This is a genomic window from Mycobacterium scrofulaceum (genome assembly GCF_001667885.1).
Classification (GTDB): Bacteria; Actinomycetota; Actinomycetes; order Mycobacteriales; family Mycobacteriaceae; genus Mycobacterium; species Mycobacterium scrofulaceum_C.
On record NZ_LZJW01000060.1, the window covers coordinates 113,121 to 160,056 of the forward strand.

Genomic DNA, 46,936 nt, shown 5'->3' on the forward strand with positions numbered 1-46,936 from the left:
GTATTCGCCGGGCACGTCGTCTTCGTAGTAGATGGACTCGACCGGGCACACCGGCTCGCACGCGCCGCAGTCGACGCATTCGTCGGGGTGGATGTAGAGCATCCGCGCGCCCTCGTAGATGCAGTCGACGGGACATTCCTCGATGCACGCCTTGTCCTTGATGTCGACGCACGGTTCGGCGATCACGTAGGCCACGAGCGTTGTCCTTCCGTTGTCTGGCTGGCTAATTTAGCGCGGCCGACGCGCCACCGGCCAGGGTCATCCCTTCCATGGTTCTTGCCGCGGCTGGGCGCGAGTAGGGCACGCGGCGTTGTGGAGTCACAAGCTATCGTTGTGTCACACGAATTGATTGTGATGTGATCAGCCATGCCGCTCAGCCCCCGGATGCCCGAGCTTGCCTCGTTCGAGGTGTTTCTGGCGATCGCCGAGACCGGCAGCCTGGGCCGCGCCGCGCGCGAACTCGGGCTGACGCAGCAAGCCATTTCGCGGCGGCTCGCGTCGATGGAGGCCCAGATCGGGGTCACGCTGGCGGTGCGCACGACGCGTGGCTCGCAGTTGACGCCGGCGGGCCTGATCGTCGCGGACTGGGCGCGACGGCTGCTCGAGGTCGCCACCGAGATCGACGCGGGCATGGGCTCGCTGCGCAAGGAGGGCCGCGAGCGCGTCCGGGTGGCGGCCAGCCAGACGATTTCCGAACAGCTGATGCCGCACTGGCTGTTGTCGCTGCAGGCCGAGGCGACGCGGCGCGGCGGCTCCGCGCCGCAAGTGATCTTGACGGCCACCAACAGCGAGCACGCCATCGCCGCGGTCCGGGACGGCAGCGTCGATCTGGGTTTCGTCGAAAACCCTGGCACGCCAACGGGATTGGGTACCTGTGTGGTGGGTCAGGACGAGTTGGTGATCGTCGTACCGCCCGGACACAAGTGGACGAAGCGGGCGCGGGGCGTGACGGCCCGCGAACTCGCGGACACCCCGCTCGTTGCGCGCGAACCGCATTCGGGCATCCGGGATTCGCTGACGGTGGCGTTGCGTCGGGTGCTGGGCGACGACATGGAGCAGGCCGCGCCGGTGCTGGAGTTGACGTCGGCGGCCGCGATGCGCGCGGCCGTGCTCGCCGGCGCGGGACCGGCGGCGATGAGCCGGCTGGCGGTGGCCGACGACCTGGCGGTGGGGCGGCTGAGCGCGGTCACCATCCCGAAGTTGGACCTGCGCCGCAAGTTTCGCGCCATCTGGGTGGGTGGACGCACCCCGCCGGCCGGGGCGGTGCGAGACATGTTGAGCCACATTGTGAGTCGCACCAGGGCATAGCCCGTCGACGCTCAGGCGGCGGCGTCGGCCTCCAGCGCCTCGTCGTAGCGGTCGAGCACGGTCTCGGCGACCAGCCGGTGCGCGCCCAGCGGCGCGGCCATCGGAATGCCGTTGTCCCGCGCGAAGGTTGAGACGCCGTCGGTGAGCAGGCCGGGCGCCAGGAACCAGGGGGCGACGACGAGCCGGCGCGCGCCGCGGCGGCGCAGGTGGGCGGCGGCTTTGTGCACCGACGCCTCGGGCCGGGTGGCGAACGCCGTCGTGGCCAAGGCCCACCGGGTGCCGACGGCCAGCCTGGACGCCACCTTCGCGGTGCGCACGTTGGCCGCGGCGTTGGACGAGCCGATCGCGACGACCATCACCCCGAGCTCCTCGTCGTGCGGGGAAACCCCGACTTCGGTCAGGCGTTCGCGCAGCACCGACACCAGCCGCTCGTCCTCGCCGAGGACGTCGGCCTGCCGGATGCCGTGGGCCCCGGCTTCGGCGATCTGCTTCGGGATGTCCCGTCGCGCGTGGTAGGCGCTGGCCAGCAGGAAGGGGGCGACGACGGCGCGGCGGCTATCCGGGAGGCCGGCCACGACGTCGACGAAGTTCGGCTCGTTGAGCTCGAGGAACGCCAGCCGCACGTCGAGGCCGGGGCGCATTGACGCCAGCCGGTCGGCCAGGGCGCGCGCGTTGGCGCCCGAGCGCGGGTCCCGGCTGCCGTGGGCGGTGAGGACGAGCGTGCTCATGATGCGTGTAACCCGCATTCGATCTTGTTTCGTCCCCGCCAGCGCCCACTGCGAGGATCGTCACCATCGGCCGGCTTGCTGGTGCAGGGCGCGCAGCCGATCGACGGGTAGCCCTCGTCGACCAGCGGATTGACCAGCACGTTGTTGCGCTCGATGTAGTCCTGGACGTCCTCGTCGGTCCAGGCCGCGATCGGGTTGACCTTGATGACCTTGAACGACTCGTCGAAGCTGATCAGCGGGGCGTTGGCGCGGGTGGCGGCCTCCGCCCGGCGCAGCCCGCTCACCCACGCGGCGTACCCGCGCAGCGCGCGGCGCAGCGGGAGAACCTTGCGCAGGCGGCAGCATTCGTTGGGGTCGCGGGCGAACAGGTCCTTGCCCAGCAGCTCGTCCTGCTCGGCGACGGTGTGCTCGGGCGTGACATTCAGCAGGTGGATGTCGTAAACGGACTCGACCGCGTCACGGGTGCCGATCGTCTCGGCGAAGTGGTAGCCGGTGTCCAGGAACAGCACCGGCACCCCCGGCCGCACGTCGGAGGCGAGCGAAATGACCACGGCGTCTTGCATATTGGCGGCCACCACGTACTTGCAATTGGCCCCGTCGCGAGGGCCGTCGACGCCGCCGAAGTGCTCGTCGGTCCAGCGCAGGATGTCGGTGGCGCCGGCGTCCGCCATGTCGGCCGCGCCGCGTTCCGCGAGTTTGCGCAGCTGGTCTTCGGTGAAGTTCATCGCGACCATGGCGTGGTCCTCAGCTCCTATCGCAGGTCGGCCTCGTCGGCGCGCAGGGCCCAGGTCGCGAAACGCTCACCGCCGTCGCGCTGTTCGAGGAACTTGCGGGTGACCCGGTCGATGTAGTCGACGAGCTCGTCGCTGGTGACCTTGTGCTGGCGCAGCTTTCGGCCGAATCCGCTCGCCTCGCCGAGGCCACCGCCCAGGTGGACCTGGAAGCCCTCGACGGAATTGCCCTGGCCGTCGTCGATCCACTGGCCCTTGAAGCCGATGTCGGCGACCTGGATGCGCGCGCACGAGTTTGGGCAGCCGTTGAGGTGGACGCTGATCGGCACGTCGAGCTCGGCGTCGACGTCGGCCAGTCGCTGTTCCAGCTCGGGCACCAAAGTCTGCGTGCGCACGCGGGTTTCGGCGAAGGACAGCTTGCAGAATTCGATACCGGTGCAGGCCATGGTGTTCTTGCGCCACGACGACGGCCGCGACGGCAGGCCCAGCGCGTCCAGCGCGGCGACGGTCTCGTCGACCTTGTCGTCGGGCACGTCTAGGATGACCAGCTTCTGGAACGGCGTCAGCCGGGCGCGGTCGGAGCCGACCTTTTCCATCAGGTCGGCCACCGCAGAGAGCGTCGCGCCCGAGACGCGGCCGGCGATCGGGGCGACGCCAATCGCGTTGAGCCCGTTCTTGATCTTCTGCACGCCGACGTGGTCGATGGTCTGCTTGACCGGCGCGGGCGCCGGGCCGTCGATGAGCCGACGGTTGAGGTATTCGGTTTCGAGGACCTCGCGGAACTTTTCGACGCCCCAGTCCTTGATCAGGAATTTCAGCCGCGCCTTGGCGCGCATGCGCCGGTAGCCGTAGTCGCGGAACACCCGGGTGACGGCCTCCCAGACGTCGGGCACCTCGTCCAGCGGCACCCACACGCCGACCCGCTGGGCCAGCATCGGGTTGGTCGACAGGCCGCCGCCCACCCACAGGTCCAGGCCGGGGCCGTGCTCGGGATGGTTGACGCCGACGAACGCGACGTCGTGGGTCTCGTGCGAGACGTCCTGCAGGCCGGAGACCGCGGTCTTGTACTTGCGCGGCAGGTTCGCGTACTCGGGGTTGTTCAGGGAGCGCCGGACGATTTCGTCGATCGCGGGCGTCGGGTCGAGCACCTCGTCGAGCGAATCGCCGGCCAGCGGCGAACCGTGGATGCCACGCGGGCAGTCGCCGCACGCCTCGGTGGTCTGCAGGCCCACTTCGTCTAGGCGGCGCCAGATCTCGGGGACGTCCTCGATGCGAATCCAGTGCAGCTGCAGGTTTTCCCGGTCGCTGATGTCGGCGGTGTCGCGGGCGAATTCGGTCGAAATCTGGCCGAGCGTGCGCATCGAGTGCACCGTCAACGGCTTGCCGTCGGTGCGGACCCGCATCATGAAGTACTTGGCTTCGATCTTGTCGGTGTTGTCATCGCCGGTCCAGCTGCCGTCGTAGCCCTGCTCGCGTTGGGTGTAGAGGCCCATCCAGCGGAAGCGGCCGCGCAGGTCGGAGTGGTCGATGCTGTCGAAACCCTGCCGGGAGTAGACGTTGACGATCCGGTCGCGGACGTTCAGCGGGGCGTCGTCGTTCTTGATCTTCTCGGTGTCGTTGAGCGGTTCGCGGTCACCCAGCGCCCATTGGCCTTCGCTGCGGGTCTTGGCGGGGCGTGCTGTGGTCATTGGTATCTCCTTCGCGGTGCGCACCGGCATTGGGGCTGCTGGCCGCGGCATCGACGCGATGATGTTTGTCAGATGAGCATGGGCGCTCCGTTGCGCCCACGTCTCATGGCTTCATAGTGCCCGGGTCAGGCCTAGGGGAGTAGAGGTCGCGCCGTTGTGAGGGCACAACGGTTGGTTGTGTGCGGGGTCCGCCGGTGTCACAGGCGCCACAGCCGTCCCTGGAATCGGAGATGCCCAAAGTGCCCGCCTCACAGCGACAACGCGCCGCGAGCGGCGGCCGACGCGCGGTTGTCGCTCAGAGGCGGGCACATCGCCTAATCCCTCGAAATCGGCGGCCGAAATCCGCGCCGCAAAACCCCGGTTGCCGCAGCTCGGCGGGCGTACCATCAGCTCACGCTCAACGGCGAGCGAGGGCAACGACATGAACGACACCCACACCGACTCGACCGACGTCGACAAATGGGACCGCGATCTGACCGAGCACGTCATCGCGCTGACCCGGCCGATCGTCAAACGGTATTTCCGTTCCGAGGTGCGTGGCCTGGACAACATCCCCGACGGACCGTCGCTGGTGGTGGCCAACCATTCCGGTGGCATGCTCACGTTCGACCTGTCGGTGTTCGCCGTCGACTATTACGACACCTTTGGCTACGACCGCCCGCTATACGCGCTGGCCTTCGACACCATCTTCTCCGGGCCGGCCGCCGAATTCTTCCGGCGCACCGGGGTGATCCGGGCGACGCGCGACAACGCTGCCAAGGCGCTGGCCTCCGGCGGTGTCGTGCTGGTGTTTCCGGGCGGCGACTACGACGTGTACCGGCCGACGCTGCAGGAGAACGTCATCAACTTCGACGGCCGCACCGGCTACATCACGACGGCCCTGGAGGCGAACGTCCCGATCGTGCCCGCCGTTTCCATCGGCGGGCAGGAAAGCCAGCTGTTCCTGACGCGCGGGCAGTGGCTGGCGCGGCTGCTGCGGCTCACCAAGTTCGAGCGCAGGTTCTTCCGAACGAACATCATGCCGGTCACGTTCGGTTTTCCGTTCGGGCTCAGCGTCCTCGCGCCGGTCAACATGCCGCTGCCCACCAAGATCGTCACCGAGGTGCTCAAGCCGATCAACCTCGCCGATGTCGGCGCCACCCAGGACGTCAAAAGGCTGGACGCCCACGTGCGCTGGACGATGCAGAAGGGACTCAAAGCCCTTGCCGCCCAACGCCACTTCCCGGTTATCGGCTAGGTTCCCGCGAACACCACGTCGGGGTTGAGGATGCCCGCCGGGTCGAAGCTCCGCTTGATCCGGCGCATCAGGTCGACCTTGACCGGGTCTTCGAGCTCGAGGAAGTAGGGCGTCTTGGCGCGGCCCAGGCCGTGCTCGCCGGAGATCGCCCCGCCCAATTCCATTGCCAGCGCGAAGATGTCGGTCATCAGCTTCTTGCGCGTCTCGGGGTCCTTGCAGAAGATGGCCAGGTGCACGTTGCCGTCGCCGGCGTGCCCGCAGCCCGCCGCGGCGCCGCCGGCGGCCGCCGCCAGGCCGCGCGCGGCTGACAGGAACTTGGGCATCGCGCCGCGGGGCACCACGGTGTCGATCAGGTCGTCGGCGCCGACGGCCTTCAGCGTCCAGAACGCCTTCTCGCGCGCCTCGATCAGCTTGCGGGCCGAACCGCCCTCGAGCACGTAGGCGTCCACGGCGCCCAGCTCGGCCAGCAGCTCGCCGGCCTTCTCGACGTCCTCGTCCAGCCGAGCCGCGGTCCGATTCTCCAGCGCCACAACCAGATACGCGTCGCAGCTGTCGCGGACGTTGTCCGGGATGCCGAGCTCCAGGTTCTGGGTGTGCACGAGCGCGGCCATCGTTACGTTGTCGATGTACTCCAGGATGTAGGGCGCCAGGCCGCTTCCCACGATCTTGGGCACCGCCGACATCACCTGGTCGAAGTCGGCGAACGGGGCGAGCACGGCAGCGTTGTGGTCGAGCCGCGGGTGCAGTTTGACGATCACCTCGGTGGCCAGCGCCAGGGTGCCCTCGGAGCCGACGATCAGCTGGGTCAGGTCGTAGCCGGTGGAGATCTTGGCGATCCTGCCGCCGGTGCGGATCAGTTCGCCGGTCGGCAGCGCCGCCTGCAGCCCGAGCACGTTCTGGCGGGCGATGCCGTACTTGACCGCGTTCATGCCGCCGGCGTTGGTGCCGACGTTGCCGCCGACGCTGGACGACAGCTCGCCGGGGTGAACCATGTAGCGCAGGCCGGTGTCGGCGGTCGCGGCGTCCAGCTCAGTGAGCGTCACCCCGGGTTGGACGACGGCGACCTGGTTGGTGGTGTCGACCTCGAGGACGGCTTTCATCCGTTCGAAGGAGATCAACAGCCCGTCGGCCCGCGGGATCGCCGCGCCCGACAGGCCGGTGCCCGACCCGCGGGCCGTCACCGGCACGCTGTTGTCCGACGCGGCCTTCAGCAGCTGCGAAACCGCTTCCGCGGAGGCCGGTTTGGCGACCCACGCCGGCCGTTGCGGCGGCTTGGTCAACACCTCGTCGTGCCAGTAGTCCTCGGGGATGGCGTCACCGGTCACCAAATTGTGTTGGCCGACGATCTCGGCGAAGCGTGCCGTCATGTCGCTCATGGGAGCCTCCTCCGGTTCACCTTATCGCCGCAGTGAGGTGATCGAGGGCCGCTCGCATCCGGCCGCGGACGATCGGCACGCAATCGTCGGGGAGGTCGGTGGTGACCTCGACGCCGGAGTCGTCGAGGTCATCGAGAAACCTCGGGAGTTGCTCCATCGCGCCGGTGGGCAGGTCGTGCAGGACGATCACGGTGTGCTGCTGGCTGCGGGTGTCGGCGAGCGCCCGGTCCACCCAGCCGTGGGGGTCGGCCCAGTCGCGCGGGACGCTGTTCCACAGGACGCAGGTGTATTTCTCCGCGATCAGGTGCTCGATCGCCGTCGGATTCAGGCAGCGCCGGTCGAGCGCGCCCTCCGTGCCCCACGGCCTGAAGTAGCGGTCGGCGTCGGCGAACTCGTCCAAAAGCTCTTGCGTGCTGCGGATTTCGTGCAGGGTCTCCGCGGGGGAGAGCTCGCCGAGGGGCCGGGCGTGGGTGAAGGAGTGATTGCCGATCCGGTGCCCCTCGCGCACGGCCCGCTCGAGTAGCCGGCGTCCCGCCGCCGGGCGCATGTTTTCGCCGACGACGAAGAAGATGGCGGACAGCTGACGCTGGGCGAGGTCGTCGAGCACCCGGTCCGTGACACCGGGCGTCGGGCCGTTGTCGAAGGTCAGGGTGATTTTCAGTGGCATCGATCCCCAGCCTACCTTGCCTGACTGATCGATCAGGCAGTATCGTGACCGGAAGCGGACGAATGAGACGAGGCGATGTTGACCGCCGCAGCGCCAAAGACAACCACCGCCGGCGACGCCCGGCAGCGCATCCTGCAGACGACGATCCGGTGCTTCTGCGCGTACGGCTACGAAAAGTCCTCGATGAAGCTGATCTCGACGAGGGCCGGCGTCTCGCAGACGCTGCTGCACTATCACTTCGAGACCAAGGAAAAGCTGTTTCAGGCGGCGATCGACGACATGGCCAAGCGCATGTTCGCCACCGCGTCGAAGCAACTGCCGCACACGGTGTCGGTGCGTGCGGGTCTGACCGAGGCGGCCGGTCTGATCTACGCCCTGTTCATCGACAACATCGACGCGGTCACGTTCATGGTTGAGTTCGCCGCGGCGGCCAACCACAACGACTTCTTGCGGACCGCGTATGTCGACTATCGCGACACCCAGCGTCGGCAGCTCGGCGAGGCGCTGCGCCGGATCGCCGGTAAAGACGTGCCGCAGCGCCTGATCGACGAGTCGGTGCGGCTGTTCGAGACCGTGCTGTTGGGCATGTCGATGCAGCGGCCGTTCGTTTCCGACACGTCGGGTTTCCGCCGCGACTTCGACGTGTTCGCCCAACTGCTCGCCGCTCGCATCACCGAAGGATTGGAACCGGAGCGATGACCACGAATCTGGCCGATCAACCGATGGTCGAAGACGCGGTGACCGGATCGGGCGGCAAACGAATCTTCCTGCGCCGCTACGAGAATCGCAACGCCGACTACGTCCTGGTGCTGGTGCACGGCACCGCCGGCAACAGCGAGAGTTACCACGCGTTCGCCGAGCACATGCGCCGCAACTACCGGGCTGCCGTCTATTCGTTCGACCTGACCGGGCACGGCCGCACCGAGGGCGAACCGGGCGTGTTCAGCTTCGAAGACTTCCTCGAAGACACGAGGGCCGTCACGGATTACGCGGCGCGGCGCACGTCGCTGCCCGTCGTCCTGCACGGCGCGAGCCAGGGCGGGGAAGTCGCATTCCACGCGCTCGACGCGTGCCCCGCCGTGACCGCGGGCGTGTGCATGAACATCCTGCTGAACCACGAGACGCCGATGAGCCCGGCGATCCGATTGTTCCAGTCACGCCCGGCCACGTGGGCGGCGGAAAAGCTCGGCGATCGCCTGCGCGTCCCGTTGCGGCGCGTCATCGACTTCAAGGCCGCCTACCAGGAAGACCCCGGGCTGCTGGACACCAAGAAGAAAGACCCGTTCTACGTCTGGCGGTACGGCCTTAGGAGCTACCACTCGGTGTTCAACTACGTGCCGCCAAAACCCGCCGCCGCCAACACGAAACCCGTCCTGATCACCTGCGGCGAGCACGACGAGGTCGTCGGCGCCGAGCACTGCCGGGCCTGCTTCGAACGGATCGGCGGAACCAAGGACTTCTTCATGATGCCCGGCGGCGGCCATCAGCTCATGCTGTTCGACACGGCCGTCTACAGCCGGGTGATCGACTCGTGGATTCGCGAACGCGTGCTCGCGCAGGCGCCGTCGTGGGAGCCGCCGATCGAACTCGAGCAGCGGCGTTTCTTCGAGTTCCTCGATCGGGAACGGGCCAACGACGCGGCGGGCGAGCCCGAGTACCGCTATTCGGTGATCGACCGCGCGCTGATGCGGATCAGCAACGGCACGATCGAGCGCGGGGTGCGGTACTTCTCCAACGCCGAGGTCAGCGAGCAGTGGCGCTTCACCGCCGACCTCGTCGGCGAAATCGACTACGCCGCATGGGACTTCCTGCGCGACTACCTTCCGTCCGTCGATGGTCGGCGCCCGAGGATGGCGGTGGTCGGTTGCGGCGGCGGCGGGGCGATCGCGGGGCTGCGCGAACGGTATCCGCAGCTAGCCCAATGGGACATCGTGGGCGTCGACGTCGACTACAAGTCGATCAACGCGGCCCGCAAGCGCTTCGCCGACACGGCCGGGGTCACCTTCGTTGTCGGTGACGCGCGTGACCCGGAGGTGTTGGAGGCCAATCGCTTTGACCTGGTCTACCTGCACGGGGTGCTCGACCACTGCACCGAGCACCGCCGCCTGATGGACAGCGTGTTTCGCGCGCTGAGGCCCGGCGGGCGGATGTTCTACGTCGCGCCGGACCGCAACGTGTGCACGTGGCTGTGTTTCGTGACGGTCGGGCCGCTGTTCGTGTTCGGGCTGCACAAGCCGAACCACGACTTCCGGCGATTCCCTCGCCCCGCCGAGTTGAACGCCCTGCTGACGCGGGCCGGTTTCGAACTGCTGCCCAGGAGGGGCCGCCCCGGCGCCCCCGCTATGGTCGGGGTCGAATACAAGTCGGGGATGAACCCGTTCCCGGTCAAGAAGTCGGTGCGCACCCGCGCGCTCGGCGACGAGATCTTCGAGCACACTGAGCCCAGGTGGTGGCTGAAGAACGGGTTCGTCGGGGAGTATGCGGGGGCGGCCCAAAAACCGCCGCGGAACGCCGCTGTTTGACGCCTGTCAAGGAGCGGGTTTCGATCCCGGATCCGGTGGTTATTCGGAGTCAGCAGGGCAGTCAGCTTTCCGACAGGAGATCGACACGGACCTCCAAGGAACTCAGTCCTACCGCGGCCAGGGCAGTAACGGAGTGCTCCTGGTGCCAGGCGGTCTCCTTGGCGACGGCCGATACGAACTGCGCGGAGTCCTGGGCCGCGGTGCAATGGCCGAGGTGCGCGACGGGTGGGACCGCAAGCTGAACCGGCCCGTCGCCATCAAGCTGCTCTATCCCGGCGTGGCCGACCGGCCGGACAATCGCTTGCGGTTCGACACGGAGGGGCGCGTCGCCGCCCGGCTGACCAGCCGGCACGTCGTGGTGGTCCACGACGTCGGCGAGCATTACGGGTTGCCGTTCATCGTCATGGAGCGGCTACCGGGAGTGACACTGGCCGACCACATCGCCCGCGGGCCGTTGCCGGTGCCCTTCGTGCACGCCGTGCTCGACGGCGTCCTGGACGCCCTCGCCGAGGCGCACAGCGCCGGCATCCTGCACCGAGACGTCAAGCCCGGCAACATCCTGTTCACCGCCGCCGGGGAACCCAAGCTCGCCGACTTCGGCATCGCCAAGACCTCCGGCGCCGCCTACACCAGGGCCGGCGAGGTCGTCGGCAGCATGGCCTATCTGAGTCCCGAGCGGCTGACGTCCAAGCCGGCCACGGTGCTCGACGACCTGTACTCCGTCGGCGTGGTGGGTTACGAGGCGCTGACCGGGCGGCGGCCGTTCCCGCAGGAGGACCTGGGCGCATTGGCGCACGCGATCCTCAACGAGTCGCCGCCGCCGCTGGCCGCGCTGCGCCCGGACGTGCCACCGCCCCTCGCCGCAACGATCGAACGGTCCATGGCGCGCGATCCGGCGTGGCGATTCGACCAGGCCGGCGCGATGCGGGCCGCCCTGGTCGGCGCCCCACCGCCGGCGGCGCCCACCGGCACCCGGGTGATGGAGGCGCCGCCGCCCGCGGTGCTGACCTACACGCCCGCGCGGCTGGAGCCGGACAGCCCGCGGCGCAAGTGGTGGATCGCGGCGATCGTCGCCGCGTTCGTGTTGGCGCTTCTGCTGTTTGCCATCGATCCGCCGTTCTCGGCGCCACCGCCGGCGCCCACGACGACGACCACCACGCCGACGCCGCCACCAACGACCAGCGCCACCACGACCACGCCCAGCAGCACTCCGCAGCCGGCGCCCCCACCGGGTCCGCCGGGTCACGGGGGCCCTAAGCACAAAGGCCACGGCGGCTGACGCCGATATGGGATCGGTAGCCGCCCGCCCGGTGTCGGCTTGCGGCATGAACAAGAAGTGGATGGCCGGCGCGCTGCTGACGGCCGGCATCGGTGTGGGGGTGGCGGCGGGTGTCGCGGGGGCCGACCCGTACGGCCACGTCGGCGGGAACTGTCCGGCCGGGCACACGTGCGGCAAGTGGTGCCCGGGCGAACGCATCCCGGACAACTTCATCAGCTGGGACATGGGCGTGTGCCACCTCTATTACTACGACTACCGCGGCGTCGTCGACGCCGACACCGGCGCCGTCTACGGGTGGCCGAGCGGCCCGATCAACGCCACCCCGCGCACGCCGGCCACCCCGCCGAATTTCAATTGCGGCCTGTTCTGGTGCCCGGTGCCGCCGCACGCGTGAGCCGTCGCACGTTAGGTCCGCGCCCAATATGGGAACCCGGCGAGCTGGACCTGATCGACGTGACGGAAGGACTGCCCATTGACCTCGCGGCTTGGCACCCGGTTCGGCCCCTACGAGCTGCGATCGTTGATCGGGGCGGGTGCGACGGGCGAGGTCTACCGGGCGCACGACACGGTTAGGGACCGGACGGTTGCGGTCAAGCTGGTATCCGCCGACATCGCCGCGGAACCCGGCTTCCAGCAACGCTTTCGACAGGACTGCGGTGTTGCTGCGCGGTTGGAGGAGCCGCATGTCATCCCGGTGCACGACTTCGGTTCGATCAACGGGGTGTGTTACGTCGACATGCAGCTGGTCGACGGCGGCAGCCTCAGGGATCTGCTGCGCGAGCGGGGGCCGCTGGAAGCGTCGCGCGCCGCGTCGATCGTCGCGCAGGTCGCGCGAGCGCTGGACGCCGCGCACGCCGCCGGGCTGGTGCATTTGGCTGTTCGGCCCGAAAACGTGCTGCTGACCCCGGACCACTTCGCGTATCTCGTCGACTTCGGTCTCGGGCACGGCGACCCGTCGCGGGTGTATATGGCGCCCGAGCGGTTCACCACCGGTCGGGTCGGGCCGCAGACCGACGTGTACTCCCTGGCGTGCCTGCTCTACGAGTGCCTGACCGGTCAGCCCCCGTTCGAGGCGACCGACCCGGCCGAGCTGAGGAGCGCCCACCTACTCTCGCCGGCGCCGCGACCCAGCATCATGCGCCGCGGCGTGGGCCGGGCCTTCGACGACGTCATCGCCCTCGGCATGGCCAAACAACGCACGGCGCGATTCGCCTCCGCAGGCGAACTCGCGCGCGCCGCCAGCGAGGCCGTGAACGCCGCGTACGAGCCGGTCGCGGTCGGTGCCGCGGCGGGACCCCTTGGCACCCGGCCGTTCGAGGCGGTCTATCCGAATCCGGACGACACCGGTTACAGCCCGTATCCCGTCGTCGATCCGCCGTCGCGGCCGGAGGGTTGGCGGCCCGTTGGCGGGCGCGGAGCGTTCGTGATCACTGCGGCTGCGGTCGTGTTGGTGATCGCCGGGCTCGTGGTGGCTCTGGCGTCGGCGTTGACGAGAGGCGGTTCGCCCCCTGCTCGCTCGGCCCAGGCGCCCTCGCCCCCGCCGTCCAGCGCGCCGCCGCCGAAGACGCCGACGCTGTCGGCCCCGGTGCGGGGCGCCGACGGGCTGGGGTTCATCGGCGAGACGGCCCGCTGCGACCCGGGGAACCCGCCGGCCGCCGTGGTGCGGACCGCCAAGTCGCTGGCCGTGGTGTGTGAAAACCTCAGCGGCAGTTACTACTACCGCGGCGAGCGGATCAGCGACGGCGCGCACATCGAGCTGTCCAACGCGGAGCGGGCGGGGGATGGGTTCGACGTCACCAACCCGGTCGACGGCGTGGTCTACGAGGTGCGGCCGAATCGGCTCAGGATCATCAGCGGCAGCCACGTCGATTCGTCGGAGCCGGTGTTGCAGTACGCCACCGCGTCGTAATCAACTCGGCCACAGCGTGTTTCAGCTCTTCCAAAGTGAGATGTCGAACCTGAGTTGACGATATGGGTTGACGGTCACCGCGCGGTTACCTTGTCTGCCCCACGGCGTTGTGGTGGGTTCGCGAGCATGCGTTGTAGCTTCTCTGCCAGGTCGATGTCGCTGATTCCCGGCCAAAGTTGCTCAGCCAGATCCAAGGTGAGGTTGCAATCTTGACATGCCGGCGCGCCGTCGGGCGCATCGGCCAACTCGAAGATCTCCCTCGTCTTGGCCATCGCTTGTCGCAATACGCTATCAGCGAGTGGGACCTCAACAACATGGGCTCGGAACGCCATAACGAAGCCGTCCTCCCGGCAGTTCCCGTAGTAGTTGATTGACTCACCCTTAGTAGCTGGTTCCATGTACACGAGCGCAAGGTGCGATACCGGTGTGAACCCGCGGTCTGCGGCTATCCGGGCATAGGCATTGAGCTGTACCTGGTAGCGCGGTAGCAATTTCTTGCTCTGGGTGTCGGTGAAGCGTGCAGTCTTATAGTCGGCAATTACGTATGAACCGTTGGCGTGTTTGAAGATTGTGTCCGCTACGCCGGTCAGGTGAATGCCGTAGTCGTGATCGACTGTGTTGAATTGGGACCAGTGCGGAGGCTCATGGTAGGCGGCTATCGGGCCAAGCGGTGATAGCCAGCCGGGCGGCACTCCATGCGCATCAAACCAGCGGTGAACGATGTCCTTCGTGTAGGAATCGATCGAGCTGAAGATGCCCGGGAAGATTTGGAAGGGGAGGTGGTGATTGAGATGCAGCTTCAGCCAAAAACACCGCTGGCAGAAATCGGCTGCCGCGACTTCTCCGAGCTGTCCGGCCGAGATACGGATGGTCTTCATCGTCATACTCCTAGCTATGGCTAACCAAGGACCGATTGCGCTGGTGCAGCTGGCCACAGTTTCCAGGGTCAGGTTCGCTCTCATCAGCCACCAGGGCACTTAGGCCTCTGCCAGGTAGGTCGAAGTGCCTGGACCGCTCGATTAGCCATTCCGTGCGAGATGACAATGCGGCAGGAGCCACACGAAGGGTCGATCTATGCCGGCCGGCTGCCGATCTCCAGGCCGGCCAGCTCGCAGGTGGCGTCGAACATCAGCCGGCCGTACTCCCTTACCCTGCAATGCAATCGGCCAGCGAGGTGCTCGAAGTCGGTATCGATGTTGCGCCGCTGCGCGGGCAGCGGCACCGGTAAGACGTGCGGGTCGGCGCGGGTGCCGTCCCCGTCCAGCTCGATCTGGTAGCGGGGTGTGCGTGCCCGTATGCGCCAGCGGCCGTCGCCGACGTCCGATCGCACGGGCGCCGGCGGGGTGACCCGGATGACGCGATCGCCGAGTCGCACGACGACCCCGGTGACGTCCCTGCGGATCGCGCCGAGCTGAAGAAGGCCGCCCGAGAACGCGACCGAGACGTCGGCGTCGCCGAAATCGTGGGCCTGACCCCACCACCACCGCTCGGGGAAGCCCGCGCCCCAGTTACGTTCCGTGTACAGCCGGGCGTCACTGAACGACCACATGCGGTCGCGGAATCCAACTGTGCCCGTGGCTTTTCCGCCGAGCCGGTAGGGATGCCAATATTGGTTCAAAAACGGCACCGAAGAAAAGACGCCGCCTCCGCCGAAGGCCTTGGGCCAGTTGAACGGATCGGTGAAATGCAGATTGAGGTGGATGCCGTCAAGGTCGATCTGGAGCCGATCGGTGCTCGCCGCCAGACGCGAGTCGGGGAAGGTGCCCGCGTGCACTGAGAAGGTCGACGACTCCGCCTCGGCACCATCCATGACCGCGGAGCGCACCACGTCACCGGGATGCAGCGCGACCGCGACTGTGGCCCAGTCGCCATCCGGGTGCCGGTTCACACTGCACAGCGCGACGACGACGCGACCCGAGGCGGCGTCGGTGAGGCGCCAGAACCAGCCCTCCATTTCGGTCCCGTGGGAGGGCACGGGGTCGCCGAAGGGCACGTCGGCGCCGGTGCGCCGATAGGCATGGACCAGTGGCCTGGTCGCGTTCACCGCTATCCAGCGCAGGTAGGAGGCGGTCATCTCTTGTCGGCCAGCCCCGACTGCACGAGCGCGGCATCGATGAAGCGCTGCACCGGCCGCGAGCCGAAGAATCCGGTGTGACCGCCTGGGTACCACTGGATTTCGGGTTTGCCCCAGTGCTCCCAGAGCCGGGTGACCTGGTCGCGCGGGTGTACCAGCCGGTCGGCGAGGCCGGCGTAGATGAACCGGCCGTCTTTGGGGACGCGGGGGGTCAGCGCTAGCGGCGAGATCATCCGGCCGAGGGGTTTGGCCGAGTTCATCGTGTGGCGCAGGGCGGTGTGGCCGCTGAGGCCGGCGTGGCGGCCGACCAGATTCACCAGGTCGACGGCCGGTACGCCCAGGATCGCGCAGGTGAGGCCGTCGTCGAGGCTGGCGACCAGCGACGAGATCAGGCCGCCGAGGGAGATGCCGTTGACCCCGATCGCCGCGTCGGGCTGCTGCGCGCGGATCCAGCTGATCAGCCGCCGGATGTCCCAGACCGACTGCGCGGCGCCATGCACGTCGTCGAGCACGTCCTCGCTCGGGAACTTCGGTCCGCCGCTTGCTCGGGGGCCGTGCAGGGGAAGGACCGGAAGCACGACGTTGAGATCGAGCTGCTGGTACAGGTGCCAGGCGTGAAACAGCATGGGATCGAGCGCGGCTCGTCCCATCTCCGCGCCGTGGATGCAGATCAGCCAGGGCCGCGGCCGGCGGTGCCGGAACATCAGCGCGTATTCGCGGTTGTTGCCCGTGTAGCTGCGCCAGCGGTCTCGGCCGGGTTCGCCGTCGTGCGGCGCGTAGCCGCTGTCGAAGGACAGTCGCTCGTAGTTGCGTCCCATGTTGGTCACGCGCTTGACGGTGACGTCGGTGAGGGGTGGGGGCGCGGCGAAGAATCCCTCGGGATTGTCGAGCCAGCCCTTGTCTTCGTAGAAGTCTTGTGCCGCAACGACTTCAGTGTCGATCCGTTCGAGTGTCTTTGCGTCGGGAGCTCGGCGCAGCAGGCTGAAGCCGGCCAGCAGGATTTCGTCGCGGAATGCCTGCGCCGCGAGCGCGATGGTGGGCCGGGCCACCGGTAGCTCGTCGGGCTGGCGATCCAGGTAGGTGCCCCACGAGCGGGCATAGAAGCCGCCGGTGCGGGTGAACGGGCCCAGCATGTGGGTCATCGGGTTGGCGGGCATCTAGCCTCGCTTCGATCCGGGGGTGAAGGTGACCGGCAGCGTGCCGAGGCCGGTCATGCTCGGGTTGCCGAGGTATTGGTGGACCTTGTCGACGTCGACTTGGTAGTCGGGGATGCGGTCGAGGACGGCTCTCACCATGACCTCGGCCATCAGCCGCGCGAGGTGTGAGCCGATGCAGCGGTGCGGGCCGAGGCCGAAGGCGACGTGGCGGTTGGGGGCGCGGTCCAGGATGATCTCGTCGGGCTGTGGGAATTCTTTTTCGTCGTGGTTGGCGGAGAGCCAGCTGATGACGACTCTGTCATTCTTTCTCAGGCGTTGGCCGTTGATTTCGACGTCGTGAGTGACTGTGCGGCTGAGGGTTTGGTTGACCGAGAAGTAGCGCAGGAATTCGTCGGTCGCGGTGCGGTACAGCTCGGGGTTGTCGATGAGTTGTTGCCTCAGGGCCGGGTGGGTGCCCAGGTGGTGGAGCGTGAGCGCGGTTTGGGAAGTGGTGGTGTCGACGCCGCCGCCGATGAGGTTCCAGAGGATGTTGAGCAGCTGTTCGTCGGTGAGGCGGTGGCCGTCGAACTCGAACTGGATGAGGAAGCTGGTCAGGTCGTCTTCCGGCTTGGCTCGTCTGCCGGCCGCGTACTCGAGGACCTCTTCCATCATCTTCGGGACTTTGCCGATGGCGTCGAGGTACTCCGGGCTGTCCTGCGGGACGGCCATGACGGAGTGGAAGAGATTGGCGTAGAGGTGCCAGTTGTCGAGGGGCAGGCCCATCAGCTTCATGGTGAGGATGGCCGGGACCGGGCTGGCGTAGTCGAGGACCAGGTCCATCCGTCCGTCCTCGATTTTCTGGTCGAGGAACTCGTGCGCCTTCTGTTCCATGAACGGCTTGAGCCTTTGGACGGTGCCGGGGGAGAAGAACGGGGCCAGCGCGTGGCGTAAGGCTTGGTGGTAGGGGCCGTCGACCTCGCCGATGCCAAGGGCCGGCTGGCCTTCGGGGCGCGGTACGCCCATCTCGCCTTGGTAGTCGACGCCGTCTTGGGCGTTGGGCTCGTACTTGTGGGCGAAGGTGTCGCCGTCCCTGGCCGTGCGGCTGACCGTGTCGTAGCTGCTGAGGTACCAGAAGCCGCCGTAATTGGTGTTCCAAGCGACGGGGCATTTCTGTCTGAGCTCTTTGTTGATCGCCAGTTCGTTGAGGTTGAACTCGTCGGAGTGGTGGTCGAAGTCGACGATGGCGTCGTTGGCGACGTCGGGACGGGTTGTCATCTGGTTGGTCCTCCACCCCTGCGGGGTTGGCTTTTTACACTATCTTTGCATTATTACGCTGGCGGGTCTGTCGAGAAAGGCCGCGATGAGTAGTCACCGGACCACGTTCAACCATGTCGGATTCTGTGTCTCCGATCGTGAGCGGTCGCGGCGGTTCTACGAGAATGTGCTTGGGTTTCAGTTCTGGTGGGAGCTTGATCCGCCCGACGGGCCGACGTCCAAGCTTGTCCAGCTTCCCGAGCCGCTCGGGGTGCATGCGACCTATCTGGTGCGCGACGGGTTCGTGCTTGAACTCATGGACTACTCGATGCGTCAGGTTCACACGGGGTCCGAACGCGTTATGGATCAGATTGGGCTGACGCATATTTCGTTTTCGGTGTCCGACCTTGCCGGCGCATTGGAGAAGGTCAAGGAGTTTGGTGGAGCTGTTGTAGACGCGACCGTGACCGAGGCGATGGCGATGATCCGCGATCCCGATGGGCAGCTGCTGGAGTTGCTTGCGGATGGGTGGTTGGCGGCGTTGCCGCCACGGCCTTAGTGGCGATTGGAATCGAATCCGCGAATTCAGCTGGGAAGCGGCTGGGGTCGTCTAACAATGTATCTTGAAGTGCCTAGAAAGCAGCGCCACCTGTGTCTTTCGGCCGACCGCGTCCCATCTTGTTCGACGCATTCTGAGCATGACTCGCAACATCGACGCGACGACCGCGAACGGAATTGGCGCCTGGTCAACATGCGGCGCGTAATTGCGCACATCAACGACAAGGTCGCCTACGATCCTGCATGTGCTCGTGCCTGGAGAAGTGATCTCTTACCGCGATATGTGCCAAGAAGAGGACGCCAGCCTGCAGCAGGGCATGAACTTTGGCTCCGGGGGTCGACCCAGCATCATTTTGATGAGCCGCCGGCCTGGCGCGCCATATGACGATCGCATTGAAGAAGACGGCCGTGTGCTCATCTACGAGGGCCACAACATACCGAAAAAGCAGGGTGGGCCTGACCCGAAGACGGTCGACCAGCCTGAGCGCACCCCGGGCGGAAGGCTGACTCAAAATGGCCAGTTCCTCCAGGCTGCGACTCAACACCGGGAGCTAGGAAACGAGCCCGAACGGGTGCGAGTATACGAAAAAATGCGAACCGGCATTTGGACCTTCAATGGTACGTTCCAGCTGATTGATGCCTGGCGCGAAGAATCTAATGGGCGGTTGGTGTTCAAGTTCCGCCTTGAGGTCGACGCCGATGCGACGCCGGTCGTCGACTCAAGGGAGCCACGGCTGGAGCAGAACCGGCTTATCCCGAGTGACGTGAAGCTCACCGTGTGGAAGCGCGACCAAGGTAGGTGTGTTGAGTGCAGAAGCACCGACAACTTGCACTTCGACCACATCATCCCGTACTCACGCGGCGGTTCGTCGCTTGTTGCGGAGAATATTCAGCTGCTGTGCGCGCGCCACAACCTCGCAAAGCACGACAAGATCCAGTGACCTGACCAAGCACCGGACGTCTAGCCGCTCGATCGTGGATGACCTACAGTCCACCTCAAGGCTTTTGGACTCGTCGTGCGAGTCTCTTATCGTCGCGAAACGCAACCGATAGGTGCACGACAATGACCTACGTCTGCCGACGATACTCTGACCACCAAGGAGGTCGGCGAGCGTCCGGGTCTCTTCAGACTAGCAACCTCAAGTCCATGGGGCATCGATGAGTGGAACGAGCAAGATCGACCTCGCGGTGACCGGTCTGCACGCCGTCGGGCGCGGCGTGGATCGCCCGGAACATGTTGCGGTGGCCGGTGACGGTCGGATATTCGCCTCCGACAAGGCTTCAGCTGTCGCAGAGCTGATAGATGAGCACGCCGTTCGCCACATCGGCCAGGCGGGCGGAGAGCCGAACGGGATCGCGCTCGATCGCGAGGGCCACTTTTTGATCGCCAATTGGGGCCTCGGCGTGCTGCAGGATCTCGACCCGGTGACCGGCGCGATCACCGCGATATTTAGTGGGCAACTCGACAAACGGCCGCTGCGATGGCTGAACTTCGTTCTAGTGGATTCCGTTGGGGCGCTGTGGTGCTCGGTGAGCACGATGGCGGACGACCTGATGGATACCATTGCTCGCGGCACCGCTGACGGGTTCATCTATCGCGTCGCACCGGATCGCCAATCGGCGCAAGTGGTCGCCGATGGCGTGCACTTCCCGAACTGCATGGCGCTGGACCGCGATGAGGACTATCTGTATGGGGTCCGCACGCTCACCGCCGACGTGGTGCGGTTCCCGATCGCAGCCGACACACTCGGTCCCCAAGAGCAATACGGCCCGTCGCTGGGGGACCGGCGACCCGATGAGTATGGCCCCGACGCCGGCCGCCTACTGGCCGACCTGGAGGTTGGCCGCCGGTGGGGGATGGCCGACGGGTGCGCGTTCGACGCCGAAGGAAACCTTTGGGTCACACTGGTTCTCGCCAATAGGATCGTGGCGATCCGACCGGACGGCAGCGCGACAACCGTGGTCGAAGACCCGGACGGCGCGCTACTACAAAGCCCGACCAGCATCGCCTGGGGCGGGCAGGACATGCGCGACATCTACATAGGCTCGATCACGACCCCGTACGTGCTGAAGGGGAGGAGCTCGGTGCCTGGCCTGCCGCTTATCCACCAGCGCTAGCCCGACGGCCCGGGCCGCATGAAGTCCGGCGACGCAGTCTCCGGGTCAGAAGGGATCATCGACTCGCCCAGCCCCCACAGCTGCCGGATGGTGGCACCGCCGTCGACGACGAGGGTCTGGCCGGTGATGCGCGCGGCCAGCTCGGAGGATAGGAACAGCGCGGCGTTGGCGATGTCGTGCGCGCGGGGCGCCGCCAGCGGGTTGATGCCGTTGACGTTGTACTCGCCGGGCGGCTGGTCCTCGTTGCCCGAGCCGACATTGCCCGGTGCGACGGCATTGGCGCGAATGCCGTAGCGCCCCAACTCGTCAGCGAAGGTCTTCACGAGCGAGATGACGCCAGCCTTGGCGGCGCCGTAGGCGGCGTGGTAGGTCGCCGAGGCGATGCCGTCGACCGACGCGATCGCGACCAGCGATCCACCGCTGCCCTGCGCGATCATGTACCTGGCCGCGGCCTGAAACAGGTAGAACACCTGGGTCAGGTTGTATTGAATTGCCGTATCCCACAATTGGGGGGTGAAGTCCTCGACCTTCGACCACGTCGCACCGCCGATGATGTCGACGCACACGTCGATACCACCCAGCGCCGCCTCGACGTCGTCGATCGCCCGGCCGACCTGCTCGGGTTCGGTCATGTCGGCGACGATCGGGATAGCGGTACCGCCCCGGCTTACAATCTCGCCGGCAACTTGCTCGGCGCGCTGTTCGTCGATGTCGATGCAGGCCACCGAGGCGCCCGCCTCGGCAAGAACCAACGAGGTGAACCAGCCGTGACCCGCGCGCTCGGGGATGTAGCCCGCGCCCGACACCACCGCACGCTTGCCCGAGAGCCCTAAATCGATCACGCCGACCTCCTTCGCGGGCCAAGCGCCGGCGAGCGCCGACGGCCGTACTGGTGGAGTATCGAGGCGGCCTCGACCTCAGTCAACGACGGCTGCTCAGCACGCCGGCTGGTGTTCCTCAAGATCCGAGCTGCCGGCCTCAGAGCCGTCATCACCACGCCCCCGGAACGGGCCGACGACCTGCCCGCCCAGGTAGACGACTCCGCGGCCGACGGCCACGAACGCCCGGCCGGTCACGCCTCCGACGGCCCCCAGCGTGGCTAAGGCGGCATCCAAGACGCTGGGAATGTGGAAGTCCTCCCAGGTCTCCACCTGGTGCTGGCGGGCCTTCGCGAAGCGGTCGAGCTCGTCGCGCAGGGCGACGCCCTGCTTGGCCAGCTCGCGCACCGCCCAGAACCGGAAGCCGTCAACCGCCTTGGACTGCCCGAACCGGTCGAGGACTTCCTTGGCACTCCGGTAGATGTCGAGGTCCTCGCGTAGGTGATGCTCGACGAGCCCGCGCGCCTCGTCGATCGCCCGCAGCAGCTGATCGGGCTCCTTGGTCTCGATCCGCGCGAGGTTCAGCCGCTGCCATTTGTGCAGCGCCTCCTCGGCGATCACCAGCAGGCTCAGGGTGTCGCCAAGCCGGTTGTCGCCGATCGCGTTTCGCAGCTTCGCGGCGCGCTGCTGCACGGGCAGGCCGTGATCGAAGGATGCCAAGACGCGGCTCACGTGATTGCGCAATTGCGAGACGGCGACGTTGAGCGCCGGCCCCAACGCGGCCACCGAATCCCAGTACGCGTCGGGCAGCGACCCGTACTTCTCCAGCGAGTCCACCATCCGCGAGACCGTCAGGCTGTTGCCCAGGACGTCGCCGGCGCGCTGCGCCCGGGCGACCTCGAGCACCGCCTCGACCTTGTCCTCCACCCGCCGGACGGCGTCCTCGACCTCGGCGACCGCGGACTTCAGCGCCATCTGCACGGCCAGCATCTGCGCCGAGAGCATCACCTCGGGGCCGAGCAGTTCCGGCCGCCATTGCGCCAGGAGCTCGCCGGCGTCGACGCCCGTCGTCAGCCGGAAGAAGCCGTCGGCGACGGGAACCAGGTTGCCTTCCTTCAGCGCGTCCACGGTGTCGTGGTGCAGCTGCACGTACTTGCCGGAGTCGGCCAGCAGTGAGGCCAGCCCGGCGATCGCCGCGTTCGCCAGCGAAGCGCTGTCGATGCCGGCGACCCGCAAGCCATGCCCGGCCGTCGCCCGCAGCCGGGCCAGATAGGACTCGACGGCGGCGGGGTCACCGCCCAGTAGCAGCGACTCGTCCTGCAACGACACCACGACCTCGTCGGCATCGATCGCCGCCGACCGCTCGGACACCTCGGTCACGGCACCCCCTGATCCTTCGGCCGAGCAAAGCGGCCAAGAGTTAACAGGAATTTCTCGGCTAGCAAACCCGGACATTACACGCATGCCATAGCCGGACTCACGGGTTCGCCGCGTGTTCGGGAGGAATTCACCGGGACGGGGGCGGGCGCGATGGCGCACCGCGGCCGCGCCCACCCGTAACCTTGCAGCTTGTGACCACGCGCAAGCCCCCGCGCCTGACAGTCGAGGACTGGCTGCAGGCCGGCTACACCCTGCTCGCCGAGCAGGGGGTGCGCGCCCTGAAGATCGAGCGCCTCTGCGAGCAGGCGGGCGTCACCCGCGGCAGCTTCTACTGGCACTTCGCCGACATGGACAGCTACCGGGCCGCGCTGGTCGAATCGTGGAACACCTTCCTTGACAAGGACCGGCGGTCGCTGGCCGAACTCGACGCGCTGCCCCCGCGAGAACGCCTGTCCGCCATGATGACCGCGCTGACCAGCCCCGGCCATTGGACGCTGGAACGCGCGATGCGCGAATGGGCCCGCACCGACCCGGTCGCCGCCGCCAACATCCGCGCGGCCGACCGGCGCCTGCTGCGCTCCGTCGCCAAGGCGTACAGCGACTACGGCTTCAGCGCCGAGGACGCCAAGCTGCGCGCCCAGCTGACCTTCGCCGCCGGCATCGGGCTGTTGCATCTGGCCGGCTCGGCACAGCAGGCGCAGCAGGCCGCGCAGCGCGAAGGCTTCCTCGAGCTGATGCTCAAGGACTAGACCATCGCGATCGGGGAGATCTTGGCGCCAATCGCCAACGCCCCGGCCAACTCTCGGCTCACGTCGTAGTCGAACACCACGTGCCCGGCTGCGATGTCCACGTCGCGCTTGAAGCGCTGCAAAGGATTCGACAGGAACTGCGCGCTGGCCCCGGAGGCGTCCAACAGGTCGGCGATGACGGCCCGGCTCTCGTGCACGGTGTGGGCGGCGGCCAGCCTGGCCTCGGCCCGCACCGAGCGGCCCACCCGCTCGCCGGCACTCACCATCCGGTCGATGCCGCCGGCCGTCTCGTCGACCAGCGCCCGCAAGGCCCGCAACCGCACCCGCGCGCTCGCCAGCCGGATCTGGGCGGCCGGCTGATCCCTCTGCGCCACACCGCTGTACGCCAGCACGCGCTCGCCCAGGCGCTCGGCGAACAGCTCGGTCACCCGTTCGGCGGCGCCGAGCACCGGCATCGAGGCGACCAGCGCCAGCGCGGGCACCATCGGCCACCGGTACGTCGGCGCGTCATGGGCCCGCGCACCCGGCGCCGTCCCGCCATAGATGTCGGCCACCGCGACCATGCGGTGCTCGGGCACGAACACGTCGGTGACGATGACGTCGTGGGAGCCGGTGCCCCGCATGCCGGCGGTGTGCCAGGTGTCGGCGACCTCGACCTGCTCGGCGGGCACCAGCACGAGCGCCGGATCGATCCGGTCGGGCCGTTCGACGAGCGCCCCGACCATCACCCAGTCCGCGTCCATCGCCCCGGTGGCCCACGACCATCGGCCCGCCAGGCGCACCCCGCCGTCGGCCGGGGTGGCTCGGCCGGTGGGGGCCAGGGGAGCGGGCGCCAGCACCGGACCCGAGGCGAACACCTCCTCCTGGGCCCGCATGTCGAACAGCGACAGCAGCCAGTTGTGCAGGGCGTAGAAGCCCAGCGTCCAGGCGCTGGACGCGCACCCGTGCCCCATCCGCCGAATCGGTTGCAGCAGTTCGGGAAACGGCGTTTCGAGGCCACCGAACCGGGCCGGCAGCAAGAGCCGGAACAGGTCCGTCTGCCGGAACTCGCTGACCGTCGCGGCGGGCAGCCGGCGCAACCGCTCGGCCTCGTCGGCGCGCTCGGCCAGCCGGGCGACGAAGTCGTCGGTGATGCCGTACGTCGGGTGAGCGTCGACCGCGGGCATGGCGCCGACCGTACCATACTAATTAGTACGGTCACGGAAGCCGTTCACGCGGAACGGCTCTCAGCCCAGCTCGTAGGAATCCCGCGACACGCGGAAGTAGTGCCCGGTGCTGCTGTCGGTGCATGTCATGCCCGACGGCTCGCTGTCGCAGGTCAGCGTTCCCGCGGAACTCGTTTGCCCGTAGTCGAGGGTCGGCTCGCCGGCGACGCGCAGCGTGTCGCCGTGGCAGTGGATGGCGGCCGGCTGACCCTGGTCGAGGACGAAGCGGTTGCCCCAGGCGAGCTGCTTGCCGCACTCCGGAGGCGGCGGCGGCTGGTAATCGAAGTCGCTGATGTCGCAGGCGACACCGGAACTGTCCAGCACGCAGTAAATGTTCCCGGACGGGGATTGGAAGTTCTGGGTGGTGTCCGCGCGTGCCATCCCCGGCACCGCGGTGGCCGCCGCGACCGCCGCGGCGGCGGCAGCGAGGGTCCTCATCATTTGCTGAGCATAAGAGCAGACGCCGACAACCGGGGCCGGTAAGTGTGAAATGGGTTTGCGATACCGCCTTCACCCGGGCGCCCAAGAGGACTACAACTTGCATCATGAAGGCGAAAACCGCCGCGGCATTGGCGGCCGTGACAGCGGTGGCTCCGGGAATCGCGCACGCGGACCCGTTCTACCAATTCCAGTCGCCGTCGGGCGACGTCACCTGCGTGATGGCGGCGTTCCAGGGCGACGCGCCCCGCGCCTCCTGCGGCGTCGCCTACCCGACCTACGTGATGCCGCTCCGCCCGCAGTCGTGCATGGGGGCGTTCGGCGACCAGGTCGACATCGTGCAGGGCAGCTCACCGGCGATGGTCTGCCATACGGACACCACCCGCGGCACCGGCCTTCCAACGCTGCAAGCCGGGGACACCCGCTCGGTGGCCGCCCTCACCTGCAAGAGCGAAGCCGCAGCCGTCACCTGCACCGACACCGGCACCGGTCATTTCTTCCGCCTCTCCCGCGAGGCGTACAACCTGAAGTAGCCGGTTAGTTCGAGCGTGCCTTCAGCTGCTCGCGCGTGTGTTTCTCCACGAACAACGGGACGAAGTCCCGCACCCGGCTGTGCGTGAACCGGGCATGCTCTTCGCGGATGACGGCGTCGACGACCTCCGATGGGATGTGCGGGAACTCGTCGATCAGTTGCCGCTCGATGTCCGCCAACACCACCTCTTCGTTGACCTGAGTGACCTTGCCCATGAGCGGGGGGTTCCCGGTCCGCCCTCGCGGTCAAACGGGTTTTGACCGCTGCCGCGTTAAGACGGCGTGAACCGCACTGGTTAGTAACAGAGCGGCCGCTCTGTTACTATTCCGGAATGCCGCGGCCCAGGGTGCACGATCAGGATCAAATCCTGGATGCCGTCGAACGGTTGGCGGTGCGCTCCGGGCCGGGATCGGTCACGATCAGGGCCGTCAGCGACGCGACCGGCGTATCCAACGGCGCGCTGTACCACGGGTTTGGCTCGCGGGCGGGGCTCGTCGGGCGCGCCTGGCTGCGGGCCGGGCACCGATTCCTCAGCGCGCAAAGCGAATTGATCGACGCCGCCACCGAAGGGGACGGCATTGCCGCCGTCGTGGCGGCCGCCGAGGCGCCGGCCGCCTTCGCCGACAGCCACCCGGAGTCGTCGCGACTCCTGCTGACGGTGCGCCGCGACGAGCTGCTCGGGCCCGACTCGCCGCCCGACATCGCCACGCAGCTGCGGGACCTGGACCGGCTGCTGGTGGACACGATGATTCGGCTGGCCCGCCGCCTGTGGGACCGCACGGACGCCGCGGCCGTCGACGTCATCACGACCTGCATCGTCGACCTGCCGACCGCGATCCTGTTGCGCCGCAACCGGATCGACGACCCCGACGCGCGGCGACGGCTGCGCGCCGCGGTCACCGCCGTGCTCGACGTCGGGGCACCCCGGCGCAGGACCAGAGAAAGGGCCACGACATGACACCGACCGTGAATTGGGACGACAAGATCGCGATCCTGCGCCTCGGCGAGGACGAAAACCGGTTCTCCCCGGAGTTTCTCGACGCGATCAACGGACAGCTCGACGACATCGAAGACGCCGGCGCGCAAGGACTCGTCACCACCGCGAGCGGCAAGTTCTACACCAACGGGCTGGACCTGGACTGGCTGGGCGCGCACGCCGACCAGACCCAGACCTACGTCGCGCGGGTGCAGGCCCTGCTGGCCCGCGTCCTCACCTTCCCGATGCCGACCGCCGCCGCGGTGACCGGGCACGCCTTCGGCGCCGGCGCGATGCTCGCCATGGCGCACGACGTGCGGGTGATGCGCGCCGACCGCGGATTCTTCTGCTTCCCCGAAGTCGACATCCGCATCCCGTTCACCGACGGCATGGCCGCGCTGATCCAGGCCAAACTCACGCCCCGCGCCGCGGTTTCCTCGATGACGACCGGGCGCCGGTTCGGTGGGGAAGAGGCCGCCGAACTCGGCATCGTCGACGCGACCGCCCCCGAGGCCGAGGTGACCGCCGCGGCGACGGACCTACTGCGACCGCTGGGCGGCAAGGATCCCGGCACGCTCGGCGCGATCAAGCAGACCATGTTCCGCGCGGCGGCCCGGGCGCTGACCGACGTCTGAACAGCCGCGATTGTTACCATCGCGCGGTGACTGACCGCCCCGGCCGGCTCGGACCCGTTTCCCGTCGCGACGTGCTGAGATGGGCGCCCGCGCTGCTCGCCGCCGGGGCCGTCACAACCGCGCCCCGCGCGACCGCCGGCGTCGCCGGGTCGGCCGTCTTCCTGGACCCCGGCCACAACGCCGTGAACGACGCGTCGATCAACCAGCAGGTCCCCAACGGCCGCGGCGGAACCAAGGCCTGCCAGACGTCGGGGGCCGCCACCAACGACGGCTATCCCGAGCACGCGTTCACCTGGGCAGTCGTCGGACTGATCAACCAGTCGCTCAGCCAGCTGGGCGTGCGCACCCAGCTGTCACGCGGCGACGACGGCTCCGTCGGCCCCTGCGTGGATCAACGCGCCGCGGCGGCCAACGCGATGCGCCCCGACGCGATCGTCAGCATCCACGCCGACGGCGGACCCCCGTCCGGCAGCGGATTCCACGTCAACTACTCCAGCCCGCCGCTGAACGACGCGCAGGCCGGCCCCGCCGTCCAGCTGGCCACCACCATGCGGGATACCTTGGCGCAGGCGGGCTTTCAGCCGGCCAACTACATCGGCTCGAACGGCCTCTACGGCCGCGACGACCTCGCGGGCCTGAATCTGGCCCAGTACCCGGCGATCCTGGTCGAACTCGGCAACATGAGGAACGCCGACGACGCCGCGCGGATGGAGAGCCCGGACGGCCGCGCGCGATATGCCAACGCGGTCACCCAGGGAATCGTGGCCTTCCTGAATGCCAAGTCCGGCTGAGCAATCGCTCAGCCGGAGAAGCTCCTGACCGGTGCGGGCGCGCCGGTGCCGGCGTCGAGGTGGCTGGAGGCAAACGCCACGCCCTTGTCGATCATGGCGCCGTCGTCGGCGTAGGTGTTGTGGGCGGCGAAGTTCATGCCGTCGGAGCAGACCGGGTCTTCGGTGGCGCAGACCTTGATGGTCTTGTCGACGAAGGTGGGGCCGATGACGACGGGGGGTTCGCCGAGGAAGTTCATCGCGCGCACGTTGGGCATGCCGAAGAGCACGACCGAGGAGACGTGGCTGGCCACGGAGGGATCGAGGGGCTTGGGCACGGTGTTGGGGTCGATGCCGTCGGGCACCGAGGGGGAGGTGACAAAGCCCATCACGGCCGCGCCCTGGGAGTAGCCGCCGAGCACCATTTTGGTGTTGGGGCAGTCGTGGGCCATCGAAACGACGTGGGCGCCAGCGTCTCTGACGCCGTCGATGCCGGTGTCCCATTGGTCGCTGGCGGGGTAGTTGACCGGGTAGACGTCGAAGGACCGGCCGCCGAGGCGTGAGTGCAGGGAATCGACGAAGGCTTGGCCGGTCGGGCCGACGCCGGGGGCTTCGCCGGTGCCGCGGGCGAACACCACCTGCACGTCCGGACACTGCGCGGACGCGGTGGGGATAACAGAGCCGGCGAGGGCCGACGCGCCAAGGCCCGACGCGGCAACCACTGCGGGAGCAAGGGAACGGATGAAGTGACGTGCGATCATGCCGCCGGTGATGCCCATACGAAACTCCTCCCAAACTGTCCCTATCGTAAAAAACTACTTGCCGTTACCTGTATACCGAGGTCTGGCGCGTCGCGCCCGATGAGGGCGGCGTGTCGAGGCACCAAATGAATCCATTTTGCGCGCATCGGGCGCCATCTTCCGAAAAGCGCTCCCGGCCGTCGTTTGGCGTCGGAGGTCACGGGTAGCCGACCCGCGAACACGCCACAGATACGGAAGGGTGACGACATGGCTACGGGTGAAACGGGTTTCGACGACGTAACGTTCGACCTGATCTCGGTTCAGTACCACACGCTGAAGGCCGGGCACGACTACGGCCAGTACGTGCGCGACGCGAAAAACGCCGGCTTGGACGACGTCGCATCGTTCTTCAGCGAAGTGATGGAGCAAGATTCCGAGCGCGCGCGGCGGTGCCACGAATTGCTGGGCCAGCTGCAAGGAACGGCCGCGGCCGGTCCGGCTACCCGGTAACACCGCAGGTTTGGCTCCGCGACAGAGGCTTTGGCGGGGCGGTCACCCGGCGCGACCGCCCCGCGAGGGTCGGTTCAGATGTCAGCAAGGTCACATGCTGGCAAACCCGGGTGCGTCGTGCGCCGTCCTTTATTAGAGTTACGTAAGGGTAATGACAGTTTTTCCTAAGTAAGCACGGGGCGGGGAAGCACGGAGCGAGGTTGTGAACACGGACCGTTTGGACGCCGTCATCGTCGGCGCCGGTTTTGGCGGCATCGGCGCTGCGATCCAGCTCAAGCGTCTCGGGTACGACAACTTCGTCATCCTCGACCGCGAGGATGACCTGGGCGGCACCTGGCACGTCAACCACTACCCGGGCATCGCCGTCGACATCCCGTCGACCACCTACTCGTACTGGTTCGAGCCCAACCCGACCTGGTCGCGGCTGTTCGCGCCGGGCGCCGAGGTCAAGCAGTACGCCGCGGACGTCGCGGACAAGTACGACGTGCGCCGGCACATGCGCTTCAACCAGACCGTGGAAGGCGCCCAGTGGGACGAGGACGCCGAGGTCTGGCGGGTGACGCTGGCCGGCGGCGACACGCTGACCACTCGCTTGCTGATCACCGCGACGGGCTTCCTGTCCCAGCCGCGCCTGCCCGACATCGCGGGGATCGCGAGCTTCGAGGGCAAGATCGTCCACACCACGGCGTGGGATCACGACTACGACTACACCGGGCGGCGGATCGCCGTCATCGGGACGGGTGCCTCGGCGGTTCAGCTGATCCCGGAGCTGGCCAAAGAGGCCGCGGACCTGACCGTCTACCAACGCACCGCCACCCACGTGATGCCCAAGCCGGACTTCGAATTCCCGGAGTCGGTGCGCCGCCTGTTCGCCCGGGTCCCGGTGGCGCAGCGCGCGCTGCGGTGGGTGACCGACGTGATCCTGGAGATCATCATGGTCGTCGGGGCGCTGCACTTTAAGGAGACCCGCGGCCGCGGCAACATCTCCGCCGCCGACCTGGCCAAGATCAACCGATTCCGGGGGATTCGGGACAAGGAGCTGCGCGCCCAGTTCACGCCGGACTACGACTGCGGCTGCAAGCGGCCCACCATGTCCAACAGCTTCTATCCCGCGTTCGCCAAGCCGCACGTGCACCTGGAGACGGCCTCGATCGCGCGGGTCGAGTCGGACGGCATCGTCACCGTCGACGGGCGCAAGACCGTGATCGACACCCTGGTGCTGGCGACCGGCTTCGACCTGTGGGAGGCCAACTTCCCGGCCATCGAGGTGGTCGGCCGCAAGGGCCGCAACCTGGGCAAGTGGTGGCGCGAGACCCGCTTCCAGGCCTACCAGGGCGTCACGATGCCCTACTTCCCCAACTACCTGAGCCTGGCCAGCCCGTTCGCCTTCTCCGGGCTGTCCTTCTTCCACACCATCGAATACCAGATGCGGCACATGGACCGGCTGCTCGGCGAGGTCAAGCGCCGCGGCGCGACGACCTTCGAGGTGACCGAAGAGGCCAACGACCGGTTCATGGAGCGGATGACCAAGCGGCTGGACAACACGGTGTTCTACGCCGGCAACTGCGCCACGTCGCGTTCGTACTACTTCAGTCCCAGCGGTGAGGCCTCGCTGCTGCGGCCGACGTCAACCTTGAACTCGGTGCGGGAAGCGGCGACGTTCCCGCTCAGCGACTACGTCATCGCCTAGCGCCACACCACCCACACCGGCCCCGGCCGCGGAAGCGGCCGGCTGTTTGCCCGCCTCACAGCGACAACGCCGCTGAGGTGCGGGTTGTCGCTGTGAGGCGGGCAGTTAGGGCATCGACTTCTTCCAGGTGCCATTGAGGCTGGCGGGACGCTCGTTGTTCGGTGCATTCCCGTTTGCTCGGGCCGCTGCGGGGTAATCGACCTGAAGCACAAAGGCGGACCTTGTCCGTAACCGATGCGAAAGATGATGTGGCCCAATGGAAACACTGTGCCTTGGATGTGCCTGCTTCGCGATCACCTCGGCCTTCGTGCTGGGAGGTCTCAACACGCCCGCGCATTCGGTCGCCCAATCGAACGCCCAGCACTCGGCCGCCGCCCAGGTGAGCGAGCGCTAACTGACGGTCTCGGGGGCCGGCGAGCCGAGCGCGTCGGCCGGGTGCCGCCGCGGCTGCGAGCGCATCGCCACACCAGCCCCGGGCCGGCGCGAGCGGCCGGCTGCAAGACCGCTCTACGTCCCGGGGAGGCTGGTGTGGCGAGCGTGACCGAGTCGGGCCGTTACGCCGGGGGCATCAGCACCGTGTCGATCATGTACACCGTCGCGTTGGCCGTCGGCACGCCGCCGCAGACCAGACCCGCGTTGTTGACCCGCAGGCCGTTGCCCTGGCCGGTCACCGTGACGTTGGCGCCCTGAACGGTCTTGTGGGAGCCGGCGACCTTGGCCGGACTCAGCTGCCCCGGTACGACGTGATAGGTCAGGATGCTGGTCAGCAGCTTGGAATCGGTCTTCAGCTGGTCGATAGTCTGCGCCGGCAGCTTGCCAAATGCGGCGTCGGTCGGCGCGAAGACCGTGTACTCGCCGTTGTTCAGCGTGTCGACCAGGTTGACGTTCGGGTTGAGCTTGCCCGACAGCGCCGAGGTCAGGGTGGTCAGCGCCGGGTTGTTGGACGCCGCCACCGCCACCGGAACCTGCGACATTCCCTCGACCGAAGCCGGCCCGCTCGGGTTGGCGGCCGCGTAGTCGGAGCAGCCGGGACCCACCAGATCGGCGGCCGCCGCCGAGGGAGCGGTCACCACACCCAGACCCAGCATCGCCGCCACCGCGAATCCCTTCGCCGCCACCGACGTTCTGTGTGCTTTCATCGCGTCTTACTCCTTTGGTTGGGCTGACATTTGATGAGTGATTCGGAGCCCGATCAGCTTCGGATTGGTGCGGGGGCGGAAGTTTCAGCCGTACGTGAACGAATACACCTGCAGCCCTTGGTCGGGGCGAACCTCGAGCGTTCCGGACCGCGGGCGATCATCGGAAACGATCTGGTGTGACGTGGGCGGCCCAGAAATGGGAATCACGACGGACCGCCCGTCACGCGTGACGGTGAGAGACCCGCTGCCCCCGACGACGATGTAGACGTCCTTGGCGTGGTAATTGAGCTTGATGGCGGACTTCTCGCCGGCGGCGGTGGCGCCCTGGTAGTCCAACGACCACGGACCCCTGAGCGCGAAGCGGTCGGCGGCCAGGGTGGGCGGGTAGTCGAAAGTGGTTGTGCCCTGGTCGTATACCCCGCCGCCGCCATAGTTGACGACCTTGCCGACCCCGAAGTAGGTCTCGGGCGTGGTCCTGTCCGGCACGACCGAGCGGCCCGCGTCGATTGCCGGTGGCAGCGTAAGCCCGGGATGAGCGGCCACGAGCAGCCGCCTGATCAGATCCTCGGTCACGCTGTAGTCGCCCTCGCCGAATTTGATGTGGCGCACCTGGCCGCTGGCGTCGACCAGATACTCCGCCGGCCAGTAGCGGTTCCGGTAGTTGGTCCACGAGGAGTAGCCGTTGTCCAGCGCGATCGGGTAGGTGATGCCCAGGTCGGCGGCGCCCTTCGCGACATTCCCGGGCACCTGTTCGAACGCATACTCCGGCGTATGGACGCCGATCACCTCGAAACCGTCGCCCTGGTAGGCGCTGTGCCAGCCGACGACGTGGCGGGTGGCGCGTTGGCAATTGATGCACGAGTACGCCCAGAAATCGATCAGCACCACCTTGCCGCGCAGGGACGCAAGCGTGACCGGTTGGCCGCCGGGGGTGTTCAGCCAACCGGTGATGCCCTTGAGATCGGGTGCGGGGCCGCAGCTTTCGAGCTCCCGACCGCCGTCGCTGCAATTCGACAGCTGCGCGTTCTGCTCGTTGACGATCCCGCCGAGGTTGAGCTTCTCCCGGACCCCGCGGTCGGTGGCCAGCGTTTGTTGGAGCCCGCCGGTGTAATCGGGAACGACCCGCTGCAGGACCGCGGGAACGTCGAACACCAGTCCCCCCGCGAGCACGATCATCACGATCCCGGCCGCGACGCGGATCTCCCGCTGCCGCCGCCGAAACGCTCCGACCCGCTGAGCCACCCGATGGCCGGCCAACGCGAAAACCAGCAAGGGCAGCGCGGCGCCCAGCGCGAAGGTGGCGGTCAGCACGACGGTGCGCGGGCCGAGGGGAGCGGTGGCGCCGGCCACCACAATCGCGGCGAGAATGGGCCCGGCGCACGGAACGTACAGCGCGCCAAGCGCCAGCCCGAGGCCGAACCCGCCGCCACCAAACCCGAACTGTCGCTGCGGGATACGCGCGAATGGCCGCTCCAGCAGTTGCTCGATCCGTGGGAAGATCAGGCCGAGGCCGATGGCAACCACGGCGGCCAGGGCGGCCCAACGGATGGCGTCCTGCGGCAGGTGCACCAACGACAGCAGTGTCGAGCCCGCCAACGTGACCGCGGTGAAGCTGACCACCAGGCCGCCGACCACCAGGTAGGGGCGCGCATTGCGCGACGTTCTCCTGGGTCCGGCCGCGGCGTACCCGTCCGCGCCGGAAAACGGCTGCGGGGCAGCGTCATCGGCCCCGCCCCGCGCGCCGGTGAAGAAGATCACCGGCAGTACCGGCAGGATGCACGGCGATACGCCGGTGATCAGACCACCGACGAAACCGATCAGCGCAATGGTGAGCATGACAGCTATTCGCCGCCCGGCGCGCCGCGGATTGGTGCTGCCGCACAGAAAAACAGCCCGGCCGGAACCGGGCTGTTAATCCATGGATGGCGCGCGGGCTTACTGGCTTGGCGGCATCAGCACCGTGTCGATCATGTACACCGTCGCGTTGGCGGTGTGCACCCCGCCGCACACCAAACCGGCGTTGTTGACCTTCAGGTCGTTGCCCTTACCGACCACCGTCAGCTTGGCGCCCTGCAGGGTGGCGTGGTCACCATCGACCTTCATCGGACTCTCCTGACCCTGCACCACGTGATAGGTCAAGATGCTCTTGAGCAGTTGCGAATCCGTCTTGAGCTTGTCGATGGTGGCCGCCGGCAGCTTGTCGAACGCCGCGTTGGTCGGCGCGAAGACCGTGTACTGGCCGTTGTTCAGCGTGTCGATCAGGTTGACGTTCGGGTTGAGCTTGCCCGACAGCGCCGAGGTCAGGGTGGTCAGCATCGGATTGTTCGACGCCGCGGTGGCGACGGGATCCTGAGCCATCCCCGCGACCGAACCGGGGCCGCTGGGGTTCTGCTTGGCATAGTCACCGCAGCCGGTCCCGATCAGATCAGCCGCCGGATCGGCGGACGCGGTCGTCATCGGAGCCGTGATGCCGCTGGCGGCGGTGCTGCTGCTCACCGTCGGCCCGGACGCCGACTTGTTGCTCGAACAGGCGGAGAACCCGACCACCGCAATCGTCGCGAGCCCTGCCGCGGCGATTGTCCTAGCCCGAACGTTGGTCATCGCGTTTCTACTCCTTCTGCAGGGGCGGCCCATACCGCCTTCCGACCGGACAGGAGTGATTCGGAGACGACGCAGCCGCGGACGGATGCGGATTGAGAAAAGGTTCGAGCGGCTCAGCCGAGGGGGAGTGCGGCCAGTATCGTTCCGGTCGGCTTGGGGGACCCGGCGCCGGGTTCGACGGTGAACGCCAGGGTGGTGGACGACCCGAGGTTGGTGATCGTCGCGGTGGTCGACGGTGCCACCGCCGCGGTGCTCATCGTCCCGGCCGAGGTCGGGCCCTTGTCGCCCAGTAACCACATTTGGTAGACGGTCCCGGGCTTCGGCGGTGGAACGTTGTTCATCACCAGCACACCGGCGTTGCGGTCGTGGGAGAAGACGACGGTGGCGGTGCCGTTGCCGAGCGGGCCGGAAACGGTGCGCACGTCCGGGGCCGCGAAAACCTGCTCGGCGACGGTGGACGTTGAGTGCGGACGCAGCATTATCCCGATACCAAACGCCGCGGCGCCGACCACCACTGCGGCCGCGGCGGCCGCCAAAAGAGCGGTGCGCCAACCGGACTTGCGCTCATCGGGTGCGGGTATGGCCGCCAGCGTCGCAGCCCGCAGATGCGCCGGCGGGTCGACGGCCGTCGTCGCGGAGATGACCGCCATGGTCTCGCGGATGGCCCGAACCTCGTCGTCGAAGGCCGCCGACACCGACCGGGGCGCGGCCGCCAACCGCCGCTCGATATCGGCGCGCTCCTCGTCCGACACGGCGTCCAACGCGTATGGCGTTGCAAGCTCGAGCAATTCGAATTCGTTCGGTTCCGTCATGGCACTTCCAGGCAGTTACGCAGGGCGCGCAGCGCGTCGCGCATGCGCGACTTGACCGTCGACAGATTCGCGGCCAGCCGGTCCGACACCTGGCTGTAGGTCAGTCCGTCGTAGTACGCCAACTGAATACACTCCCGCTGGGTGTCCGTCAACGCGCCCAGGCATTCGACCACCCGGCGGCGCTCGTCGCCGGCGATCGCCGAATCGGCGACGACATCACTGGCCGGGTCGGCGCTGGCCGCGGCGTACCGGGAATCCCGCCTGCCCGAGGCCTCCTCGGACCGCACCCGGTCGACGGCGCGCCGGTGCGCGATGGTCAGCAGCCAGGACAGGGCCGAGCCCCTGCGGGAGTCGTAGTCCGGGGCCGTCCGCCACACCTCGCAGAAGACCTCCTGGGTGGTCTCCTCGCTGTAGCCGGTATCGCGCAGCACCCGCATGACCATGCCGTACACCCGACTCTTAGTGAGGTCGTAAACCGCGGCGAACGCGTCGCGGTCCCCGCGCGCGACCTCGCGCAGCAGCGCGTCCAGGTCCTTGCTGGGCGTGGGCGGTCCGGTCATCGATCGGTAGCCTAGCGCCCGGTGCGCCGCCGAAGGATCGAGTTCGCCGCCCCGCTGCGGCGACCCGATGCCGCAGCGGGGCGGTGAGTTGCTTGGGCCTGTCCACTCCGGTAATTCGTAGCTGAAGATCGGGCGGATGACGTCGTCCTGTGTGCCGACGAAACACCCCGCTAGACGGCGACGCCGACGATGTAGACCTGCCGGCGTGACACCCGACGCGCCCGCGGATGCATGATTGCGCGTGTGGTTAAGGCGCTGTTGTTCGACGTGCAAGGTACGGCGACGGACTTTCATTCGACCGTGTGCGACGAGGCGCGGCGGATCAGCGCCGGCCGCCATCCGGACACCGACTGGTTCGACGTCGTGCGGGCTTGGCGCGCAGGCTACTTCACGGCGTTGGAGGAGGCGCGGTCCCGCCACAGCGGGTGGGTGCCGGTGCAGTCGGTGTATCGGCGGGCCCTCGATACCGTGCTGGACGAACGCGGCATCGCCCTCTCGGGCGCCGAACGCGACGACCTGACGGGCGCCTGGCGGCGGCTCAAGCCCTGGCCCGACGCGGTGCCCGGGCTGACGCGGCTCAAAGGCACGTACACGCTGGCCACCCTGTCGAACGCGGACGTGTCGGCGGTCATCGAGATCGCCAAGCGCGCGGGCTTGCCCTGGGACGCGGTCTTCGCCGCGGAGATGGCCGGGGTGTTCAAGCCCGACCCGGCGATCTATCGGATGGCCGCGACCTACCTCGGCCTGGAGCCCGCCGAGATCATGATGGTGGCCAGCCACAAGTACGACATCCGCGCCGCGGCCGGGCTCGGGTTCCGGACCGCCTTCGTCGCGCGCCCGCTGGAGTTCGGGATCGACGGCGAGGCCGACGTCGCCTATTCCGACGAGTTCGACGTCAACGCGTCCGACTTCCTGGACCTGGCAACCCAACTCGGCTGCTGATCAGCGGCGGGCCGACCCGGTCATCGCCGCGGCGGTCAGGCCGCCCAACGCATACAGGCCACGCATGCGGTGATTTTAGGCACCGGTGAGCGCCGGGTCGGGCTTTTCCGACGACATCGACAGGAATCCGCGCGCGCAGCGCGCGGCCAGCAGCCAGTTCGCGGGTTTCTTCATGTCCAGTCCGCCGAGGAGCTGTTTGATCATGGTCAGCGTGTCGAAGTAAATGCGTTCGCAGACAAGCGTTTCGGTGTCGTCGAAGACGAAGTAGGCGGTCATGCGAACCCGGAACCGGCTACCAGTGGGCGGCACCTTGCCCAGGTAGCCGCGATGCGTGCCCATCAACCAGAACTCGACGATCACCGCGTCGGCGCTGTGCCGCAACGCGATGATCTCGTGGTCCTGGTCCGGAAAGGCGGTGCGCGTGTAGGTGTAGTAGTCGCGCACCGCTTTGTCGCCGTCGTGGACGATCATCTGCGGGATCAGCTCGTAACGCGGATGCGGGAACGTCGCCAGCACGTCGTCCCAGTCCTGGCGGACCTCGTCGTGAAAATGGTCGAGTACCAGCTTCTCGCGGGCGGCCAGCACCTCCGGCGGGGGAAACGCGGGGATCGTCATGCCGAATAGGTTAGGCCGAATTTGATATCGCGGGCGCTATCAAATTCAAGAGTCCGCACATGCTTCGAGACTGAGCGCTACCGCGGCGGGGTCCAGGCGACCGGCAGGGCCTTGATGCCGTGGATGAACTGCGACAGCAGCCGCGCGGGCTCGTCGGTGGCGACGATGTCGGGGATCTCGCGACGCAATTCGTCGAAGACGACCCGGATCTCGCGGCGGGCGAGGTTGGCGCCCAGGCAGAAATGCGCCCCGCCGCCGCCGAACCCGAAGTGCGGGTTGGGGGTGCGGGCCACGTCGAACAGCCAGGGGTTGGCGAACTTCGACTCGTCTCGGTTGGCCGAGTTGTACCACAGCACGGCCTTGTCGCCCTCGGCCAACTTGGTGCCGCTCAGCTTGAAGTCGCGGGTCAGGGTGCGCCGCATGTAGACCACCGGCGAGGCCCACCGCACGATCTCCTCGACGGCCGTCGGCGCCAGCCGGTCGTAATTGGCCCACCACTTGTCCCGTTCGTCGGGATAGCGGGACAACGCCAGCACGCCGTGGCTGATCGCGTTGCGCGTGGTCTCGTTGCCGGCGACCACCAGCAGGATGAAGAACGACGCGATCTCCGCCGACGACAGCCGTTCGCCGTCGACCTCGGCCTCGACCAGGCTGGTGGTCAGGTCGTCGTGGTGATTGACGCGGCGGTCCTCGGCGAGCGCGGTGGCGTAGGCGCCGATGTCCATCGAGATCTTCAGGAACTCGTCGAAGTCGGTCGTCAGGTCCGGGTCACCGAAACCGAGAATCACGTTGGTCCAGTGGAAGATTCGCTGATGGTCCTCCTCGGGGATGCCCATCATGTCGCAGATGATCTGCAGCGGCAGCGGCCCGGCGAGCTCGGTCACCAGATCGGCCTCACCGTTGGGGTGGTTGGCGATCAGCGCCGCGACCAGCCGGCGGGCGCGCTCGCGCACCGACGCCTCGATGCGCGCCACCACCTTCGGGGTGAACGCCCGGCTGACGATCGAGCGCAACCGTTGGTGCCGCGGATCGTCGAGCACGATCATCGATCCGAAGTACTCGGCGATCTCCGGGGCGTTGTCGTTGACCGTGATGTTGGGGGTGCTGCTGAAGATCTCCGGATGACGGCTGGCGAAGTGCACGTCGTCGTGGCGGGTGAGCGACCAATACCCCTCGCCCGCCACGAATCCCTCCATTTCGATCGCGGGCCAGAACGAGAGCGGGGCCTCGCGGCGCAGCGTGGCGAACGCGCCGTCGCGGAAGTCGTCGTCGAGGCCCCAGAAGTCCAGCGATTCCAGGTGGATCTCGGAGAGTGGGACCTCCGGCGGAGGCGCCCCGTTGGTGCGTGTCGCGATACCCGTCTTCAGACTCACCGAGACCTCCGTTAGTGGGTGCAGACCGTCCGGCCGCCGGCCGACTGCGCGTCGGCGACGACGTTGCCGTCGAGCAGGATCCGGCAGCGGATGGGTCCGACCCCTTGGGCGCTGATCACGAACACCTGACCCCCGAATGCGGTGAATTCCGTCGACCACGGCAGCGGCGCGTTCACCTGGTGCAGCTGCCCGGCGTCGGTCTGGTACGAGATGTACTGCGCGACGCCGTTACCGGTCACCTCGTACCGGGCCTGCGGCATCTGGGGGAGGGCGTGCGCCACGCCGGGGGCCGCCGCGACGCCGACGGCGAACAGGATCGAGAGCCCGCGCACATGCTTGGTCATGATTTGCATCGTGTCACCACGCGCGGTGCTAGGGAAGGTTTCCGGGCAAGGCGACGGGCGGCCCGGTCTAGTGTGAGTCCCACGGGGGCTGGTACGGGAAGGTGAGTATGTCGGAACACGGTCCAAAGCGCGTGGTGGTCTGGGGCACCGGCTTCGTCGGCAAGATGGTGATCGCCGAGATCGTCAAGCACCCGCTGTTCGAGTTGGTGGGTGTCGGCGTCAGCAATCCGGACAAGGTCGGGCGCGACGTCGGCGACATCTGCGGGCTGCCCGAGCCGGTGGGGATCAAGGCCACCGACGACGTCGACGCCCTGATCGCTCTGCAGCCCGACGCGCTGGTGCACTACGGCCCGACCGCGATGCACGCCAAGGAGAACATCGCGCTGATCACCCGGTTCCTGCGGGCGGGCATCGACGTGTGCTCGACGGCGATGACCCCGTGGGTGTGGCCGACCATGCACCTCAACCCGCCGCAGTGGATCGCGCCCATCACCGAAGCCTGCGAGCTGGGGGAGTCGTCCTGCTTCACCACCGGCATCGACCCCGGCTTCGCCAACGACCTGTTCCCGATGACGCTGATGGGCCTGTGCTCGGAGGTGCGCCGGGTCCGCGCCTCCGAACTGCTCGACTACACCAACTACGAGGGCGACTACGAGGTCGAGATGGGTATCGGCCGCGAACCCGAATACAGCCCGATGCTCGAAGACTCCAACATGCTGATCTTCGCGTGGGGCGCCACGGTCCCGATGATCGCCCACGCGGCGGGCATCATGCTCGACGAGATCACCACCACCTGGGACAAGTGGGTGACGCCCACCGAGCGGCACACCGTCAAGGGCGTCATCAAGGCCGGGCACGTCGCCGCCGTCCGGTTCACCATCAACGGAATCTACAAGGGCGACACCAGGATTCAGCTCGAGCACGTCAACCGTATCGGGCTCGACGCCGCCCCCGACTGGCCGTCGGGGCATGACAACGACGTCTACCGGGTGGACATCGAGGGCACGCCCAGCATCTTCCAGGAGACCGCCTTCCGGTTCACCGACGGCTCGGGCCGCGACGCGGCCACCGCCGGGTGCCTGGCGACCGGGATGCGCGCCCTCAACGCGGTGCCTGCCGTCAACGACCTGCGCCCGGGCTGGGTCACGCCGCTGGACCTGCCGCTGATCGCGGGGGCCGGCAACATTCGCTGACGCGGTGCACAGCGCGCACCTAGGTTCCGCTGAGACGCGGTACAGGTTTGGGCGGCACAATATCGGCTAGCCGGTTTTGCGAGTCGCTGAAGTTGGGGTTGGGATATATGGCCGATGGATCTGGGACCGCGCTGGGACTGTCGATCGGAGCCACCAACCTGGCGGCGATCACCGCCGGCCAGGCCGTCACCCGCAAGCCCGTCCTGACGCTCTACCCCGAGCGCGCCCCCGAAGTCGGCGTCCCCGCCGAGAACCCGCGACTCGACCAGCCCGGCCTGGTGCTGACCGGGTTCGTCAACCGGGTCTCCGATCCGCGCGGCATCGTGGCGCCCGACGGCTCGGTGCACCGCAGCGAGGAACTGATCGCCGACGCCATGCGCGCCCTGGCCTACGCCGTCACCGGCGGGCGGCCCCTGCCCGAGAGCGTCGCCGTGACCTATCCCGCCCACTGGGCGTCCCCGTCGGTGGACGCGGTGGGCACCGCGCTCAGCGCGGTGGCCGAATGGTCCGACCGGACCCGGCCCCTGCTGCTGATCCCCGACGCCGCCGCGGCGCTCGTCGCCGCGCGCGGCAACGCCGGCCTTCCGGGCGCCGGCGCGGTGGCCGTGTGCGACTTCGGCGGCACCGGCACCAGCGTCACGTTCATGCGCGCCGACGGCGACTACCGGGCGCTGGCCCCGACGCTGCGGCTGCACGACTTCTCCGGCGACCTGATCGACCAGGCGCTGCTGAGCGCCGTCGTCTCCAACATGCCGACCACAGCGTCCTTCGAACCGGCCGGCACCGTGGCGATCGGCTCGCTGAGCCGGCTGCGGACCGCGTGCCGGGGCGCCAAGGAAGAGCTGTCGTCGAACACGGTCACCACGCTCCGTGACGGGCTGACCGGTGAAATCCGGGTCACCCGCGAGGAGCTCGACGACGCGATCCGCACCCCGCTGGACAGGTTCGTGGCCGTGCTGGAAAACGCATTGGCGCGCAACGGGATTCAGGATCTGGTCGCGATCGTCTCCGCCGGCGGCGGGGCGCACATCCCGTCGATCACCACCACGCTGTCGCAGTACTTCCGCGTCCCGGTCATCACCACGGCGCGCCCGGAGCTGACGGCCGCCACCGGCGCCGCGCTGCGGGCCGGGCACGGTCCCGCCGAAGCCTTCGCTGCCGCCGCGACGGCCTCGGCGCCCGCCGCCCCCGCCACGGCGACGGCGCAAGCGGCTCCAGTGGCTGCGGAGGGGCCGACCGGGGCCGCGGCCGCGCAGGCCTGGTCGCAGACCGGCAACCAAGCGCGGGTCACGCCCGTCGCCGAGGAACCGGCCGAACAGGCGGCGGAGCCCGCCAAGCGCAAGAGCAGGCTGTTTCGGCTGCCGGTGCTGGCCGGGATCGCCGGCGCGGCGGCCGCGCTGGCGCTGGTCGGGACCGCGGTCACGATCGGCCTGACCTCGTCGGACAACTCGGCGACGACCCCGGGCGTCACCAGCAGCCGGGTGCCCCCGCCCAACACTGCGACGGCTCAGCAGGCGCCCCCGACGCAGGAGGCCCCGCCGCCGCCGACCACCGACACCAATCCGCCGGCCAACACCGAGACGCCGTCCACCAGCGCCCCCTCAGCCAAACCGCAGAAGGCGCCGCCGCTTGCGGCCGCGCCGGTGCGCCCGGCGGTGCCGCAGATCCCGGACGTGCCGCCCATCCCGGCCGTGCCGGGTCTGAACGAACCCATCCCGGGACTGGACCGCGTCAACCAGATCGTTCAGGGGATCGCGGGTGACTTGGGCATCAGCGGCATCCCGCAGTTGGCCCCTCAGCTCGGAACGGGCCGATAGGTCAACGCTTTTCGCCCTTGTTCTCCGCCTCCGCGGCCTCTTTGAGCTTCTCGTTGAGGGCCTTGTCCTTCTCGATCTGCTCCTTCAACGCCTGCTCGTCGCGCTGGTCGTCGGACTTCGCCTCGTCCTTCGAGTCGTCGGCGCCCTCGGGAACCTCGTGCTTGGGGTTGCCGTCCTCGTCCAACCAGTCGTTGACCGCGGTCCCCGAAACGCTCCCGCCGGTGCCGGGCAGCACGATGGTCGGCTTCTCCTTGTAGGCCTCCATCATTTCGGCGGCCTTCTTTTTGTCGTCCTCGTCAGGCTCCGGCTTTTCCGTCAGTTTCTGATCGGTGTCCTGGTCAGCCGACTCTTGATCGGTGTCCTGCTCGGTCGACTTGTCGTCCTGCACGCTCATGCACAAACCCCCTCGCAATCGCAGGTCGCGATTCGGGAGGGTTACCCGTTGCGGCGTTGTGTCGAAACTCTCACACGCCGGATCGTTCACGCTTGACCAGCTCGACCAGGGCCAGCGGGATTCGCATCGGCTCGGGCGCGCTTGACAGCCGCGCCGCGACCGCGACCTCGAGCTGGTCGACGAACTCCCGGGCCCGCGCGTCGTGCACCCCGCCGTCCAGCCCCCGCACCAGGGCGGGAAACAGCGCCGCGCGGGCGAAACCCGCCCACTGCGCCCCGAACGCCTCGGCGTCGCCGTCGGTTTTGTAGCGGGCCCAGAATCGGTCCTCGGCGTTGAACATCTCCAGGTGGTCGATCGTCAGGCCCTCGAAGCGGCCGCTGGGCGCGAACGGGGCGCGGAAGTCCTTCTCACCGCGCGCGAAGGTCGGAATGGTCATCCGTCGCAGCTCCTCCTCGCGGACCAGGCCGTCGCGCACGCGCTCCCGCAGCCCCTCGAGCATCGCGTCGATCAGCGTCGGAAACCCCGTCGTGCCGTCTTCGTCGAGCGCGATCGTCATCACCACCAGCCGCCCCTCGGCGGCCAGTTCGCGGCCGCGGAACGCCACGAAGTTGTGCCAGTCCAGCGCCGCCCGCTCGGCGTACGCCGCGCGGGCCGCGTCGTCGCTGCTGTAGGCGACGTGCACGTGATCGTGCACCTCGCCGGGCATCGCGCTCAGCCACTGCGTCGCCCACGACGACCAGCCGAGGTTCACCGTCTTGGACGGCACGATCTGGTCGTAGAACGAGCGGCCGACCGACGACGCGAACGTCGCGCCGTCGAGGTGCAGGTAGCTCTCCGGGTCGTCTTCCAGGGTGTGAAAGAGCGCCGAGAAGTCGTTGTCCGGAATGTCGGTGTGCGCCACCAGGATTGCGTGATCCTGGCGGGTGCGCCGGCGCAGCACCGCGATGGCCGCCGCCAGGGGCTTCAGCGAATTGTGCCCGTTGGCGGCGCCGTAGTCGGCGATGACGATGGGCTGGGGCGGCCTGGGCAGCGCCACCCGCTCGGCGGCGCGCTCGAACAAGGCGATGGCCGGCGCCAACCCGGCGGCCTGCAGCCGCGACGACTGGGTGTAAACAGGCTCGGGCCGAACCACAATGCTCGATTCGGGCATCCTTGGCTCAGGCGGCATGTGCCAACGATAGTCGTCAGTTCGGCTTCGGGTAGCTGACGCCGGTGAGTTGCTCGGAAAGCTCCCAAAGTCGTTGGCAGTCAGCCTCGTTACGGGCCCGCGCGGGCACCCTGGCCGGCCGCACGCCGCCGCCGGCCAGCTCCTGGAATCCGCGCGGCCCGTAGAACGCGCCGCCCGCGGCGTGCGGGGCGGCCGCCGCGTACAGCGCCGGCAGGATCCCTTCGTCGATCTCCTGCCAAAGGAACGGGGTGAAGCGCCAGGACGCCTTGTACAGCCGCTCCATCAGTGCCGGCTTCTCCCGGCCGTGCGAGGGCCCGGCGATCTGCAGGTTGGTCTTCGTCAGGCCCGGGTGCGCGGCGTTGGACACGATGCCCCAACCGCCCGCGCGGCTGCGCCGGTCCAGCTCGAGGGCGAACATCAGCACCGCCAGCTTCGACTGGCCATACGCCGACATCGCCGCGTAGGACTTCTCGAAATTCGGGTCGTCGAAATGGATCTTGCCGCTCTGCCGGGCGGCCAGGCTGCTCAGCGAGACGACGCGCGATTTGCCGGCGGCGCGCAGCAGCGCCAGCACGTGCCCGGTCAGCGCGAAGTGCCCGAGATGGTTACTGCCGAACTGCAATTCGAAACCGTCGGCGGTGGTGTCACGTTCCGGCGGCGTCATGACGCCGGCGTTGTTGATCAGGATGTCGATCGGGCGGCCCTCGGCGGTGAGCTGTTCACCCAGCGCGGCGACCGAGGCCAGCGACGAGAGGTCCAGCGCCTTGATGGTCAGCTTGGCGTCGGGCACCGTCTTGCGGATGTCCTCGATCGCCGTTTCGCCCTTGGCGCGATTGCGGATCGCCATCACGACGTCGGCGCCGGCGGCCGCGAGGCGGCGGGCCAGGCCGAAGCCCAGGCCGCTGTTGGCGCCGGTGACGATGGCGAGCTTGCCCGACAGGTCGGGGACCGTGGCGACGAGATCGTTGGCCATGGGAATCACTCCTTACCGGTTTCACCCGGCTCCCAGTGTGCGCCGTGTGCCGTCGCGGTGACACACTGCCTGGATGAGCAGCCGTCGGCTCGCGAAGATTTCGCTGGCCGCCGCCATCGTCGTGATGGTCGTGTCGGTGGGCGGCTTCATCGCCGCCCTGGTGCTCAACGCCTTCTTCCTGGACAAATACAACGCCTACGGCGAGGTGCCCGTCCCCGGTTCGGGCAGCCTCTACCTGCCCGCCGGCGACGTCACGATCAGCCTGCACAGCGTCGTCATCAGCGGACCCGATCGCGGCCTGCCGGTGCCGCCGCTGGGCGTCACGATCGCGCCGCCCGACGGCGTGGCGCAGCCCGTGGTGACCGAAAGCATCGGGACCACGACGACGGTCAACAACGACGCGCACGTGCGGGTGTGGGTCGCCCGTGTCGCGTCGAGCGGCACGTACAACATCACGACCGACGGTCAGGTCAACGGCTACATCGACCCGCGACTGGCCTTCGGCCACACGAGTTCCTTCGGCTTTGTGGTGTGGCTGTTCGTCGCCGCCTTCGTGGTGGGCCTGGCCGGCTCGCTGTTGTCCGGGTGGTGGCTGGGCCGCACCCGCCGCCGGGCGGTGGTCGCGGCCAACCCGTACCACCGGGTGCCGGCGCCCGTCGAGCCGACCGATGAAGGGGTGCGCCTGGAGCGGCTCAAAACCCTTGCCGCGCTGCGTGACTCGGGTGCGCTGACCCAGGAGGAGTTCGATGCCGAGAAGCGGCGGATCCTCGACGGGCAATAGCCCGCCTGCCTGGGACCATTAGGCGACTCTCGGATTTGATATCGCCGGTGATATCAAATCCGGCGGCGGCATGGTGGTAGGAAAACCGGTGCGCGTGTGACGGATGTGGCCGCCAGGGCGTGTGAAGGCTCAGTGCCCCCGGGCCACCCACTCCTCGTAGTGCACGATCTCGTCCCCGATCGTGGTGTCGTCGCCGTGGCCGGTGTGCACGAGCGTCTCGCCCGGCAGCTTGCCCAACCGCTCGGAGATCGAGTGCAGGATCGTCGGGAAGTCCGAATAGGAGCGGCCGGTCGCGCCTGGGCCGCCGGAGAACAGGGTGTCGCCGCTGAACACGACGCCCAGGTCGTGCGAATACCAGCACACCGATCCGGGGGAGTGCCCCGGGGTGTGCAACGCGCGCAGCTCGGTGCCGCCGACGGTGACCGTCTCGCCGTCGGACACCGACCGGAACTCCTTGTCGGGGTGCGTCATCCGCCACAGCACCTCGTCGGCCGGGTGCAGCAGCACCGGCGCGTCGAGCGCCTTGCCCAGTTCCGGCGCGACCGTCACGTGGTCGTTGTGGCCGTGCGTGCACACCACCGCGACCACATGGCGGCCATCGACGGCCTCGATGATCGGCTCGGCCGTGTGCGCGGCGTCGAACACCACGACGTTGGAGTTGTCACCGATCAGCCAGATGTTGTTGTCGACTTCCCAACTGCCGCCGTCCAATTCGAACGTGCCGTGGGTGACCACCTTCTGAATCTGAACCATCAGAGCACCACCACCGAACGCAACACCTTGCCCCCATGCATCTTGTGGAAGGCCTCCTCGACGTCGCCGAGGCCGATGCGCTCGGAGACGAATTGCTCCAGGGGGAGCCGGCCCTGCAGGTACAGATCGATCAGAGTGGGGAAGTCGCGCTCGGGCAGGCAATCGCCGTACCACGACGACTTCAGGGAGCCGCCGTGGCTGAAGAAGTCGATCAGCGGCATCTCGAGCTTCATGTCGGGCGTCGGAACCCCCACCAGCACAACGGTTCCCGCGAGATCGCGGGCGTAGAAGGCCTGCTTCCAGGTCTCGGGCCGGCCGACGGCGTCGATCGCCACGTTGACTCCGAACCCGTCGGTGAGGTCCTGGATCGCCTCGACGACGTCGGTCTGGCGGGCGTTGACCGTGTGGGTGGCGCCGAACTTGCGGGCCCAGTCCAGCTTGGTGTC

50 protein-coding genes (1 of these 50 running past the window's edge) are annotated in these 46,936 nt (G+C 67.9%); 21 read left to right on the forward strand and 29 right to left on the reverse strand.

The annotated features are described in order from the left end of the window. A protein-coding gene (gene fdxA / locus A5681_RS08735) for a ferredoxin (protein ID WP_067272250.1) crosses the window boundary here: on the reverse strand, nucleotides 1-195 show its 5' portion. Its footprint begins 132 nt before the window's first position; 195 of the gene's 327 nt are visible here — the first part of the coding sequence; it begins with the start codon at nucleotides 193-195; its stop codon lies off the left edge, out of view. Between the two features lie 171 nt (nucleotides 196-366). Here fdxA and A5681_RS08740 point away from each other — a divergent pair, with 171 nt between their 5' ends. Next, nucleotides 367-1,308, forward strand: a complete 942-nt coding sequence (locus A5681_RS08740) for a LysR family transcriptional regulator (RefSeq protein WP_067272254.1) — start codon at nucleotides 367-369, stop codon at nucleotides 1,306-1,308. Between the two features lie 11 nt (nucleotides 1,309-1,319). On the opposite strand, the gene A5681_RS08745 is transcribed toward A5681_RS08740, so the two are convergent. Genes A5681_RS08745 through A5681_RS08755 form a run of 3 tightly spaced genes read right to left on the reverse strand, consistent with a single transcriptional unit; the run spans nucleotide 1,320 to nucleotide 4,455 of the window. Next, the gene (locus A5681_RS08745) at nucleotides 1,320-2,036 is read right to left on the reverse strand and encodes a sirohydrochlorin chelatase (protein WP_067272257.1); all 717 of its coding nucleotides are present in this window, start codon (nucleotides 2,034-2,036) and stop codon (nucleotides 1,320-1,322) included. Next, nucleotides 2,033-2,770, reverse strand: coding sequence for a phosphoadenylyl-sulfate reductase (locus A5681_RS08750; RefSeq protein WP_067272260.1), 738 nt, complete (start codon nucleotides 2,768-2,770; stop codon nucleotides 2,033-2,035). Before A5681_RS08750 ends, A5681_RS08745 begins: the two co-directional genes overlap by 4 nt. A 17-nt stretch (nucleotides 2,771-2,787) precedes the next feature. Further along, nucleotides 2,788-4,455: a nitrite/sulfite reductase gene (locus A5681_RS08755; protein WP_067272458.1), complete on the reverse strand. Its 1,668-nt coding sequence runs from the start codon at nucleotides 4,453-4,455 to the stop codon at nucleotides 2,788-2,790. A gap of 421 nt (nucleotides 4,456-4,876) precedes the next feature. On the opposite strand from A5681_RS08755, the gene A5681_RS08760 reads away from it, so the two are divergent. After that, nucleotides 4,877-5,692 (forward strand): lysophospholipid acyltransferase family protein, encoded by an 816-nt coding sequence (locus A5681_RS08760; protein WP_067272263.1) that lies wholly within the window; start codon nucleotides 4,877-4,879, stop codon nucleotides 5,690-5,692. Here A5681_RS08760 and A5681_RS08765 read toward each other — a convergent pair. Then, nucleotides 5,689-7,068 carry an FAD-binding oxidoreductase gene (locus A5681_RS08765; protein WP_067272267.1) on the reverse strand — a complete coding sequence of 460 codons (1,380 nt, stop codon included), beginning with the start codon at nucleotides 7,066-7,068 and terminating at the stop codon, nucleotides 5,689-5,691. The genes A5681_RS08760 and A5681_RS08765 overlap by 4 nt on opposite strands. A gap of 16 nt (nucleotides 7,069-7,084) precedes the next feature. Continuing rightward, a complete protein-coding gene (locus tag A5681_RS08770; RefSeq protein WP_067272271.1) occupies nucleotides 7,085-7,735 on the reverse strand; it encodes a polysaccharide deacetylase family protein in 651 nt (216 codons plus the stop codon). Nucleotides 7,736-7,810: 75 nt separating this feature from the next. On the opposite strand from A5681_RS08770, the gene A5681_RS08775 reads away from it, so the two are divergent. The 5 genes from A5681_RS08775 (at nucleotide 7,811) to A5681_RS08795 (ending at nucleotide 13,445) form a co-directional block, all read left to right on the forward strand. After that, nucleotides 7,811-8,434 carry a TetR/AcrR family transcriptional regulator gene (locus A5681_RS08775; RefSeq protein ID WP_067272275.1) on the forward strand — a complete coding sequence of 208 codons (624 nt, stop codon included), beginning with the start codon at nucleotides 7,811-7,813 and terminating at the stop codon, nucleotides 8,432-8,434. After that, nucleotides 8,431-10,257, forward strand: a complete 1,827-nt coding sequence (locus A5681_RS08780; protein WP_067272278.1) for an alpha/beta fold hydrolase — start codon at nucleotides 8,431-8,433, stop codon at nucleotides 10,255-10,257. Before A5681_RS08775 ends, A5681_RS08780 begins: the two co-directional genes overlap by 4 nt. Nucleotides 10,258-10,399: 142 nt before the next feature. Beyond that, the gene (locus A5681_RS08785; protein WP_067272461.1) at nucleotides 10,400-11,536 is read left to right on the forward strand and encodes a serine/threonine-protein kinase; all 1,137 of its coding nucleotides are present in this window, start codon (nucleotides 10,400-10,402) and stop codon (nucleotides 11,534-11,536) included. Nucleotides 11,537-11,582: 46 nt separating this feature from the next. Next, nucleotides 11,583-11,930, forward strand: coding sequence for a hypothetical protein (locus tag A5681_RS08790; protein ID WP_067272285.1), 348 nt, complete (start codon nucleotides 11,583-11,585; stop codon nucleotides 11,928-11,930). 78 nt (nucleotides 11,931-12,008) lie between these two features. Continuing rightward, nucleotides 12,009-13,445 (forward strand): serine/threonine-protein kinase, encoded by a 1,437-nt coding sequence (locus tag A5681_RS08795; protein ID WP_067272287.1) that lies wholly within the window; start codon nucleotides 12,009-12,011, stop codon nucleotides 13,443-13,445. A 74-nt stretch (nucleotides 13,446-13,519) separates the two neighbouring features. On the opposite strand, the gene A5681_RS08800 is transcribed toward A5681_RS08795, so the two are convergent. The 4 genes from A5681_RS08800 to A5681_RS08815 form a co-directional block, all read right to left on the reverse strand. After that, a complete protein-coding gene (locus A5681_RS08800) occupies nucleotides 13,520-14,323 on the reverse strand; it encodes a PD-(D/E)XK nuclease family protein (protein WP_197498550.1) in 804 nt (267 codons plus the stop codon). A 194-nt stretch (nucleotides 14,324-14,517) separates the two neighbouring features. Next, complete coding sequence (locus A5681_RS08805) at nucleotides 14,518-15,519, reverse strand: tocopherol cyclase family protein (protein WP_067272295.1); 1,002 nt, start codon at nucleotides 15,517-15,519, stop codon at nucleotides 14,518-14,520. Continuing rightward, nucleotides 15,516-16,676: an alpha/beta hydrolase gene (locus A5681_RS08810; RefSeq protein WP_067272299.1), complete on the reverse strand. Its 1,161-nt coding sequence runs from the start codon at nucleotides 16,674-16,676 to the stop codon at nucleotides 15,516-15,518. Before A5681_RS08810 ends, A5681_RS08805 begins: the two co-directional genes overlap by 4 nt. After that, a complete protein-coding gene (locus A5681_RS08815; RefSeq protein ID WP_067272302.1) occupies nucleotides 16,677-17,930 on the reverse strand; it encodes a cytochrome P450 in 1,254 nt (417 codons plus the stop codon). It abuts the gene before it with no gap. 85 nt (nucleotides 17,931-18,015) lie between these two features. Between A5681_RS08815 and A5681_RS08820 the strand changes: the two genes are divergently transcribed. The 3 genes from A5681_RS08820 (at nucleotide 18,016) to A5681_RS08830 (ending at nucleotide 20,585) form a co-directional block, all read left to right on the forward strand. Continuing rightward, on the forward strand, nucleotides 18,016-18,468 hold the full coding sequence (locus A5681_RS08820; RefSeq protein WP_067272305.1) for a VOC family protein: 453 nt from the start codon (nucleotides 18,016-18,018) through the stop codon (nucleotides 18,466-18,468). A gap of 244 nt (nucleotides 18,469-18,712) precedes the next feature. After that, nucleotides 18,713-19,408 carry an HNH endonuclease gene (locus A5681_RS08825; RefSeq protein WP_231996255.1) on the forward strand — a complete coding sequence of 232 codons (696 nt, stop codon included), beginning with the start codon at nucleotides 18,713-18,715 and terminating at the stop codon, nucleotides 19,406-19,408. Between the two features lie 247 nt (nucleotides 19,409-19,655). After that, entirely contained in the window at nucleotides 19,656-20,585 is a 930-nt protein-coding gene (locus tag A5681_RS08830) for an SMP-30/gluconolactonase/LRE family protein (RefSeq protein WP_067272308.1), read from the forward strand. On the opposite strand, the gene A5681_RS08835 is transcribed toward A5681_RS08830, so the two are convergent. Next, complete coding sequence (locus tag A5681_RS08835) at nucleotides 20,582-21,427, reverse strand: SDR family NAD(P)-dependent oxidoreductase (protein ID WP_067272316.1); 846 nt, start codon at nucleotides 21,425-21,427, stop codon at nucleotides 20,582-20,584. The two genes, A5681_RS08830 and A5681_RS08835, sit on opposite strands and share 4 nt — an antisense overlap. A gap of 93 nt (nucleotides 21,428-21,520) precedes the next feature. Next, a complete protein-coding gene (locus tag A5681_RS08840; protein WP_231996256.1) occupies nucleotides 21,521-22,783 on the reverse strand; it encodes a hypothetical protein in 1,263 nt (420 codons plus the stop codon). A gap of 191 nt (nucleotides 22,784-22,974) precedes the next feature. Between A5681_RS08840 and A5681_RS08845 the strand changes: the two genes are divergently transcribed. Next, nucleotides 22,975-23,532 carry a TetR/AcrR family transcriptional regulator gene (locus A5681_RS08845; protein ID WP_067272318.1) on the forward strand — a complete coding sequence of 186 codons (558 nt, stop codon included), beginning with the start codon at nucleotides 22,975-22,977 and terminating at the stop codon, nucleotides 23,530-23,532. Here the strand turns inward: A5681_RS08845 and A5681_RS08850 are convergent. Next, nucleotides 23,529-24,698, reverse strand: coding sequence for an acyl-CoA dehydrogenase (locus A5681_RS08850; protein ID WP_067272321.1), 1,170 nt, complete (start codon nucleotides 24,696-24,698; stop codon nucleotides 23,529-23,531). The two genes, A5681_RS08845 and A5681_RS08850, sit on opposite strands and share 4 nt — an antisense overlap. A gap of 60 nt (nucleotides 24,699-24,758) precedes the next feature. Beyond that, nucleotides 24,759-25,178 (reverse strand): DUF6636 domain-containing protein, encoded by a 420-nt coding sequence (locus tag A5681_RS08855; protein WP_082968276.1) that lies wholly within the window; start codon nucleotides 25,176-25,178, stop codon nucleotides 24,759-24,761. A gap of 104 nt (nucleotides 25,179-25,282) precedes the next feature. Between A5681_RS08855 and A5681_RS08860 the strand changes: the two genes are divergently transcribed. Further along, nucleotides 25,283-25,708 carry a DUF6636 domain-containing protein gene (locus tag A5681_RS08860; protein WP_067272325.1) on the forward strand — a complete coding sequence of 142 codons (426 nt, stop codon included), beginning with the start codon at nucleotides 25,283-25,285 and terminating at the stop codon, nucleotides 25,706-25,708. A 4-nt stretch (nucleotides 25,709-25,712) separates the two neighbouring features. Here the strand turns inward: A5681_RS08860 and A5681_RS08865 are convergent, their stop codons facing one another. Further along, entirely contained in the window at nucleotides 25,713-25,922 is a 210-nt protein-coding gene (locus A5681_RS08865) for a three-helix bundle dimerization domain-containing protein (protein WP_067272328.1), read from the reverse strand. A 116-nt stretch (nucleotides 25,923-26,038) separates the two neighbouring features. On the opposite strand from A5681_RS08865, the gene A5681_RS08870 reads away from it, so the two are divergent. From A5681_RS08870 to A5681_RS08880, 3 genes are read left to right on the forward strand one after another with little or no spacing between them, the layout of a single operon-like run. Beyond that, entirely contained in the window at nucleotides 26,039-26,665 is a 627-nt protein-coding gene (locus A5681_RS08870; RefSeq protein WP_067272330.1) for a TetR/AcrR family transcriptional regulator, read from the forward strand. After that, on the forward strand, nucleotides 26,662-27,318 hold the full coding sequence (locus A5681_RS08875) for an enoyl-CoA hydratase-related protein (protein WP_067272332.1): 657 nt from the start codon (nucleotides 26,662-26,664) through the stop codon (nucleotides 27,316-27,318). Before A5681_RS08870 ends, A5681_RS08875 begins: the two co-directional genes overlap by 4 nt. 26 nt (nucleotides 27,319-27,344) lie before the next feature. Beyond that, nucleotides 27,345-28,109 carry an Rv3717 family N-acetylmuramoyl-L-alanine amidase gene (locus A5681_RS08880; protein ID WP_067272334.1) on the forward strand — a complete coding sequence of 255 codons (765 nt, stop codon included), beginning with the start codon at nucleotides 27,345-27,347 and terminating at the stop codon, nucleotides 28,107-28,109. 8 nt (nucleotides 28,110-28,117) lie between these two features. Here the strand turns inward: A5681_RS08880 and A5681_RS08885 are convergent, their stop codons facing one another. Continuing rightward, a complete protein-coding gene (locus tag A5681_RS08885; RefSeq protein ID WP_067272338.1) occupies nucleotides 28,118-28,864 on the reverse strand; it encodes a cutinase family protein in 747 nt (248 codons plus the stop codon). Between the two features lie 228 nt (nucleotides 28,865-29,092). On the opposite strand from A5681_RS08885, the gene A5681_RS08890 reads away from it, so the two are divergent. Both A5681_RS08890 and A5681_RS08895 read left to right on the forward strand, forming a co-directional pair. Then, nucleotides 29,093-29,335: an acyl carrier protein gene (locus A5681_RS08890; protein WP_067272341.1), complete on the forward strand. Its 243-nt coding sequence runs from the start codon at nucleotides 29,093-29,095 to the stop codon at nucleotides 29,333-29,335. A gap of 202 nt (nucleotides 29,336-29,537) precedes the next feature. Then, complete coding sequence (locus tag A5681_RS08895) at nucleotides 29,538-31,025, forward strand: flavin-containing monooxygenase (RefSeq protein WP_067272344.1); 1,488 nt, start codon at nucleotides 29,538-29,540, stop codon at nucleotides 31,023-31,025. A gap of 554 nt (nucleotides 31,026-31,579) precedes the next feature. On the opposite strand, the gene A5681_RS08900 is transcribed toward A5681_RS08895, so the two are convergent. From A5681_RS08900 to A5681_RS08920, 5 genes are all read right to left on the reverse strand, one after another. Continuing rightward, on the reverse strand, nucleotides 31,580-32,113 hold the full coding sequence (locus A5681_RS08900; protein WP_231996260.1) for a fasciclin domain-containing protein: 534 nt from the start codon (nucleotides 32,111-32,113) through the stop codon (nucleotides 31,580-31,582). A 135-nt stretch (nucleotides 32,114-32,248) separates the two neighbouring features. Next, nucleotides 32,249-34,000 carry a cytochrome c biogenesis protein CcdA gene (locus tag A5681_RS08905; RefSeq protein WP_067272351.1) on the reverse strand — a complete coding sequence of 584 codons (1,752 nt, stop codon included), beginning with the start codon at nucleotides 33,998-34,000 and terminating at the stop codon, nucleotides 32,249-32,251. A 99-nt stretch (nucleotides 34,001-34,099) separates the two neighbouring features. Beyond that, nucleotides 34,100-34,765 carry a fasciclin domain-containing protein gene (locus A5681_RS08910; protein WP_067272355.1) on the reverse strand — a complete coding sequence of 222 codons (666 nt, stop codon included), beginning with the start codon at nucleotides 34,763-34,765 and terminating at the stop codon, nucleotides 34,100-34,102. A gap of 113 nt (nucleotides 34,766-34,878) precedes the next feature. Next, nucleotides 34,879-35,577, reverse strand: coding sequence for an anti-sigma factor (locus tag A5681_RS08915; RefSeq protein WP_067272359.1), 699 nt, complete (start codon nucleotides 35,575-35,577; stop codon nucleotides 34,879-34,881). Further along, nucleotides 35,574-36,137, reverse strand: coding sequence for a sigma-70 family RNA polymerase sigma factor (locus tag A5681_RS08920; protein ID WP_067272362.1), 564 nt, complete (start codon nucleotides 36,135-36,137; stop codon nucleotides 35,574-35,576). Before A5681_RS08920 ends, A5681_RS08915 begins: the two co-directional genes overlap by 4 nt. A 231-nt stretch (nucleotides 36,138-36,368) precedes the next feature. Here A5681_RS08920 and A5681_RS08925 point away from each other — a divergent pair, with 231 nt between their 5' ends. After that, a complete protein-coding gene (locus A5681_RS08925; protein ID WP_067272366.1) occupies nucleotides 36,369-37,079 on the forward strand; it encodes a haloacid dehalogenase type II in 711 nt (236 codons plus the stop codon). 75 nt (nucleotides 37,080-37,154) lie between these two features. On the opposite strand, the gene A5681_RS08930 is transcribed toward A5681_RS08925, so the two are convergent. The 3 genes from A5681_RS08930 to A5681_RS08940 all read right to left on the reverse strand — a co-directional run bounded on the left by A5681_RS08930 (nucleotide 37,155) and on the right by A5681_RS08940 (nucleotide 39,411). Then, complete coding sequence (locus A5681_RS08930; RefSeq protein ID WP_067272369.1) at nucleotides 37,155-37,694, reverse strand: ester cyclase; 540 nt, start codon at nucleotides 37,692-37,694, stop codon at nucleotides 37,155-37,157. A 77-nt stretch (nucleotides 37,695-37,771) separates the two neighbouring features. Then, nucleotides 37,772-39,067, reverse strand: coding sequence for a cytochrome P450 (locus A5681_RS08935; RefSeq protein ID WP_067272373.1), 1,296 nt, complete (start codon nucleotides 39,065-39,067; stop codon nucleotides 37,772-37,774). Between the two features lie 11 nt (nucleotides 39,068-39,078). Beyond that, nucleotides 39,079-39,411 (reverse strand): MmpS family transport accessory protein, encoded by a 333-nt coding sequence (locus A5681_RS08940; protein ID WP_197498551.1) that lies wholly within the window; start codon nucleotides 39,409-39,411, stop codon nucleotides 39,079-39,081. A 107-nt stretch (nucleotides 39,412-39,518) separates the two neighbouring features. On the opposite strand from A5681_RS08940, the gene A5681_RS08945 reads away from it, so the two are divergent. Both A5681_RS08945 and A5681_RS08950 read left to right on the forward strand, forming a co-directional pair. Continuing rightward, the gene (locus A5681_RS08945; RefSeq protein WP_067272379.1) at nucleotides 39,519-40,604 is read left to right on the forward strand and encodes a dihydrodipicolinate reductase; all 1,086 of its coding nucleotides are present in this window, start codon (nucleotides 39,519-39,521) and stop codon (nucleotides 40,602-40,604) included. Between the two features lie 107 nt (nucleotides 40,605-40,711). Then, nucleotides 40,712-42,421 (forward strand): Hsp70 family protein, encoded by a 1,710-nt coding sequence (locus A5681_RS08950; RefSeq protein WP_067272384.1) that lies wholly within the window; start codon nucleotides 40,712-40,714, stop codon nucleotides 42,419-42,421. Between the two features lies 1 nt (nucleotide 42,422). Here A5681_RS08950 and A5681_RS08955 read toward each other — a convergent pair whose 3' ends face one another. From A5681_RS08955 to A5681_RS08965, 3 genes are all read right to left on the reverse strand, one after another. After that, nucleotides 42,423-42,815: a hypothetical protein gene (locus tag A5681_RS08955; RefSeq protein ID WP_067272387.1), complete on the reverse strand. Its 393-nt coding sequence runs from the start codon at nucleotides 42,813-42,815 to the stop codon at nucleotides 42,423-42,425. A gap of 70 nt (nucleotides 42,816-42,885) precedes the next feature. Beyond that, the gene (locus A5681_RS08960; RefSeq protein WP_067272393.1) at nucleotides 42,886-43,983 is read right to left on the reverse strand and encodes an SAM-dependent methyltransferase; all 1,098 of its coding nucleotides are present in this window, start codon (nucleotides 43,981-43,983) and stop codon (nucleotides 42,886-42,888) included. A gap of 16 nt (nucleotides 43,984-43,999) precedes the next feature. Further along, a complete protein-coding gene (locus A5681_RS08965) occupies nucleotides 44,000-44,956 on the reverse strand; it encodes an SDR family oxidoreductase (protein ID WP_067272397.1) in 957 nt (318 codons plus the stop codon). A 73-nt stretch (nucleotides 44,957-45,029) separates the two neighbouring features. Here A5681_RS08965 and A5681_RS08970 point away from each other — a divergent pair, with 73 nt between their 5' ends. Next, a complete protein-coding gene (locus A5681_RS08970) occupies nucleotides 45,030-45,737 on the forward strand; it encodes an SHOCT domain-containing protein (RefSeq protein ID WP_067272401.1) in 708 nt (235 codons plus the stop codon). A 129-nt stretch (nucleotides 45,738-45,866) separates the two neighbouring features. Here A5681_RS08970 and A5681_RS08975 read toward each other — a convergent pair whose 3' ends face one another. Together A5681_RS08975 and A5681_RS08980 are read right to left on the reverse strand one after the other, a co-directional pair. Next, entirely contained in the window at nucleotides 45,867-46,490 is a 624-nt protein-coding gene (locus A5681_RS08975) for an MBL fold metallo-hydrolase (protein ID WP_067272405.1), read from the reverse strand. After that, nucleotides 46,490-46,936: zinc-binding dehydrogenase (locus A5681_RS08980; protein ID WP_156737908.1), on the reverse strand; the 447-nt coding region annotated here is incomplete at its 5' end. The genes A5681_RS08975 and A5681_RS08980, both read right to left, overlap by 1 nt.

Coding starts and splice junctions, on each gene's coding strand:
- A5681_RS08810 (WP_067272299.1), bottom strand. CDS start 16,676: ATGCCCGCCAACCCGATGACCCACATGCTGGGCCCGTTCACCCGCACC.
- A5681_RS08965 (WP_067272397.1), bottom strand. CDS start 44,956: ATGGCCAACGATCTCGTCGCCACGGTCCCCGACCTGTCGGGCAAGCTC.
- A5681_RS08945 (WP_067272379.1), top strand. CDS start 39,519: ATGTCGGAACACGGTCCAAAGCGCGTGGTGGTCTGGGGCACCGGCTTC.
- A5681_RS08890 (WP_067272341.1), top strand. CDS start 29,093: ATGGCTACGGGTGAAACGGGTTTCGACGACGTAACGTTCGACCTGATC.
- A5681_RS08975 (WP_067272405.1), bottom strand. CDS start 46,490: ATGGTTCAGATTCAGAAGGTGGTCACCCACGGCACGTTCGAATTGGAC.
- A5681_RS08960 (WP_067272393.1), bottom strand. CDS start 43,983: ATGCCGCCTGAGCCAAGGATGCCCGAATCGAGCATTGTGGTTCGGCCC.
- A5681_RS08920 (WP_067272362.1), bottom strand. CDS start 36,137: ATGACCGGACCGCCCACGCCCAGCAAGGACCTGGACGCGCTGCTGCGC.
- A5681_RS08745 (WP_067272257.1), bottom strand. CDS start 2,036: ATGAGCACGCTCGTCCTCACCGCCCACGGCAGCCGGGACCCGCGCTCG.
- A5681_RS08955 (WP_067272387.1), bottom strand. CDS start 42,815: ATGAGCGTGCAGGACGACAAGTCGACCGAGCAGGACACCGATCAAGAG.
- A5681_RS08790 (WP_067272285.1), top strand. CDS start 11,583: ATGAACAAGAAGTGGATGGCCGGCGCGCTGCTGACGGCCGGCATCGGT.
- A5681_RS08910 (WP_067272355.1), bottom strand. CDS start 34,765: ATGACCAACGTTCGGGCTAGGACAATCGCCGCGGCAGGGCTCGCGACG.
- A5681_RS08815 (WP_067272302.1), bottom strand. CDS start 17,930: ATGACAACCCGTCCCGACGTCGCCAACGACGCCATCGTCGACTTCGAC.
- A5681_RS08865 (WP_067272328.1), bottom strand. CDS start 25,922: ATGGGCAAGGTCACTCAGGTCAACGAAGAGGTGGTGTTGGCGGACATC.
- A5681_RS08765 (WP_067272267.1), bottom strand. CDS start 7,068: ATGAGCGACATGACGGCACGCTTCGCCGAGATCGTCGGCCAACACAAT.
- A5681_RS08805 (WP_067272295.1), bottom strand. CDS start 15,519: ATGACCGCCTCCTACCTGCGCTGGATAGCGGTGAACGCGACCAGGCCA.
- A5681_RS08780 (WP_067272278.1), top strand. CDS start 8,431: ATGACCACGAATCTGGCCGATCAACCGATGGTCGAAGACGCGGTGACC.
- A5681_RS08860 (WP_067272325.1), top strand. CDS start 25,283: ATGAAGGCGAAAACCGCCGCGGCATTGGCGGCCGTGACAGCGGTGGCT.
- A5681_RS08820 (WP_067272305.1), top strand. CDS start 18,016: ATGAGTAGTCACCGGACCACGTTCAACCATGTCGGATTCTGTGTCTCC.
- A5681_RS08905 (WP_067272351.1), bottom strand. CDS start 34,000: ATGCTCACCATTGCGCTGATCGGTTTCGTCGGTGGTCTGATCACCGGC.
- A5681_RS08925 (WP_067272366.1), top strand. CDS start 36,369: ATGATTGCGCGTGTGGTTAAGGCGCTGTTGTTCGACGTGCAAGGTACG.
- A5681_RS08885 (WP_067272338.1), bottom strand. CDS start 28,864: ATGGGCATCACCGGCGGCATGATCGCACGTCACTTCATCCGTTCCCTT.
- A5681_RS08750 (WP_067272260.1), bottom strand. CDS start 2,770: ATGGTCGCGATGAACTTCACCGAAGACCAGCTGCGCAAACTCGCGGAA.
- A5681_RS08760 (WP_067272263.1), top strand. CDS start 4,877: ATGAACGACACCCACACCGACTCGACCGACGTCGACAAATGGGACCGC.
- A5681_RS08970 (WP_067272401.1), top strand. CDS start 45,030: ATGAGCAGCCGTCGGCTCGCGAAGATTTCGCTGGCCGCCGCCATCGTC.
- A5681_RS08875 (WP_067272332.1), top strand. CDS start 26,662: ATGACACCGACCGTGAATTGGGACGACAAGATCGCGATCCTGCGCCTC.
- A5681_RS08950 (WP_067272384.1), top strand. CDS start 40,712: ATGGCCGATGGATCTGGGACCGCGCTGGGACTGTCGATCGGAGCCACC.
- A5681_RS08775 (WP_067272275.1), top strand. CDS start 7,811: ATGTTGACCGCCGCAGCGCCAAAGACAACCACCGCCGGCGACGCCCGG.
- A5681_RS08900 (WP_231996260.1), bottom strand. CDS start 32,113: ATGCTGGGTCTGGGTGTGGTGACCGCTCCCTCGGCGGCGGCCGCCGAT.
- A5681_RS08930 (WP_067272369.1), bottom strand. CDS start 37,694: ATGACGATCCCCGCGTTTCCCCCGCCGGAGGTGCTGGCCGCCCGCGAG.
- A5681_RS08915 (WP_067272359.1), bottom strand. CDS start 35,577: ATGACGGAACCGAACGAATTCGAATTGCTCGAGCTTGCAACGCCATAC.
- A5681_RS08850 (WP_067272321.1), bottom strand. CDS start 24,698: ATGCCCGCGGTCGACGCTCACCCGACGTACGGCATCACCGACGACTTC.
- A5681_RS08740 (WP_067272254.1), top strand. CDS start 367: ATGCCGCTCAGCCCCCGGATGCCCGAGCTTGCCTCGTTCGAGGTGTTT.
- A5681_RS08800 (WP_197498550.1), bottom strand. CDS start 14,323: ATGAAGACCATCCGTATCTCGGCCGGACAGCTCGGAGAAGTCGCGGCA.
- A5681_RS08940 (WP_197498551.1), bottom strand. CDS start 39,411: ATGACCAAGCATGTGCGCGGGCTCTCGATCCTGTTCGCCGTCGGCGTC.
- A5681_RS08755 (WP_067272458.1), bottom strand. CDS start 4,455: ATGACCACAGCACGCCCCGCCAAGACCCGCAGCGAAGGCCAATGGGCG.
- A5681_RS08770 (WP_067272271.1), bottom strand. CDS start 7,735: ATGCCACTGAAAATCACCCTGACCTTCGACAACGGCCCGACGCCCGGT.
- A5681_RS08855 (WP_082968276.1), bottom strand. CDS start 25,178: ATGATGAGGACCCTCGCTGCCGCCGCCGCGGCGGTCGCGGCGGCCACC.
- A5681_RS08870 (WP_067272330.1), top strand. CDS start 26,039: ATGCCGCGGCCCAGGGTGCACGATCAGGATCAAATCCTGGATGCCGTC.